The organism is Bradyrhizobium sp. USDA 4486, from assembly GCF_054057995.1.
This window is the reverse complement of the sequence record NZ_JBSRZV010000001.1, coordinates 1,752,089-1,808,108: the sequence shown is the minus strand read 5'-3', so window position 1 is coordinate 1,808,108 and position 56,020 is coordinate 1,752,089. Positions and strand designations below refer to the sequence as shown.

The following is a 56,020-nucleotide window of genomic DNA, read 5'->3' as shown; positions in this document are numbered from 1 at the left end:
ATCGCCATCAAATTCGAGAGCAGGATGACGGAGAGCAGCGTGTAGCCGAATTTGGAGCCACCGGCGAGGTCGGTTGCCCAATTGCCGGGGTCCATGTAGCCGACCGAGACAAGATAGCCGGGCCCGACGAAGGCGAGCAGCCGCCGCCACCACACCGCCGCGGCGGGGATGGCAACCGTGCCATTCACCTCGGCGAGGCTCTTGGTGGTAGGCGCATCGGCGCGCCAGCCGGCGGCGTCGGAGGTCAGGTCGGGCGATCGGGCATCCATGCGGTGAGAATACCGAAGTCGAAGCTTATTGCAACTCATTTGCAACTGCATCTAGCCCGATCGGTTCCCGTAGGCCGTTTGCGCCCGGGGCTTGTCGGGAAGCGGGTGGGTTTGGCTGGCCGCGAGGGCCGATACTGGCGCCAATCCGACTTTGCAGGAAATGAGCCATGTCGAATCCGCCCCGCCTCCCCAACACCTTCAACCGCCTTGCCTGGTCCAATCTTGCGGCGCAGTCGGCCGAGCAGATCGCGCTGGCGGCGGCCCCCATTGTCGCGGTGCTGACGCTGGGCGTCGCCGAAGGCCAGACCGGCCTGCTCCAAACCGCCCTCACCCTGCCCTTCGTCCTGTTCGCCATTCCCGCCGGCCTGCTCGCCGACCGCATCTCCCGCCGCTCGCTGATGGCGGCCGCCGAGGCCCTGCGGGCCGCCGCGCTCGCCGCGATCGTGCTGCTGCTCGCGCTCGGCGCGCTCAATCTGCCGCTGCTGGCACTGCTCGGCTTTGCCGCCGTGTGCGGCACCGTGGTCTACAGCGTGGCCGCGCCGGCCCTGGTGCCCTCGCTGGTGAGCGCGGACCTCTTGCCGGCGGCCAATGCCCGGATCGAGCTCGCGCGCACCATCGCCTTTGCCAGCGGGCCTGCACTCGGCGGCGCGCTGGTGGGCTGGTGGGGCGCGAGCCTGGCCTTCGGCTTTGCCGCGGCGCTGTCGGCGATCGCGGTCGTGCTGCTCTCCGGCATTTGCGAACCTTCGCGCGCGTCCGTCCCGCGGCGGCATCCGTTCCAGGACATCCGCGAAGGCGCAGCCTTCGTGTTTCACCATCCGCTGCTGCGGCCGGTGTTCATCACCCAGTTCATCTTCAACACCGGCTGGTTCCTCCAGATCGCCGTGTTCGTGCCTTATGCCGTACGCCATCTCGGCCTGACTGCCGCCGGCGTCGGCACCGTGCTGACGATGTACGGCGTCGGCATGGTGATCGGCGCGCTGTTTGCCACGCGCGTGATGCAGCGCATCGCGTTCGGCACGGTGGTCGGCCTCGGCCCGGTCACCGGCTTCGTCGCCGCCGTGGTGATGGCGCTGACGGTGCTCGTCCCCTCGCCCTGGCTTGCGGGTCTCAGCTTCTTCCTGCTCGGCGTCGGTCCGATCCTGTGGGTGATCTCGACCACGACCTTGCGCCAGTCGGTGACGCCGCCGCGCCTCTTGGGGCGCGTCTCCGCCATCAACATTATGAGCTATGGCGCCCGCCCGCTGGGCTCAGCGCTGGGCGCGATCGTCGGCGGCCTCTGGAGCGCGGAAGCGTGCCTCTACCTCGCGGCGGCTGTGTTCGGCGCGCAGGCGCTGGTGATCCTGCTGTCACCGGCGGTGGCACTCGACCGGCAGCCGGCGATGGTGGGGGACGAAGCAGCAGCGCGCTGCTAGCTACAAAGTTGAGACAGCGGGCCTAATTCGCCAGATAGCGCTCGTAGCTCCCGGTCACCGGCTCGCTCGCGTCGACTTCCGGATCGAGCGTGTAGAGATCCTGGGCGCGACCGATACCGCGTAGCGCATAGCGGCCAGTGGAGACGAGGTAGCGCCGGCCGGCGGCATCGAGGCCTTTGTAGAACTCTGCTGAAGCCAGCAGCTCGCGGTCGACCGAGCGGCTCATCGAGGCGATGCGGCTGACCTCGTTCACGGTCGGGCCGACCACGGTGAAGTCGAGCCGGTCCTCGCTGCCGATATTGCCGTAGAAGACCTCGCCGACATGCAGGCCGATATAGGCCGAGGTGGTGGGACGGCCGTCGGCGGTGCGACGCACGTTCAGCGCCGCGACGTTCTTGCGCAACAGATGCTCGGCGCGGAGCGCCGCGCGGCGGGCATCGGCCATGTCCTCGCCGGTGAACATCGCGAGCACGCCGTCCCCGATCAGCTTCAGGACGTCACCGCCGGCGTCGTGGATCGCGTCGATCACGGCCTGGGCGTAGTCGTTGAGGAACGGGATGATCTCGTCCGGTCCGATGCTCTCGCTGATCTGGGTCGAGCCGCGCAAATCCGAATACCACAGCACGGCGTTGATGCGCTCGGTCACGCCGCGCGAGATGCGCCCGCGCAGCACCTGCTCGGAGGCATCGCGGCCGAGATAGACCCGGCCGAGCGTGCGCACGATGTCGACCTGCTGCGCCGACTTGATCGCCAGCCCCAGCACCGGCACGAGATCGCGCATCGCGGCGAGCTCGGCATCGCGAAACCCTTCCTCGCGCCGCGTGGTCCAGCAGGAGTAGAGGCAATCCATCTGTCCGAGCGCGCCGGTCTCGCCGAAGCGGTGCACGAAGGCGAGATAGTGACGATGGCCGTTTTCGGCGAGCTCGCCGATCTGCGAAAAATCCAGCGAGGGCGCGTCGGCGAGATCGATCACCATCTCGTCTTCGCCATGCTCGAGCAAGTGATAGAACACCGAGCGACGCCAGTTCTTGGCCGCATCGCCCTCCGCCGTCGAGCCGTACTCGACGACGTCGCTCTCGTTGCTCGGCGTATCGCTCCAGCGGAAGGCACGGCCCTCATAGATCGGGTGCAGGGTGTCGATGACGACGAGCCCGCGCGAGAGTTCCAGCCCTTCGGCGCAGCAGCGCTCGCAGAAGCCACGCAGCAGGTCGGGTTCGGGAAGGCCGGTGAGCCCCTGGCCGGCCAGCCAGTTCATCAGCGCAAGACGGGAATTGAGTTGCATAGGCCATTATGGCGCGCATTCGTGACGAGCGAAAGGCGTTTGCTACGCGCAGGCCGTGCGCAAGGCTCCCGCCCTTCGCAGGTCGAATATGCCGCGGCTGCGGTTGACGGGTTCACGCTGCGAGCGGCAAATGCCTGCGATGATCAATTGGTCGGCCAAAATCGGAAGCATGCGCAGATGAGCCAGCGCCAGCTTCCGATCATCCTGGCGCTCGGCACCACGCAGACCCTGGCCTGGGCCTCCAGCTACTATCTGCCGGCGCTGCTTGCCGATCCCATGGCGCACGACCTCGGCGTCTCTTCCAACTGGGTCTTTGGCGCGTTCTCCGCCTCGCTCGTGATCTCGGCCATGCTCGGCCCGCGCATCGGGCGGCAGATCGATCTGGTCGGCGGACGACAGGTGCTGTCGGCCTCGAACCTGACCATCGCCGCCGGCCTCGTCCTGCTCGGCCTCTCGCAATCCGTCGCGGTGATGGCGTTTGCCTGGCTCGTGCTCGGCATCGGCATGGCGATGGGGCTTTACGATGCAGCCTTCGCTGCGCTGGGCCGCATCTACGGCACGGAGGCGCGCAGGCCCATCACCGGCATCACGCTGATGGCGGGCTTCGCCTCCACAGTCGGCTGGCCTCTCACCGCCTGGGGCCTCGCCCATATCGGCTGGCGCGAGACCTGCTTTGCCTGGGCCGCCGCCAACATCCTGATCGGCCTTCCCCTCAACTTTTTCGTGCTGCCGGCGATCAAGGGGGCGAGGCAGGCGGCCGCGACGGCGGAAAAGCCGCATGTGCCGCTGGACCGCACCATGATCCTGCTCGCCTTCGTCTTCGCCGCGGCCTGGACCGTCACCGGTGCGATGGCCGTGCATTTCCCGCGCATCGCAGAAGCAGCCGGCGCGACGCATGTCGAGGCGATCGCGGCCGGTGCGCTGATCGGCCCGGCCCAGGTGGCCGCGCGCGTCCTCGAAGCCGGCCTCCTCAGCCGCTTCCATCCGCTGTGGTCGACCCGGCTCGCCTGCCTCACCCATCCGATTGGAGCGGCTGTCGTGGCGATCTTCGGGGGTGCCGGCGCAAGCGCCTTTGCGCTGCTCCACGGCTCGGGCAACGGCATCCTGACGATCGCCCGCGGAACGCTGCCGCTGTCGATCTTCGGCCCCAAGGACTTCGGCTACCGCCTCGGCATCATCGGGGCCCCCGCAAGGATGGCGCAAGCGGCGGCGCCGCTGGCCTTCGGCCTGCTCATCGACGTCATGGGCGCCAAGGTGCTGATCGTCTCCTCCGCGCTCAGCCTCTCGGCGCTGGCGGCGCTGTTCCTGATCCGCGCCGGGCGGCGGCCGGATTGACCACGCCGCCGCTTTCGCGCACAAGCGGCCCATGACCGATGACAACAGCCCGCCCCGCACCTTCAAGGGTCTTTTGCGCTGGGCGACCACGCCGCCGCAGGCCTGGGGCGTCTATCTCCTCGCCCTCCTGCTGGTGTGGCTGCTGTCGTTCTATGCGGGCACGCTGAAGCCGAAGAAGACGCCGGAGACGAGCCCGCCGCCGGTCACGGCCCCACGCTAAAGCATATCGCGCCTCCGGCCGCCCGGACGTCCTCGACAAAGCTGCCGACTTCGTTCGTGAGCTGCTCGGCCTGTCGCGACAGGCCGTCTGCCGCGCTCAGCACCTCGCTTGCCGCAATGCCCGTTTCCGTGGCCGCCTTGCTCACGGGCGAACCAGACAGCATCGGCAACAGCGGAGATCGGCGTCCGGATCGCCCAAATTGCGCTCTGCATCGGCCTGCGCATGCCGGCACGACGAACGCTGCGTTGGAAGCGACATTTCAACCTTCGCACGTCGCGGAGCTGATCAATTCGTCTTCGCCTCGCTGGTCGCGATCCAGATGCCGGCGAACACGGCGATCAGCCCGACCAGAAGATTGGGCGTGATCGGCTCGCCGATCAGCAGCGCCGCCAGCAAGGTCGCGGCGATCGGATTGACCGTCATCGTATTGGCGACCCGGGTCGGCGTCGCCCGCGCCAGCGCCATGACCCAGAGGATGAAGGCGAGCGCGCCGCCGCCGGCGCCGAGATAGATGCCGGCGATCCACTGCCCCGTCGTGAAGTGATCGAGTGCGGCAAAGCTGCCCTTCGCCAGGCCCGCCAGCACCAGCACGAGGGCGCCCGAGCCCATGCCGACCGTGAGGAAGCCAAGCGCGCTGGAGCGTTGCATCAGCGGCCGTGACAGCACGTTGTAGAAGGCCATGCAGAACACCGCGCCGGTCATGATCAGCTCGCCCCGCCACGCGCCGGGCGGGCTCTGCGCCAGGCCCGCGGCCAGCGCCGCCGCGACCCCGAGCACGGCGATGGCAACGCCCGTGATCTTGCGCATTGTCAGCCTCTCCACGCCCAGGATCGCGCCGACCACCATGGTGTGGAGCGGAAGCGTCGCCAGCGCCAGGCTGGCGCGAGCCGCGGTCGTGTAGGACACTGCGATGTTGTAGAGGATGAAGAACAGGCCGAAGAAGCAGATGCCGAGCAGCGCCACGGAAGGCCAGTCGGCGCGCTGCGGCCAGCGCACGCCGAGCACGAGCGCACACGGCAGCAGGCAGAGAAAGCCGATGCCCCAGCGCAGGATCGCAAGCAGGATGGGATCGGCCCCGCCGACCAGATAGCGCGTGATCGCGGCCGCGGTGCCGCCGATGCTGCTCGATAGCAGCGCAATGGCAACCCCGAGCCACTCGCCCACGCTTCGTCTCCTGTTTCGGAGCCTCGAGGGCGGCTAGCACATCCCTGCTGCCACCATCATGGCAGCAGGAGCGTGACGCATCTCAGTCGTAAAATTCCGGCGCCATCTTCTGGCCATCACGCTGGGCCTTGTCGTGGTTGATCCAGAGCTGCGCCTTCTCCTTGTCGAGCGTGTCGGCGATCTTCTGCATCGAGGCCACGCTCATCTCCTTGCTGGCGTTCATGGTGGGGACGCGGCGGTTGTCCCAATTGTCCCTGAAATGGACGGCGTCGCCGGAGAGCACCACCGCGCCGGTCTTCGGCAGCTTCACCAGCAGCGACTGATGTCCCGGCGTATGACCGGGTGTCGAGAGGATGGTCACGCTGCCGTCCCCGAACACGTCCTTGTCGCCCGTCAGCAGCTCGACAGGATGCGACGGCTTGAACCGCGGTTCGTTGTTGGCGCCGGGCCAGTCATATTCGGCCTTCTGGACGTAGAGTATCGCCTGCGGGAACAGTTCGACATTGCCGACATGGTCGGGATGCGTGTGCGAGACCGCCATCGTCTTGATGTCGTCAGGCTTGACGCCGAGCTGGTCGAGCTGTGCGGCAAGCGTCTTCGGCCGCCGCCAGGTCACGGCCTTGGGATCGGCCGGCGCAAGGCCATTGGGCATGGCCGCGACGGAGTCCGCGATGCCGGTGTCCCACAGGAACCAGCCCTTGGCGTGCTTGATCAGATAGCAGCTGTCGGCGAAGTCCATGGTCTTGCCTTCGTTGAGACCGGGCGTCCAGCGCGAGATGTCGCCGGCGGTGCCCTCGCCGCAATTGAGGACGTAGAGCTTTTCGACGCCGGCCTGCGCGACAGCGGCCTGGCCCGACAAGGCGAGGGCGGCAACGGCGAGAGCAAATTTGAGCCTGGGCATCATCTTGGTCCCTCCTGGGGCAAGCGATTGGAGCGGCTGCGACCGAGGATCAACCCCGGCCGTGCCGCTGAATTCCGTTCGCTGGGATCACGTCAATGTGGGCAAGTCTCGACCTCGACCGTGACGTGGCTGAGCCTCTTGAGGCCGGCGAGGCGCTTCTTGTAGACGGCGGGCTGCTTCGGCTTGTCCGACACCAGCGAGACCAGCACGGCGCAATGACCCGGACCGATCTGCCAGAGATGCAGGTCGGTGACGCGATCCTCGCCGACCTCCATGCGCGCGCGGATCACCCGCTCCAGCTTCTCGTCGGCACGAACGTCGAGCAGCACCGCGCCGGATGACTTGATCAGACCGAACGCCCAGCTCGCGATCACGACGCTGCCGATCAGGCCGACGGCCGGGTCGGCCCAGACCCATCCCGAATACATCGCGACCGCGAGCGCGCCGATCGCCAGCACCGAGGTGGCGGCATCCGCCATGACGTGGACATAGGCGGCGCGGAGATTGTTGTCGTGATGATGGTGGCGATGGTGGCGATGGTCGTGGTCGTGATCGTCGTGATCATGATGCGCGTCGCCGTGCCCATGATCATGGCCGTGATGGTGATGATCGTGGCTGTCGCGCAAGAGCCACGCACTGACGAGATTGACGCAGAGACCGAGCGCGGCGACCGCGATCGCCTCGCCATAGACGATCGGCACTGGCGTGATCAGCCGCAGCACACTCTCATAGGCGATCTCGATGGCGATCAGGCCGAGGATGATCGCGCTGGAAAAGGCCGCGAGATCGCCGAACTTGCCGGTACCGAAGGTGAAATGCGCATTGCCGAGGTGCCGGCGCGCGAAACGGTAAGCGAAAGCGGCGATGCCCAGCGCGGCCGCATGCGTCCCCATGTGCCAGCCGTCGGCCAAAAGCGCCATCGAGCCGAACAGCGTGCCGGCGACGATCTCGCCGACCATCATGACCAGCGTGAGGACGACCACGAACCAGGTGCGCCGCTCGTTCTCGTCGTGCTTCTCGCCCAGGAAGGCGTGGTCATGCGTCCACTGTTCAATGGAGTGGGAATGCATCGAATTCTCCAGAAGATTCAGGTCTATTGGAGCGCACTATAGACCGGTGAAGCCCAATTTTCTAAGGCCCAATCGCCTCGCGCATTGACAGTTCCGATTAGTTTCGCTGTAATCGGCCCATGGGGATTTGAGCGATCTCCCCACGAGGCGACATGCCCAAGTATCGCGTCCCGTTCGTTCCTACGAGGACGCATCCACATGACCACTTTCACGACCATATCGTCCGACAAATTGGCGCGCCTGATCGGCACGGCCAATGCTCCTGTCCTGATCGACGTCCGCACGGAGGAGGATTTCGCCGCCGACCGGCGGCTGATCCCCGGCTCGATCAAGCTCAGCCACGAGACCGTCGCGGAATGGGGCGGCGAATTTGCCGGCCGCTCCGCCATCGTCTCCTGCCTGCGCGGCGCCAAGCTCGCGCAGGGCACGGCGGCCTGGCTCCGCCAGCTCGGCGTGCAAGCCGAGACGCTCGATGGCGGCTTCGAGGGCTGGAAGGCAGCCAAGCTGCCACTGCTCGACACGCGAAAACTGCCGCCGCGCGACGCCAAGGGACGCACCGTCTGGGTGACGCGGGCACGGCCGAAGGTGGACCGCATCGCCTGTCCCTGGCTGATCCGCCGCTTCGTCGATCCCAACGCGGTGTTCCTCTATGTGGCGCCGTCCGAGGTGGTCGCCGTCGGTGAGCACTTCAATGCCGCCCCGTTCGACATCGAGAACGTGTTCTGGAGCCACCGCGGCGAGCTCTGCACTTTCGACGTGATGATCGAGGAATTCGGCATTGCCACGCCGCCACTGCTCCGGCTCGCGACCTTGGTGCGCGGTGCCGACACCGCGCGGCCGGATCTGGCGCCGGAGGCCTCCGGCCTGCTCGCCGCCTCGCTCGGGCTGTCGCGGATGTATGACGACGATCTCGAGCAGCTCGAGGCAGGCATGACACTCTACGACGCCTTCTACCGCTGGTGCCGCGATGCCACGGCCGAGACCCACAACTGGCCGACCAACAAGGTGAAGGCGTGATGGACACCCGCGCCAATCAAACGGGAGCTGATGCCGGTCACGGCATCAGCTTCGGCGAGGCGTTCCGCGTCTGGCTCCACGTCGCATCCTTGAGCTTCGGCGGGCCCGCGGGCCAGATCGCGGTGATGCATCGAATCCTCGTCGAGGAGAAGAAGTGGATCTCTGAGGGGCGTTTCCTGCATGCGCTGAACTACTGCATGCTGCTGCCGGGGCCCGAGGCCCAGCAGCTCGCGACCTATGTCGGCTGGCTCTTGCATCGCACCGCCGGCGGGCTGATGGCGGGCGGACTGTTCATCCTGCCCGGCATCATCGCCATCATGGGCCTCAGCTACATCTACGCCGCTTACGGCAATGTCAGCTTCGTCGAGGCGTTGTTCTTCGGCCTGAAGGCCGCCGTGCTCGCCATCGTCGTCGAGGCCGTGGTACGCGTCGGCAAGCGCGCGCTGAAGAACCGCATCATGATCGCGCTGGCGGCCATCGCCTTCGTCGCGATCTTCTTCTTCGCGGTCCCCTTCCCGATCATCATCATCGCCGCGGGCCTGATCGGCTATGTCGGTGCACGAGCCGGCCGGCCGGAATTCGCCCCGGCCGCGCACGACCACGGCGGCAGCAGCGCCGCGATCGACAGTATGCTCGGCGAAGCCGTGCCCGAGCATGTGCGGCCCAACACCGGACGCGCGATCCGGACCGGCGCAATGTGGCTGGCGCTCTGGCTTGTGCCAGTGATCGCACTGCTCCTGGCGCTCGGCGAGGCCAACGTGTTCAGCCAGATCGCGCTGTTCTTTTCCAAGATGGCGCTGGTCACGTTCGGCGGCGCCTATGCGGTGCTGGCTTACGTCGCCCAGCAGGCGGTCGAGCATTATCACTGGCTGAAGCCGCATGAGATGCTCGATGGTCTCGGCATGGCCGAGACCACCCCGGGCCCGCTGATCATGGTGCTCCAGTTCGTCGGCTTCATGGCTGCCTATCGCGATCCGGCCGGGCTGTCGCCGATGCTTGCTGCGACCGTCGGCGGATTGCTCGCGACCTGGGTCACCTTCACGCCCTGCTTCCTCTGGATCTTCGTCGGCGCCCCCTATATCGAGCGCCTGCGCGGCAACACAGGTCTCGCCGGCGCGCTCAGCGCGATCACCGCCGCCGTCGTCGGCGTCATCCTCAATCTTTCGATCTGGTTCGCGCTGCACACGCTGTTCCGCGAGACCGTGCCGGTGCACGCCTTCCCGCTGGATTTCGACATGCCGGTGCTGCGAAGCGTCGACATTCCCGCACTCGTGCTGTCGATCGCGGCTGCGACCGCGATCTTCCGCTTCAAGCTCGGCATGCTCACGGTGCTGGCCGGCAGTTGCGCCGCAGGCGTGGCGCTGCGGTTGGCGGGGGTGATCTAGCGACGGTCTAGGTTCTGATGGAACAGCGCAGTTCCCGATCAAGCGTCCCGCCCTCGAAAGGGTGAGACGTTTGGAACGGCGCCTGTTCGCCCTGGTTAGCTCCCATTCATTGCCACGAGGACCTCTTTCCCCGGGATGAGAGCATGACTGACCTGTCCATCGATGCGCGGCTGCTTGCTCCTGACAATGATCGGCATGGCGCCAATCTCACGATCGTCGCCATCGCCGTGGCTGTCCTCATTGCCGGCGCGGCGGCCTTGTCTGGCACGATCTCCTGGCAGCAGGGATTGTTGTTTCTGCTCGGCGGTGCGCTCGGTCTGACGCTGTATCACGCGCTGTTCGGCTTCACCTCGGCCTGGCGCGTCTTCATCCTCTCGCGCAGAGGCGCGGGGCTCCGCGCGCAAATGGTCATGCTCGCGCTGGCGACAGCCCTGTTCTTCCCGGCGCTGGCGCAAGGCACGCTGTTCGGCAAGGCGGTGCATGGCGAGCTCGGCGCAGTCGGCATCGGCATGGTGATCGGGGCATTCCTGTTCGGGCTCGGAATGCAGCTCGGCGGCGGCTGCGCCTCCGGAACGCTGTACACCGCCGGTGGCGGCAATACCCGCATGCTGGTGACATTGGCGGCCTTCATCGCGGGATCGACGATCGGCGCGCTGCATCTGCCGTGGTGGAGCGCGCTGCCGAACATCGGGGCCGTGTCGTTGATCGAGCGGTTCGGATGGCTCCCGGCACTGCTGCTCTGCTGGGTCGTGATGGCCGCGATCTATCTGTTCACCATCAGGGCCGAACTCGCGTGGCATGGCCAGCTCGAGCCGGGCGGGCGGACCAGATTGCAAGGCGCGCGCCGCTTCATGCAGGGACCGTGGCCGCTGCTGTGGGGCGCGATCCTGCTCGCGATCGGCAATTTCGCAACGCTCTATCTTGCCGGGCGACCATGGGGCATCACCTCCGCTTTCGCGCTCTGGGGATCGAAGATCCTGATGGGCTTCGGCGTCGACGTCGCGTCGTGGCCCTATTGGCAGGGCGCCCGCGCCGCTTCGCTGCATCAAAGCATCTTCGCGGATATCACCTCGGTCATGGATTTCGGCATCATCCTGGGCGCGCTGCTGGCGGCGGGCCTTGCCGGCAAGTTCAGTCCGACGTGGCGCATCTCCGCCCGCTCCCTGCTCGCCGCCATGGTCGGCGGCCTGCTGCTCGGATACGGCGCGCGCCTCGCCTATGGCTGCAACATCGGCGCCTATTTCAGCGGGATCGCCTCCGGCAGCCTGCACGGCTGGTGCTGGCTGGTCGCGGCCTTCATCGGCAATATCCTGGGAACGCACCTCCGGCCGCTGTTCGGCCTGGCCGTCGAAAGGTAGGTAAGCCGCAGGGCCTCGGCCCCGGACACGGCTCCCATCCGTCGGGCAAAACAGTCGCGACGCATCCGTTCATGGCTTGTCAAGTCCGCCCCTCACAAATATTCTTCTTTACCGAAATTCTGATTTGCCGTACAAGCAAAACACCCTGGCCCGAGACAAGGGGCGGATCGCGATCGTCACGAACCGCGGGCTGGGCAGCGATGGACGCGACGGCGTCGGGCGCGAGCGGCATTGCAGGGCGGCTTTCGCTGTGAGCAATTGCCTTCGCGCGTACGACACGACGCTGGCAGCGTCTTCGTATGGCTTCGGGTGTGAGCACACGCCAGCTCCTGGAGTCTCAGCGAAGGCGTGCGCGGACGGAGAAGTCGTGTGGTCCTGACGCCCGGGGTCTGTGCGTCAAGTCCTGCGGTGATGTGGCGGTCCGACCGGACAGCGCGCGTCAGCCATCCGCAGGGCGACGGGGGCAATAGTGCATCGCTCCCCGAGGAGAGCACGAAGGACACCGTTAAAACCATTCGCGCAGGGAAGGCCGGGCGATCCGGCGAACCTGTGGTCCACCCCGTGTGCATTTTTCCGAGCGCACGGACTTGCGGGTGCCAGCTGGCGCCCGGCCTTCCCTGCGCCCTTGTCTTACGAGGGCGTTGCGAGAGGTAGAACTCGGGCGCTTTAAGCCGCGAGAACGCGAACGCTCGCCCGCTGTTTGAAACGTATAACGGAGCGGTGGCCAGTCTTGGCTCATTCTCCCTCGGTGTCATCGCCCGCGAAGGCGGGCGATCCAGTACTCCGCAGCGGACATTGTGCGAACCCACTGGTGCCTCGGCGGGGCAAGACACCTTCGTTGTCGCGCTACCGCATCATCATCCGCGCGATCGCCTCCCCGATCACCACCGTCGTGAAATGCGTGTTGGCGCGGCAGTCGGATGGCATGATCGAGGCGTCGGCGACGCGCAGGCCGCCGATCCCTTTCACGGTGCCATCGGGATTGACCACGCCGTCGCCGTCGTTGACGCCGCTCATGCGGCAGCTGCCGGCGGCATGCTGGATGTCGCCGGTCTCTCGCCGCAGCAACGCATCGAGCTCGCGATCCGGCAGGCTGGTGGCCTGCGGCAGCGTCAAATCGGTGTCGGCCAGCCTGATCCAGTCGGCGATGCCTGATAGCGCCGGCTGCGACGTGATCACGGCCAGCCGTTTCACCGCGTCCATCATCCGCAGCATGTCGCGGGGATCGGCGAGCATGTTCTCCTCGACGACGGGATCGATGGATGGGTCGGTTGAAGCTAGCTTCAGCGTTCCGCGCGAATAGGCGTTGAACAGCCCGGCGCCGATCGCCCCGGGCACGCCGATACCACGATGGTTGAAAGCGATCAGGATCATGTCGCGCTTGCCGCCGTCGGCGAGGCCCGATGAATAGGTCACGCAACAATTGGTGTGGCGAGTGTCCGGATCGGTCGGCCGCAGATTCTCGCGGAGCTGGATCGTGGCGCGAAACAGCGGATGGTCGAAAAAATGCCGGCCGACCGGCAGGTCGCGCTCGACCGCAATCCCCAGCGCCTTCAGCTCTTCGGCCGGCCCGATGCCGGAACGCAGCAGGATCGCCGGACTGTGGATCGCGCCGGCACACAGCACGATCTGACGCGCGCTGATCTCGTGGGTGCCCTGCCCCTCTCTATGAACGCGGATGCCGGTCGCCCTTCCGTCACTGATCAGCACGCGATCGACCAGCGCGTGGCCGCGGATCTCCAGATTGGCGCGGCCGCGCGCGGGCTCGAGATAACCCTCGTTGGTGGTGATGCGGCGGCTGTCGCGGCTGTTGATGGGGTAGCAGGCAACGCCCTCACCGTCGGGGCCATTGAGATCGGCGCACCAGGGATAGCCGCTCGCCAGCGCCGCATCGCGCAGGCCGCGATCGACGGGTCCCCATTGTTCGGGCGGCGCGCGATAGACCGGCAGCGGCCCGCCGCGGCCATGGCCTTCGGCGTCGCCGAATTCCAGATCGTCCTCGATCACCGAGAACAGCGGCATCACGTCCTTGGCCGACCAACCGGTGCAGCCATTGGCGGCCCATTCGTCGAAGGCATCGGCAACGCCGCGGATCGCGATCTGGCCATTCATCATCGAGGAGCCGCCGAGCCCCTTGCCGCGCCAGTAGAAGCGCGGCTCCTGCCCCGCCACGCGGCGCGTCAGGAGATCAGGCCACTGCCATTTCTCCTGGTACTCGCGCTTGTGGATGATCGGGATCGGGTTCGGCGTTCGCACCTCCCAGGGCGCCTCGTCGGCGCGCCAGTCGAGCCCCGCCTCTAACAGCAGGACGCGCCGTGCAGGGTCCTCGGACAGCCGGGCGGCCACAGCGGCGCCGGCGGAGCCGCCGCCGACAACAATGACATCGTACATTGCGTTACTTCTCGACATTCCCAAAGTCCGGCATGCCCAACGCTCACGCGTTGCAGCGCGTCCGGGACACGAGACCGCCCTACCCGATCACCCTGCCGAACTTGTTCGACTTCGGGAAGCCCTTCGGCGGCAGGCGGCCGGCATCGCCGCGATTGCCTTGCCACTCGGCAAGCTCCTTCATGCTCGCGGAGAATTCGCGACCCGCAGAGTCCTTCCAGGTCAGACCCGCCTTGGCGTCGAACACAGCAACATCGGAGAGACCGCCGTCCTTGTACTTCTGCAGCCGCGTGCCGCGGCCGCGGGCCATTTCGGACACCTGCTCGAGCGGGAAGATCAGCATCTTGCGATTTTCGCCGATGACCGCGACGGTGTCGCCGAGCACTTCGGCGATCGCGCGCGCCTCGTTCGGCATGTCGACGTTGAGGACCTGCTTGCCCTTCTTGGTGGTGCCGACGCAATCGTCCTCGTTGACGACGAAGCCCTGGCCCTCGTGGCTCGCGACCAGGAATTTGCGTCCGCCCTTGTGGACGAACAGCGCGACGGGTGCGGCCTCCTGCTCGAGGTCGATGAACAGGCGGATCGGCTCGCCGTGTCCGCGGCCGCCGGGCAGTTTCGCGACGTCGAGCGAGTAGAATTTGCCGTTGGTCGCGAACAGCAGCAGCTTCGACGTCGTTTCGGCGAAGAAGGCGAAACCGAGCTTGTCGTCCTGCTTGAAGGCGAGCCCCGAGAGATCCTCGACATGGCCCTTCATGGTGCGGATCCAGCCCTTCTCGGAGACGACGACCGTCACCGGTTCGCGCTCGACGAAGGCCTCCTCGATCGCGGCGAGATCGTGCTCGGGCGCATCGGCAAAGGTGGTGCGGCGCTTGCCGAGCGGCGTCTTCGGTCCGAACATGTCGCGGACCTTGCCGACCTGCTCGCCGACCTTCTTCCATTGCTCGGCTTCCGAGGCGAGCACCGCGTTGATGCCCTTGAGCTCGGCACGGAGGTTCTTGTCCTCGGTGCGGATTTCCATCTCCTCGAGCTTGCGCAGGGAGCGGAGCCGCATGTTGAGGATGGCTTCGGCCTGCACCTCGGTGAGCTTGAACGCCTTGATCAACGCCGGCTTCGGTTCATCCTCGGTGCGGATGATCTTGATCACCTTGTCGATGTTCAGATAGGCGATCAGGAAGCCGCCGAGGACCTCCAAGCGGTGCTCGATCTGCGCCTTGCGGTAGTTGCTGCGGCGGATCAGCACGTCGCGCAGATGGTCGAGCCATTCGCGCAAGCACTCCGCGAGCCCCACCACCTTCGGGATCTTGCCCTTGATCAGGACGTTCAGATTCAGCGGAATCTTGTTTTCGAGCTCGGTGAGCCGGAACAGCGATTCCATCATCAGCGCCGGGTCGACGTTCTTCGACTTCGGCTCGATCACGATGCGGACGTCTTCGGCCGACTCGTCCCTGATGTCGCCGACCAGCGGCAGCTTCTTCTGATCCAGCAGCTCGGCGACCTTCTCGATAAGCCGCGACTTCTGCACCAGGAACGGAATCTCGGTGACGACGACGACCCAGGTGCCGCGTGCGCCCTCTTCGTGCGACCACCTGGCGCGGACGCGGAACGAGCCGCGGCCGGTGGTGTAGGCCTCAGCAATGGCCTGCTTGGAATCGACGATGATGCCGCCGGTCGGAAAATCCGGGCCCTTGACCCACTTCAAGAGCGCCTTGGATTTGGCGTCGGGCTTCTCGATCAGATGCAACGCTGCGTCGCACAGCTCGGCGGCGTTGTGCGGCGGGATCGAGGTCGCCATGCCGACCGCGATTCCCTGCGCACCGTTGGCGAGCAGGTTCGGGAAGCCGCCGGGCAGCACCACCGGCTCTTTCGACTGGCCGTCGTAATTGGCGCGAAATTCAACCCCGTCCTCGTCGATGCCTTCGAGCAGCAGGCGCGCGACGTCGGTCATGCGCGCTTCGGTGTAGCGGTAGGCGGCGGGGTTATCGCCGTCGATATTGCCGAAATTGCCCTGGCCGTCGACCAGCGGATAGCGCGAGGAGAAATCCTGCGCGAGACGAACCATGGCGTCGTAGATCGCCTGGTCGCCATGCGGATGGAACGAGCCCATCACGTCGCCGACGATCTTTGCGGACTTCTTGAAGGCGGTGCCCGGGTCGAGGCGGAGCAGGCGCATGCCGTAGAGGATGCGCCGGTGCACCGGCTTCAGGCCGTCGCGCGCATCGGGCAGCGCACGGTGCATGATGGTGGAGAGCGCATAAGCGAGATAGCGCTCTTCGAGCGCCTCACGCAGCGGCACCTCGTGAATTTCGGCCGGTTCTTCCGGCGGAACGATTCGCTTTCCCATGCCGCCCGGTTAAACCGTGGAAGCGAATCGGGCAAGGATCGAATGGTTCCCTGTGGGCAGCCTATTGGCCTGCCCAGCCGGCCGTCACGGGCGGGGTCTTGGCCGGCGCCGGGGCTGGCATGTTGGTCAGGCAGCGGCGGGCCGCCTCGATCTCGGCCTCCGTGGCACCATGGGATCGCGCCCATGTCTCTGCGGCTGCAGCGGAATATTTGGCCACATAATACCGGACGAGAGTGCAGGAGGCGCGCCGAAACACACCCGGCTGCGGTTCGCCGGCCGTTGCGTCAGGCGCGAGCGCGACCAGCGCCGCGGACAAGGCAAATCCCCTGATCAACATTTGGGCTGTCCCCCGTTGTGGAACCCTGCGGGGCGAACTCGATTTAGTTCCCCGGGAACCGAAACTGGGCGGGCAAGCCAGGCGCGATCAACTCATGGCGCCGGAATTGCAGCTCTCGCCTGCTGCCGCATCAGCGCATTGATGAAGCCCGCGCGCGCGTCGGAATGGCCTTGGCCTCGCGGCTCAAGCACATGGCGCAGCAGGAACAGACCGGTGAGCCGGAAGCCATCCTGGAGATCCCGCTCGGTCAGCTCGCTCGCGGCTTCGCCGTGGCGCAGGAACGGCGGCAGGCGCAGCAGCCGGTCCCGCCACGGCTCGCCCGCGCCGCGCGACACCGCGCCGCCGGATTTGGGCGAAACGTAGATCAGGTCCGTCGTCTCGCCGGTCACCGCGCAATTCTCCAGCGCCAGCCCGAAGCCGAGCTCGGCGAGCATCGCCAGCTCGAAATGGATCAGATGCACGGCGGCGCTGCCGATATCGTCGAAATCGTCGAGCGAATGCTCCAGCAGCGCAAAGATGTCTTCATGCGGATCGCGCTCCGGCAGCAGCCGCGCGATCGAGGCGAGATGGGTGACGCCGTAGACCCCGTGGGACGACCCCAGCAGCGTCGCTGCACGCAGCTTCAGACCCTCGATCGCATAGGTCCCGAGATGCTCGTCGAGCCGCGCCCGCCACACCGCACTGACGCTGTTGCCCGGCTGGAGCAAAGGTCGCAGCCGCGAGCTGGCACCGCCGCGCACGAGCCCGAGATGGCGGCCATGCGCGCGGGTCAAGAGCTCGACGATGGCGCTGCTCTCGCCATGCCGCCGCACCCCCAGCACGATGCCTTCGTCGGTCCATTCCATGGAAGTGAGTCTACAGGATTCCGGTGCCTCTCGCACGCACTCGTGCCCCGGACCAAACGCGGCGCGCCAGCGATGCGTTGCCGAGCCGCGGCCCATCTCTCCGCGCGCTCCTGGGTCCCGGCTCTGCGGCGCAGTGCTGACGCGCTGCACCTTGTCCGGGACACGAGACCCTCACGCGTTGAACCAGCCCTGCGCGTCGCCGGTGAACGAGAAATACAGTCCGATCGCCGTCAGCGCGCAGGAGACGATCTCGATGGCGCTATCGAGTTCCAGGCCCTTTTCGCCGATGATCTGGCCGAGCGAGATCACCGAGAGAACGAGCGCTGCCGCCAGCACCCAGCGCGGCCAGTTCTTGCGCCAACGCGCCGCCAGCCAGACGAAATAGACCAGCAGCAGGATCATGCCGCCGGCGAGCAGGGTCGCCGTCATGATCATCTGCTCGGTCGTCTCGGCATTGGGCGTGCGGTCCTGCACCGCGACCGACAAGGCATCCAGCATCAGTGACGCATAGAGCAGCGCTTCGAAGCGCCGGACGTTACTGGGCACGCTCATCCGATACCGATCTTTTCTTGGTTATTCTTTGGGAAAGTCCAGGCCCATCTCGCGGTAGCGATCGGGATCGTCGCCCCAGTTCTCGCGCACCTTGACGAACAGGAACAGATGCACCGGCACATCCAGGATCTGCATCAGCTCTTTGCGCGAGTCGGCACCGATCGACTTGATGGTGGCGCCGCCCTTGCCGAGCACGATCTTCCGCTGGCTCTCGCGCTCGACGAAGATCGTCTGCTCGATGCGCACCGAATGATCCTTGCGCTCCTCCCACTTGTCGGTCTCGACCGTGGACTGGTAGGGCAATTCCTGGTGCAGCTTCTGATAGATCTTCTCGCGCGTGATTTCGGCCGCGAGCTGCCGCATCGGAGCGTCCGACATCTGGTCCTCGGGATAGAGGAACGGACCTGGCGGCACCATCTCGGCAAGCGTCGTGCGGATGTCGTCGACGCCGTCGCCCGAGATCGCCGCGATCATGAAGGTCTTGGCGAACGTCATCCGCTCGTTGGCGGCCTGCGCGAGTGCCAAAAGCTTCTCGCGCTGGACCAGGTCGACCTTGTTGATGACAAGGATCTTGTCGTGATTGACGCTTGCGGCCTTGGCAAGGATCGCCTCGGCCTCCTCGTCGATACCGGTCTTGGCATCCAACAGCACGCAGACGAGATCGGCATCATGCGCCCCGCTCCAGGCGGTCGACACCATGGCGCGGTCGAGCCGGCGCTTGGGCGAGAAGATGCCGGGTGTGTCGACGAGGATGATTTGCGCATTGTTCTCGATCACGATGCCGCGGATCAGCGCGCGCGTGGTCTGCACCTTGCGCGAGACGATCGTGACCTTGGCCCCGACCAGCGCATTGACCAGTGTGGACTTGCCGACATTGGGCGCGCCGATCAGCGCCACGAAGCCGCAGCGCGTCGCGGTCGGCATCTCGCCGCTTGTTTCAGCCGTCATTGCCGCCGCCAACGCCTTCGCGTTCGATCATGACCGACGCCGCGACCTTCTCCGCCGCGCGCTTGCTGCCACCGACGCCTTCGGCCGGCGCCAGTCCGGGCAGGTCCACCGCGACACGGAACTGCGGATCGTGATGCGGGCCGGTGCGCTCGACCTCGCGGTAAACAGGGGTCGGCAATCCCTTGCCCTGCGCCCATTCCTGCAGCACGGTCTTGGGATCGCGCAAGGGACGCCGCGGCTTGTGCATGCGCTCGGTCCAGTTGCGCTTGACGAACTCGGACGCCGCCGCATGGCCGCCGTCGAGGAAGATGGCACCGATCACGGCTTCGCAGATATCACCGAGGATGGATTTGCGCAGGCGGGCATCCGCGCTGGACCCGACTGACCCCAGCTTGATGTCGTCGAGCAGGCCGAGCGATTTTGCGACGTCGGCGCAGCTCTCTTTCCGCACCAGCTCGGCAAGCCTCTTGGACAGCTCGCCCTCGTCGGCGTTCGGGAAGGCGTGATAGAGCATGTCGGAGACGACGAGGCCGAGCACGTGGTCGCCGAGGAATTCCAGCCGCTGATAGCTGTCGCCGCGCTTGCGCCCCGACTTCAGCGCGGAGACATGCGTGATCGCCTGCATCAACAGGTTCGGGTCAGTGAAGGCGTGGCCGATGCGTGCCTCGAGCGCAGCGTTGGCATCCGCCGCCTTCGCCTTGGCCTTCTTGCTGCTCCGCGCCCGCTTCTTCTTGGCAGGCGTCTTCGTTGCAGCTTCGCTCTCGGGAGCGGCTTGCGCCTCGATCGATTGGGTCGCGATGTCCTTGGCTTCGTCTTTCATCGGACGATTTTGAAGAAGCGATTCCAGCGCACCGACCACGGCCAGCGCCAGAACATCCAGGCATGCTCGCCTTGGCCGATCGAGAAGAAGATCATCTGGGCCCGGCCGATCAGGTTCTCCTGTGGCACATAGCCCACCGCCGACTGGACGCGGCTGTCGGTCGAATTGTCGCGATTGTCGCCCATCATGAAGAAATGGCCGGGCGGCACGGTGTAGACACTGGTGCTGTCGTAGAAGCCGTTATCGACGCAATCGAGGGTCTCATAGGAGACGCCGTTCGGCAGCACCTCCTTCCAGCGCTTCACCCGCGCCGTCGTGACCCGCTCCGTGTCGGACGAGCTGCAAGGGTCTTCGCCGACGAAGTCGCTCAACCGCTCGCGCTGCACCGGGACGTCGTTGATGTAGAGCAGCCCGTCCTTCATCTGGATGCGGTCGCCGGGAAGGCCGATCACGCGCTTGATGTAGTCGGTGGAGTCTTCCCTCGGCAGGCGAAACACGACGACATCGCCGCGGTTCGGGTCCGCGCCCCAGATGCGCCCCGAGAACAGCGGCGGCGAGAACGGGATCGAGTAGTGGCTATAGCCGTAGGAATATTTCGAGACGAACAGATAATCGCCGACCAGCAGCGTCGCCTTCATCGAACCCGAGGGGATGTTGAAGGGCTGGAACAGAAAGGTGCGGATCACCAGCGCGATCAGGAGAGCGTGGATCACGACCCGGATCGTTTCGCCGACGCCGCTCTCAGTTTTCGTTCCCGAAGTCACGCTCATTGCTCTCTCAATTCCGGCCGGCGGTCACAGAGCGCCCTCCTCCCGCGAACAGCCCATCGCTCGCGGCCCAAGGAGATTGTCCTGATTCTGATAGTGAGGGCCAATTCCGGCGTAAAGCCGAATTCGCCCAGCCTGATTTGCGTCGCGACTTTTAGACGGTTGTCGGAGGCCACGCAATCAAGGATCGCATCAAAACTGCACAAGGTATTGATTTTGAATACGAATTATAAAATGGGCGCGAAACGGTCAGGGCTTGGCGAGCGGGACGGCCGAAATGACGACGAAGGCCTGGGCGAGCGGCCAGTCGTCGGTGATCGACAGGTCGATTCTTGGCTCGAATCCCACCGGCGTCAGGGCCTCGAGCCGGGCCAGGGCGCCGCCGGTCAGCTGCATGGTCGGCCGCCCGCCCGGCAGGTTGACCACGCCCATGTCGCGCCACCACACGCCGCGCCTGATGCCGGTGCCGAGCGCCTTGGAGCAGGCCTCTTTGGCGGCGAAGCGCTTGGCGTAGGTCGCCATCACCATCCTCTCGCTCTTGGCACGCCGCTCCGCCTTGGCCCGCTCGGCCGCCGTAAAGATGCGGTCGAGGAAGCGTTCGCCGTGGCGCTCGATCACTTTGGCCACGCGGGTGATGTCGATCAGGTCGGAGCCGATGCCGATAATCATGCCCGGCTCCGGCCGCGATCCATCGCCGCGCGCATGCTGCGCACCGTCTCGGCAAGGCCGACGAACAGCGCCTCGCCGATCATGTAGTAGCCGATATTGAGCTCCATGATCTCCGGCAGCTCGGCGATCTTCTCCGCCGTGGCATAGTCGAGGCCGTGGCCGGCGTGAACCTCGAGCCCGGCTTGTTTTGCGAGCTTCGCCCCCGCCACGATCCGCTGCCATTCGGCTTCCGCCTTGTCGGTGTGCCCGTCGACGACGGCGTCGCACCAGGCGCCGGTGTGGATCTCGATCACGGGCGCGCGTAGCCGCGCCGCCATCTCGATCTGCGCAGGGTCGGCGGCGATGAACAGCGAGACGCGGATGCCGGCATCGTTCAACCGCGCGATGTAGGGCGCGAGCGCATTGTGCTGGCCGACCACATCGAGCCCGCCTTCGGTCGTCACCTCCTGGCGGCGCTCGGGCACCAGGCACACCGCGTGCGGCTTGGTGGCCAGCGAGATGCGCATCATGTCGTCGGTCGCCGCCATCTCGAAATTCAGCGGCTTGGAGATCCCGGCCTTCAGCCGCGCCATGTCCTCATCGCGGATGTGCCGGCGGTCTTCGCGCAGATGGGCGGTGATGCCGTCGGCGCCGGCCTCGATCGCCAGCAGCGCGGCGCGCACCGGATCGGGATGGCGGCCGCCGCGCGCGTTACGCACGGTCGCGACATGGTCGATATTGACGCCGAGGCGGAGCGGAGAAGCGGGCATTTCAGGACTCACGAAATCAGAGGCAGACGTAGCAAGCAGCGTCTATCCATTAACACGTTCGACTTTGGCGACGACAGCCTTGGCACGCAGCTGGGCCAGGATCGCGCTCAGATGCTTGAGGTCGTAGACTTCGAGATCGATCGTCGTTTCCGTGAAATCGGGCGAGCGGCGCTGCATGCTGATATTGTCGATGTTGCCGTCGTGCTCGGCGATCACGGTCGCGATCTGCGCCAGCGCGCCGGGCTCGTTGACGTTCTCGACCTTGATGCGGGCCGGGAAGCGCTGCGGCGCGGTGTCCTCGATGTCCCAGCGGACGTCGAGCCAGCGCTCCGGCTCCTCCTCGAAATCCTTCAGGGCCGGCGCCTGGATCGGATAGATCGTGATGCCCTCGCCTGGCGTGACGATGCCGACGATACGGTCGCCCGGCACGGCGCCGCCGTTCGGCGCGAACTTCACCGGCAGGTCGGAATTGATGCCGCGGATCGGGATCGCGACGGCGCTGCGCGGCGACTCGGACGACCTGTCCTTGAGCTTGGCGGCAAGGCCCTTCTTGACGCCATAGCGTGCGACGCGCTCCTCCTTGTAGTCGGGATACATCGCGCGCGCGACGTTGGAGGCCTTGATCTCGCCGCGACCGACGGCCGCCATGACGTCCTCGATCGACGTGCGCGCCAGCCGCGGCAGCGCACCCTTGAGCTTGTCGTCGGCATATTCGATCTTGGCGCGCTCGAACAGGCGCTCGACGATGCGGCGGCCGAGACCGGCATATTGATCGCGCACGGCGGTGCGCGTCGCACGGCGGATCGCGGCGCGTGCCTTGCCGGTGACCGCGAGCGTCTCCCAGGCCGAGGGCGGTGCCGATTGCGCCTCCGAGGTCAGCACCTCGACCTCGTCGCCGTTCTGGAGCTCCGAGGACAGCGGCGCGAACTTGCCGTTGATCTTGCATCCCACAGCGCTGTTGCCGACGTCGGTATGCACCGCATAGGCGAAGTCGATCACGTTGGCATGGCGCGGCAGCGCGATCAGCTTGCCCTTGGGGGTGAAGCAGAACACCTGGTCGTGGAACAGTTCGAGCTTGGTGTGCTCGAGGAATTCTTCCGGATTGGCGCTCTCCGAGAGGATGCCGATGGTGTGGCGCAGCCAGGCGAACGCGTTGGACTCGCGCTTGAGGAATTCGGTCGGCGAGCCGACGCCCTCCTTGTAGAACACGTGCGCGGCGATGCCGCGCTCCGCGATCTGGTCCATCTCCTCGGTGCGGATCTGAAGCTCGACGCGCTGGTTGCCCGGCCCGATCACCGTGGTATGGATCGAGCGATAGTCGTTCTGCTTCGGCGTCGAGATGTAGTCCTTGAAGCGCCCCGGCACCACCGGCCAGGTGGTGTGGACGATGCCGAGCGCGCGATAGCAGGCCTCGATGTCGTTGACGACCAGTCGAAAGCCGAAGATGTCGGACAATTGCTCGAACCCGACCGACTTGCGCTCCATCTTGGTCCAGATCGAGAATGGCTTCTTGCGGCGGCCATAGACGCGCGCCCCCAAGCCGCGGTGGCGCAGATTGTTGGAGAGCTGGTCCTCGATTTCGCCGATCAGATTGCGGTTGCGCTCGGCGAGTGCGTCGAGCCGCTGCATCACCACCGAATAGGCCTCAGGATCGAGGGTGCGGAACGACAGGTCCTCCAGCTCCTCGCGCATCTCCTGCATGCCCATGCGCCCGGCGAGCGGCGCATAGATGTCGAGCGTCTCCTCGGCGATGCGACGGCGCGATTCCGTCGGAACGAAGTCCAGCGTGCGCATGTTATGCAGGCGGTCGGCGAGCTTCACCAGCAGGACGCGGACATCGTCGGCAATCGCCAGCAACAATTTGCGCAGGTTCTCGGCCTGCTTGGCTTCGCGCGATACCAGCTCCAGCCGCTTCAGCTTGGTGAGGCCCTCGACCAGCACGCCGATCTCGGGGCCGAAGATCTGGTCGATCTCGGCCCGCGTCGCCTCGGTGTCCTCGATGGTGTCGTGCAGCAGCGCGGCGACGATGGTGGCATCGTCGAGCTTGAGGTCGGTGAGGATCGCCGCCACTTCGAGCGGGTGCGAGAAGTATGGATCGCCCGAGGCGCGGGTCTGCGAGCCATGCGCCTTCATGGCGTAGACATAGGCGCGGTTCAGCAGGTCTTCGTTGGTGTTGGGGTTGTAGGACCTGACCCGCTCGACGAGGTCATATTGACGCATCATGCGCGCGCGGGGCTTGGCCGGACGGGCCACCGGCGCAGTCGGGGCCACGGCAACCGATTCGGTTGCGGCCAGCATCTGCGTTGGTCTGCGGCGCCGATACACCATGCCATCCTGCCTTCGAACGGACCACGAGAGAGCCCGTTGTATACATCTTAGCTCCGATCCCGCGCGGGTCCCGATCAATTCATCAATTCAGTGACAGGGCGCGGCGCGAACCGGCAACACTATGGTAACCACGAAAACGCCAACAAAAGCAAAGGCCCGAACAACGGTTCGGGCCTTTGATAAGATCACAAGAAGTCGATGACTGCGATGGGACGAGTTACTCGTCCTCCTCGGGCTGCTCCTCAGGCGGCGCGAGACCTTCGAGACCTTTCAGGAGCTCCTCTTCGGTCATGCGCTCGACGGCAACTTCGGTATCGTCCGCATCGACGCTGGCCCCAGCGGAACCGATCAAGGGCACGGTGTCCGGCTCGGGCTCGTCGACCTCGACGAACTTCTGGAGCGAATGCACCAGCTCCTCGCGGAGGTCCTCCGGCGAGATCGTCTGGTCAGCAATTTCGCGCAAAGACACAACAGGGTTCTTGTCGTTATCGCGGTCAACCGTTAGTTGTGAACCGGACGAAATCATGCGCGCACGGTGTGCGGCCAGCAGGACCAGGTCAAACCGGTTGTCGACCTTGTCGATACAATCTTCTACGGTGACGCGAGCCATGGACTGCCGCTCCGTTGTGGTTGGGACGAAATATGTGGATGATCGGGGCTAGTTATAGGGGCCGGGGCAATTTCGCAAGGCCAAATTGTGATTTGGCCTCGCCAAACGGCTCTGCTACCCCCACATTGGGGCTGGGTCGAGTGATTTTCCGGGCTGTCGGACGGGGCAGCGCCGGGTGTATGCATGACCGCCATAACTATACCTTGATTGCCCCGACTTCTCCGGATTTGCGGTTTCGACGGGCTTCGGCAGCACTGTAGAAGTGCGCGGCGTGCTGCCGCCGCGCCAACAATAAACGATCAATCACGAACACTACGCGAGCAACTGAATGTCACCTTCCCCTACCAACAAGATCGCGCTCTTCATCGATGGGGCCAATCTCTACGCCACGGCGAAAACCCTGGGCTTCGACATCGATTACAAGCGCCTGCTGAAGGAGTTTCAGAGCCGCGGGACCTTGCTGCGGGCGTTCTACTACACCGCGATCATCGAGGATCAGGAATACTCCTCGATCCGCCCGCTGATCGATTGGCTCGACTACAACGGCTACACGGTCGTGACCAAGGCGACCAAGGAATTCATCGACGCCTCGGGCCGCCGCAAGGTCAAGGGCAACATGGACATCGAGCTCGCGGTCGATGCCATGGAGCTCGCCGAGCACATCGACCAGATGGTGCTGTTCTCGGGTGACGGCGACTTCCGTTCCCTGGTCGAGGCCGTGCAGCGCCGCGGCGTGCGGGTCACCGTGGTCTCCACCATCGCCAGCCAGCCGCCGATGATCGCGGACGAGCTGCGCCGGCAGGCCGACGTCTTCACCGACCTCGTCGAGCTGCAGTCCAAGCTCGGCCGCGACCCGTCCGAACGCCCCGCCCCGCGTGACCGCGGCGAGCGTGGCGAGGGACGCCACCACGCCCCGCAATTCCTCCAGCGCGCAACCACGATGGCGCCGAGGGGCGATGACGACTTCGAGGAGTGAGGCGGCCCGGTCGAGCCGCCAGCCTCTCACCGTCGTCCCCGACCGTGATTGTCCGCTCTGTCCACGCCTGGTCGCCTTTCGCGAGGCCAACCGGGCGCGCGAGCCGTTATGGCACAATGCGCCGGTCGCCCCCTTCGGCGATATCACGGCACGCCTTCTGATCGTCGGGCTGGCGCCGGGGATGCAGGGCGCCAACCGCACCGGCCGTCCCTTCACCGGCGACTATGCCGGCGATCTGCTCTACGCCACGCTGCTCGAATACGGCTTTGCCAAGGGCAGCTATCAGGCCCGTCCCGACGACGGATTGAGGCTGGTCGATTGCCGGATCGCCAATGCCGTGCATTGTGTTCCGCCGCAGAACAAGCCGCTGCCGATCGAGATCAATACCTGCCGCCGGTTCCTCGTCGCCAACCTCGCGGCGATGCCGAAGCTGCGCGCGATTATCGCGCTCGGGCGCATTGCGCACGACAGCGTGCTCAAGCCGCTGAACCTGAAGGGCTCGCAAGCCCCCTTCGGCCATGGCGCCGTGCATCAGGCCGGTGCGCTCAGGCTCTACGACAGCTATCACTGCTCGCGCTACAACACCAACACCGGCGTGCTGACGCCTGACATGTTCCGGTCCGTGTTTGCGAAGGTGAAGGCGGATCTGGATTAGCTCTTCGCTGGATTGGCCTTCAGCCAATCCAGCACGTCCCCGGCATTCCGGTCGGGCGGAAACACCGGATAGAACACATGCGTGATGCGGGCATCGTCGATGATCAGCGCGAGGCGCTTGATCAGGGTCAGCCCTGCGACCTCCATGGTCGGCAGTTTCAAGGCACGTGTCAGCGCCAGCTTCTCGTCCGAGAGCACGGGAAAGGGCAGATGCAGCCGCGAGGCCATCTCGGTCTGGTATTCGTTGCTCTGGGTCGAGAGCCCGAACACGTGCGAGGCACCGGCCGCCTTCAGCTCGGCGAACAGATCGCGGAACGCGCAGGTCTGCGGCGTGCAGCCGCGCGCGCCCGGGATCATGTCCCAATCGTCGACCAGCGCGATCTTGCCGGGCTCGCCGGTGCGCGGATAGGCGAACACCACGGTGCGGCCGGAGAGCGCCGACAGCGTCACTGACGTATCGTCGGTTGCGAGCAGGCTGATCGCCGGCAGCGTCATGCCCTTCAGATGCGCGGCACCGCCGTCATCGGCCGGCGCAGGAATCTGGCTCCAATCGACCTCGAGCAGGTTCTTCTGAGACATCCCGTCCTCTCGCCGTCCTCTTGCCGCGATCCGTTTGCCGCTATCCCTTCGCCCGCATCAGGCGGCCCTTCTCGCGGCTCCAGTCGCGCTTCTTCTCGCTCTCGCGCTTGTCGTGCAGCTTCTTGCCCTTCGCAACAGCGAGCTGCAATTTGGCCCGTCCGCGTTCGTTGAAGTAAAGCTTGAGCGGGATCAGCGTCATGCCCTCGCGATCGACCGCGCCCATCAGCTTGTTGATCTGCCGCCGATGCAGCAGCAGCTTTCGCGGTCGCTTCGGCTCGTGGTTGAAGCGGTTGCCCTGGAGATATTCGGGAATGGTGGCGTTGATCAGCCAGATCTCGCCGTCCTTCGAATCCGCGTAGGACTCGGCGATCGTGCTCTTGCCGTTGCGGATCGACTTCACTTCGGTGCCGGTCAGCGCAATGCCCGCCTCGATCGTGTCCTCGATCGCATAGTTGAAGCGGGCCTTGCGATTTTCCGCCATGACCTTGATGGGACGTTCGTTCTTGTCGGCCATGCAAGTGAAACCTGAAGTCAAAACCTGATCGGGATGCGCAGCAAAGCTAACAGTTTGGGTGAAGCGCGCGCGTCACTTCTTGAGGAGATCGCGGATCTCGGTCAGCAGCACGACCTCGGCCGACGGCTTGGGCGGCTCAGCGGGCTTGGTCTCTTCCCTGCGCTTTAAGGTGTTCATGGCGCGGATCACCAGGAACAGCACGAAGGCGATGATGATGAAGTTGATCGTCAGTGTCAGGAAGCTGCCGTAAGCAAGCACTGCGCCTTGCTTTTTCGCATCCGCTAAGTTGGTGGCGGTGACCGACTTCGACAAGGGGACGAAGTAGTTCGAGAAGTCGAGGCCGCCGGTCGCCGCACCAATGATCGGCATGATGATGTCGCCGACCAGCGACGTGACGATGGCGCCGAAGGCCGCGCCGATGATGACGCCGACCGCAAGATCGACGACGTTACCCTTCATGGCGAATTCGCGGAACTCCTTGAGCATCTGCCTGCCCTTTTCGTCGACGCTCATGGACAGCTCCCCGATTTGTCAGCACATCAGTTGATCAGGCCGGCGTGCACCATGGCGCTGCGCACCGCGGCGCGGGTCGGTTCGGAAACCGGAACCATCGGCAGCCGTAGCGTCTCGTCGAACTTGCCGAGCAGCGACATCGCGTACTTGATCGGCGCCGGATTGCTCTCGATGAAGAGGTTGTTGTGCAGCGGCATCAGCTTGTCGTGGATCGCGAGCGCCGCCTTGGTGTCGCCCTTCTGCCAGGCGGTGTGGAACTCCGCGCACAGGCGCGGCGCGACGTTCGAGGTCACCGAGATACAGCCGTGGCCGCCATGGGCCATGTAGCCGAGGATGGTGGCATCCTCGCCGGAGAGCTGGTTGAAATCCTCGCCCATCGCCGCGCGCTGCTGCGACACGCGCACCATGCTGGCGGTGGCGTCCTTGACGCCGGCGATGTTCTTCAGCTCCCACAGCCGCTTCATGGTGTCGACCGACATGTCGATCACCGAGCGCGGCGGGATGTTGTAGATGATGATCGGGATCCCGATCGCGTCGTTGATCGCCTTGAAGTGCTGGTAGAGGCCTTCCTGGGTCGGCTTGTTGTAGTAGGGCGTGACGACCAGCACGGCATCCGCGCCCGCCTTCTCGGCGTGCTGGGAGAGCTCGATCGCCTCCTTGGTCGAGTTGGAGCCGGCGCCGGCAACGACGGGCACGCGGCCCTTGGCCTCAGCGATGCACCATTCGACCACCTTCTTGTGCTCGTCATGGCTCAGCGTCGGGCTCTCGCCGGTGGTGCCGACCGGGACGAGGCCATTGGTGCCCTCGGAGATCTGCCAGTTGACCAGGGAGCGGAACGCCGCCTCGTCCACCGAGCCGTTCTTGAAGGGCGTGACCAAGGCGGTGAACGACCCCCGGAATTTCGTCTTGGCTGCCATGGACTTCCTCCGTACGCGGCGATCTCTTGAGAGCGAGCCCCATACATATCGGGTCTATCCCGCCGGTAAAAGGGCCGCTGCCGCGGGACGCACCGTTTAGGCCGCGATTTTGCCGCGGTGCTGGTGCAAATCGGGCGGAGGTAAGCGGCTGTTGGTATTTTGTCCGCATATTCAATCAAATACAGCTAGATCTTGAGCCAACTGACTGATTCGGGGCGACGAAACGCCGTGATCTCCTTTCCGCGTGCCATGTGGCGATCCATTGGCCTGGTTCTGTGCCTGACCGCAGGGCTCTCGGTCGGCTGCGCTGCTCTCGCCAAGTCCAACGAGACGAGCGCGGAAGGTACCAAGGACAGCGCGAAACCGGCCGCCAAGGACACCGCCAAGAACACGCCGAAGGCACCTGCCAAGGGAACAGACAAGGGAACAGATAAAGGAACCGGCAAGGACAGTTCGAAGGACATTTCAAAGGACGCAGCCAAGGGCGCGAGCAAAGGTGCGGCGAACACCCCTGCCAAGGATGCGTCGAAGAAGCCGACCAAGGACGCAGGCAAGACCGTCAGCACGGGCCCCACGAAGGACAAGCCCAAGCCTGCCGCAGCGGCCCCCACGGCAAAATCAGCGCCGACCGCCGGCAGTTCATCTCCCAAGGCCGCATCCGCGCCGGCGGTTGACGGCCACGATCAGACCGAACGCCCCGGCGCCCGCCAAACCGATCGCCGCGCCCGTGCTGGCTCCGGCGACGCGCCAGCATGCCACGCCGCGCAAGCCGGTGACGCCGGCCGCGGTCGCTGCGACCTCCTCGACGTCGCAAGCCGACAAGGACACGCTGGAGACCGTTATCGAGCTCGTGCGCAAGCGCAAGGCGGGCGACGCCACCAACTACGCCGCCTCGATCTCCGATCCTGTCGCGCGAAAACTCGCCGAATGGGTCATCCTGCGCAGCGAGGACAATGGCGCGAGCGTTGAGCGCTACCGCGCCTTCCTCTCCGCCAATCCGAGCTGGCCGTCGCAGACCTTCCTGCGCCGCCGCCTCGAGGCCGCGATGTGGGACGACAGGCGCGACGATTCGGTGGCGTGGTCGTGGTTCGAGAACGAATCGCCGATCTCCGCCAAGGGCCGGTTCACGCTCGCCAAGGCGATGCTGGCGCGCGGCGACCGGGCCAATGCCGAGCGCCTGGTGCGCGAGGCCTGGCGCAGCGATCCGATGTCGGAGGAGACCGAGAACAACGCGCTTGACCAGTTCGGCGCGCTGCTGACGCCGGGCGACCAGAAGGCACGGATGGACACCCTGCTCTACGGCAGCGAGAACGAGGCCGCGATGCGCGCTGCCAAGCGCCTCGGCGCCGGTTATGTTGCGCTCGCCAAGGCCCGCATCGCCGCCGTCAAGAAAGCACCGAACGCGCGCGCGCTGCTCGACGCCGTGCCGCGCGAGCTGCACAACGATCCCGGCTTCATCTTCAGCAAGATCCAGCTCCTGCGCCGCGAGGAGAAGTTCACTGAGGCCGCCCAGCTGATGCTGTCGGCGCCGAAGGACCCGGGCCGGCTCTACAATCTCGACGAATGGTGGATCGAGCGGCGCCTGCTGGCGCGCAAGATGATCGACAACGAGGAATTCCGCAGCGCCTACCTGATTGCGCGCGACGCCGCCCTGCCCTCGCGCGACATCTACAAGACGGAGCAGGAATTCACCGCGGGCTGGATCGCGCTGCGCTTCCTCAACGATCCCACCACCGCCGCCCAGCATTTCGCCCGCATCGGCGTCGGTAGCGTCAACCCGACCACGCTGGCGCGCGCCGGCTATTGGCAGGGCCGCGCCGCGGAAGCCGCGGGCCGCCAGCAGGAGGCGCGCAACGCCTATGCCCGCGCGGCCGAGCAATCGACCAGCTATTACGGCCAGCTCGCGCGCGCCAAGCTCGGCCTGCCCCAGATCGAACTCAACAGCCAGCCGCGCGGCCGCGGCGCCGAGCGGCTGGAGATCGTGCGCGCCGCGCAGCTGCTCTACGAGCTCGACGAGCGTGAGCTCGCCGTGCCCCTGCTCGCCGACATGGGCGAGAACGGCGATCCCGAAGCACTCGCGGGCCTGGGCGAGCTCACCCAGCGCTACAACGACGCGCGCGGCATGCTGCTGCTCGGCAAGGCTGCGCTCAACCGCGGCCTGCCCTTCGATTTCTACGCCTATCCCGTCAACGGCATTCCGCATTTCACGCCGATCGGCCCCGAGGTCGAGCGCAGCATCGTCTACGCGATCGCGCGGCAGGAGAGCGCGTTCAATCCCTCGGTGGTTTCGCCGGCGCAGGCCTATGGGCTGATGCAGGTGACGCCGGACGCCGCGCGCTATGTCTGCAAGCGGCACGGCGCGACCTACGATCTGGCGCGGCTGAAGAACGATTCGGTCTACAACGCCACGCTCGGCTCGGCCGAGCTCGGTGGCCTGCTGGAGGATTATCGCGGCTCCTACATCATGACCTTTGCCGCCTACAATGCCGGCCGCGGCAGCGTGAAGAAATGGGTCGAGCGCTACGGCGATCCGCGCGATCCCAAGGTGGACGCGGTCGACTGGGTCGAGCTCATTCCATTCTCCGAGACGCGCAACTACGTGCAGCGGATCATGGAGAACCTTCAGGTCTACCGCGCCCGCTTCGGCGGCGGCACGCGGCTGCAGATCGAGGCCGATTTGCGCCGCGGCACCGGCAGCGTCGAATAGCCCGCTTCCCTCAAGAGGAAGCGCACCATCTCACTCACCAGTGATGGCACCGCAGTCCAGAACTGCAGGAGGTTCTGCGCTTCAAACCTTCTACGAGTGCCAAAGCAACAGGAGACCGGGGCTGGACCAGCGTCGAGAGCGCCTATTACTGCCGTGCTCTGGACCTGAAATGAGGACGGTTGCCGTTCGGAACGTCTGAGGCCGTCTCCGTTCGCGGGCCCCGAGAGCGCCATTACGACGATTTGCTTGCTCGACAAATGTTCCACGAGCAGCGCTCGCGCAGCATTTCCCAAAGAGAAAAGACCGCCACAAAAGAAAAGCCCCGGCGGTTTCCCGCCGGGGCTTCTGTCAGGTCGTTAGACCGAACTTACCAGTTGCGCTGAGCGCGGAGGAGCAGAACGAGCGTGTCCTGATCCTTCAGCTCGTACGTCGCGACCGGCTTGGCGGGAACCGCGACCAGAGCCGGCGGAGTGATGATGCCGGAATACTTCTGATCGAGATGGGTCCAGGACAGATCAGCCGAGAACGTCAGGTTCTTGACGGGGGTCCAGCGGGTGATGATACCCACCTGGCCGACAGCGAAGTCCGGGTTACAACCCGTGAGACCTGCTGCACCGCCGATCAGACCGCCACCGATACCGGCCGGACCGCAGATCGCACCCTTGGCGAGCGAACCGAACTGAGCCTGAGCGTAGGCACCGTAGATCGCGGTGTTCCAATACGGATCCCAGTTATGCGTGTAAGCGCCGCGGAAGCCCCAGGTCTTGACCGTCTCCTGCTGGGAGCCCGTGAGGAACACGGTGTCCGGAGCAGCAGCAAAGCCAAGACTGCCATAGGCAACATTGGATGTACCATACATCGCGAACGTGCTGCCCGCGAGGTTCTGGAAGTTGTAGCGCGTCGCACCATCGGTGTAGACGCCCGAAATGTTGATCACGTCACCCGCACCGGTCGGGATGTTCTTGATCGACAGAGCGAGCTGAACCGCCCAACCCCACTTGTCGTCGGGGTGACCGGTGGTCTCGGTCGCGCCGTAATAACCAACATGGTTGTCATGCGCAACCACCGACGCCTGGAAGAGGCCCCAGGCCTGGTCGACACGCACCATACCGATGAGGTCCGGAGAACGGGAACCGCCGACGCTGCCGGTGTTCGCGATCGACCCACTGAAGTAACCGTAGAACGAACCACCGGACAGGTTGAGGTTACCCGCCTGGGTGTACTGAGTCGGATCCTGTGCCGAGAAGGCGGCCGTCACGCCCTGACCGAAGTCAGCGGTGTAGGTGAACTGGTTGACACCGGTGACCGTGCCGGAACCGCCGACAAGACCGTCGAAGTTGTTGCCGGGATAGTTGGTCCAGGGCGCGTCGAACTGCGACACGGCCTTACCCATCGTGAAGCCGGCGAACTGGATGAAGGCATAGTACACGCCGAGCGAACCGCCCGAGGTGTTGCCGTCGGTGGAGTTCACCGCGCCGGAGCCCGAGCCATACAGCGTGGTAGCGCCGGTGAACGGGTTGGTGCCCGCGCCGAGGGTGCCCGAGTACTGCGTCGCACCCGAACCGCTGTTGGTGCCCACGTAGTTTCCGGTCGTCCAGGAGAACACGGCGTCGAAGAAGGTACGAACGACGCCGTACTCGGTTGCGGTGCGCGTGTCGATGTTCAGATCTTCACGAGCGCGCATCGTGTAGTAGTTCGTCAGACGGTTGCGGGCACCGTTGGCGCCCTGGCTCGAAACGTTGAACTGACCGCTGAAGTCCGAGTTGGTGTTCAGCGCGACTTCAGCGCGCAGATAACCACCCAGCTTGATGCAGGTGTCAGTGCCCGGGATGTAGTAGAATCCGGCACCGTACAGGGAGCAGATCTTCACGTATTCGACCGCTTTGGCCTTCACGGGGAGATCGGCTGCCTGCGCTCCGCCAACGGCGATCAGACCCGCCGCTGAGCCGAGCAAAAGGCTCTTAACCAACTTCATGTTAAACCTCCAAGTTGCTCTTCAGGGAAGGTCACTGACCGGACGGCCAATTCCCCAACCCCTCTAAATCACCGCTTTCGGCCCCTTCGCGCCTTCGGACACACCCGCATGAACGCGAGGGACTTAAGCGAATGACCTAAACGGGACGACTTCGGGATGCCCCCCTCCGTCGCTCGGTCACAATTACCGAACGTCCTTGCACACACAACAAGAGAACGCTCCGAAACGGGCCTATGGAGCGCGTTTCCGGAAGAGTGTTGCACAAATAACACGCAGATGTGATCGGAACGCCCTCGTAACCCATTGTTTACATTATAATTTTCGAGACGGTTCTTTTTGCCCTCAAAGTTCCGCACATGAGGCGGCCGAGGCGAGACCTCGCCCCGAAACCGCTTTGGGACACTCGAATCGTAGAATCGGAAGGAGACTCAAGGAGAAGGCGCGCCTCCGGTTCGCGAGCCTGTTGCTGTGCAGTCACGGCTAGGCCCGCCGCGCACGCTGCAAGCACTCTATATGAACAACCGGGATCATCAGGATCGAGACAAGTGGCCCGGCCTTCTCCCGCGCACGCCGCCACGCTGGATTTGTCAGGAAGTTCAGCCGCTTGTTCGAGAAAAGCCGGCTTTCGCGCGGGCAACAATCCATGCGGCGAAAGCCCGACGTCTCAGCTCTGCGTCCATTCTCGCGCAATCGCGCTCTCGCTCCGAAGATCACTGGGAATATTCGAACGAAAACACGCGCTTCGAAATTGACCAGCCCAAGCAATTAGATGCATAAGGCTCGCACCGGAGAGGTGGCCGAGTGGCTGAAGGCAACGCTTTGCTAAAGCGTCATACGGTCTCAAGCTGTATCGAGGGTTCGAATCCCTCCCTCTCCGCCACCCAGCGACTGTCCAGCCCGGCCCGGTTCTTTCAGCCGAAGGCGCTCGCGGCGCCGGCGCGCAAGCTCGGCGCAAGGATGCGGCTGAGCTCAGCCGATTCGCGCTCTCTTATATATGTGTGCGCGGCTAGATGCGGGATCGCCAGATCCGCCAATGAGAGGGCGAGATCAGCACCGCCTCGCCGGCCCAGATATTGAACCAGACACCGGCCCTGCGCCGGCAGGGAAAAGTGAGCGGCAAAATGCCGGTCTTGTGCGGCCGTCCGAGCACCAGATCGCAATCGTCGGGCGCGATCTGAATCGGCAGCCAGTGACCCGTTACGGAGTCATATTGGTCGGGGTTGCTCATGCCGCGCGGGATCCTAAGCGGCGGCACGATGCAGGGCTTGATTCAGCGCAACCAAATCGCCCCGTGGAACCACGGCGCCGGCTGCGATGCAGGGTTCAGTGAGCCGAAATCCACGCCCTCGCATCGCGCTGGGCGGCCGCGATCTCGGCATCCGACATCTGGCCGGCGACTTCCTGGCGCAGCGCCACGGCGTCTTTCCGGCCCTTCAGCGCGGCGAGATTGAACCATTTGTGCGCGGCGACGAGATCGACGAGGCCGGAGCGGCCGCTCGCCCAATAGATCCCGCGCTCGAACAGCACGTCCGACAGCGCGCTCGCATCGATCGGCGTCGCCGTATCGAGATCGAAAGTACCCTGAAACATAACGCATCCCCTTTTTTCTTATGCCGCCTCGTTCATCGAGCGCGGCTCCCGTCCAACTCTGATGTGCATGACCCTTCCGGAATCGTGCACTGTTCAACTCATCCCCGAGTCTTCTTGCCCAATGCCGTTTGCCGGCTTGTTGGAGGCGATGATGGCGGGCAAATTTGAATGGCAGTTTAAGTATTGCGATGAAGCAGACGTAAACGCGAGCGCCGGCCGGGTGCGCGCGGAATTCAAGAAGTTCCTGTTTTGCAGGCACTTCTGCGATTCGTCAGATTCGGTTTACCGTGGGATTTTGGGACATCGATAACCATCGCGCGCAGTGGCATGCGTGCTGCGGTTACAGTTTGTGGGGGCGGATCGCAGGAAAGAAGTAGCCGCCGCGTGCGGCGTCACCGGCGCCTGGGGTCCCGGCCGGCGTAACGACCGAGACGGGAGCATCGCGCTCGCTTTGCCCCGAGCCCATGCGAACACCGTCGCGCAAACGACAGTTCACCGCAGCCTCACCTGCCCCAAAGGCAGTGCAGCCAAGACAGCGCGGCGACGTCGCGATCAGATCAGCAATGTGGGGAAAGGGAATGCCGGCAATACCCCGGCCTCAAACAGAACGAGGGCGTCGGCGAACACGTCAGGACCAGATTTCACGTCGGCCCGAAGGGCGCTTGTGAAATTGCGGAGCCCCTTGGGGAGAACCGCACCGAACGAAGAAAACTCGTTTCTTCTACCGGATCGTCAAAGAGAACGATCCGACCGTTGACCTGATGTCTCGCCGACACCCTCTATCGTCGACCAGAACCTCTGGGAGGCACTGATGACGTGCCGGCTGCTTTAGGAGCCGGCAACTTCAGAAGCGAAGTTACTTCTTCTTCTTCGCGACCTTGCGGGTCTTCTTCGCAGTCTTCTTCACTGCGCTCTTCGCCTTCTTCGCCTTCTTCGCTTTCTTGGCCATGTTGCCCTCCGATGTGTGAGATGGCTTTAATCGCTGTGCGCATTCGGGGATCGAATGCACTCACCCCGAATACACCAACACGACGAAAAAAACATCTTCTGACTTAAGGAAGTGTTGACGGCGCAGTGCGCGTGCGCCAGCCGCGCCTGATTTGCGTGTCAGCAGAGACACGCCTGCGCGATCGCAAATGCTTCGTGCAGCATCGTCCTCGGCAAGCGCAGCGATTGCAAGAAAACCCTATGCAGCAAGTAATATTCTGCGCACGCACGTCACGCGCGATCGATGCGATGATGCGCGCTGCAACGCGCGCGATCGCGTCGCCGGGCAGAGTCGCGGACTCTGAGTCGCGAATTTTGGCAACGAAATTATTTTCATGCTTAACGGCGGAAGCGCTCGTCGGAGCGCGTGCAAGTCGCCGCTTTGCGCGAATCGCGCGGGTCGCGATTCGGTGGCGCTACGCGCCCTCGAGCGGGCGATAGACAGCCGTCGATGATGCGCGAGCATCGCGAGCCGAAGCAAGGTGACGAGCGCGTGTCCGTCACCTCGTTCGAACGCGCGAGGCTAGATGCCGAGCTTGGACTTGAGCAGCTCGTTGACGCTCTGCGGGTTGGCTTTGCCGCCGGACGCCTTCATCACCTGGCCGACGAACCAGCCGAGCGACTGCGGCTTGTCCTTGACCTGCGCCGCCTTGTCGGGATTGGCCGCGATGATGTCGTCGACAACCTTTTCGATCGCCGAAAGATCCGTCACCTGCTTCATGCCGCGGCTTTCGACCAGCGCGCGGGGATCGCCGCCCTCCTGCCAGACGATCTCGAACAGGTCCTTGGCGATCTTGCCCGAGATCGTGCCCTCGCCGATCAGGTCGACGATCGCGGCAAGCTGCTCGGCGTTCACGGGAGAGCCCGCAATATCCCGGCCTTCCTTGTTGAGACGGCCGAACAGCTCGTTGATCACCCAGTTCGCCGCCATCTTGCCATCGCGGGCGCGGTTGGCGAGCTTGTCGAGCACGCTCTCGTAGAACACCGCGCTCTCGCGCTCGGCGACCAGCACGCTCGCATCGTAAGCCGACAGGCCGAAATCAGCGATGAAGCGCGCCTTCTTCTGGTCCGGCAATTCGGGCAGCTTCGCCTTCAGCGCGTCGACGAACTCCTGGCCGAACTCCAGCGGCAGCAGGTCGGGATCGGGGAAGTAACGGTAGTCGTGGGCCTCTTCCTTGGACCGCAACGAGTGAGTTTCACCCTTGTTGGGGTCGAACCGACGCGTCTCCTGCTCGATCACACCGCCGTCCTCGATGATCTCGATCTGGCGCCGCGCCTCATACTCGATCGCCTGGCCAATGAAATTGATCGAGTTCAAGTTCTTGATCTCGCAGCGCGTGCCGAGCGGGCCGCCGGGCTTGCGCACGGAGACGTTGACGTCGGCGCGCAAGGATCCCTTCTCCATGTCACCGTCGCAGGTCCCGAGATAGCGCATGATCGAGCGCAACTTGGTCACATAGGCCTTGGCCTGCTCCGCATCGCGGATATCGGGCTTGGAGACGATCTCCATCAGCGCCACGCCACAGCGGTTGAAATCGATATAGGACAGCGACGGCGACTGGTCGTGCAGCATCTTGCCGGGGTCCTGCTCCAGATGCAGCCGCTCGATGCCAACGGTAGCGGTCCTGCCGCCCTCGAGCTCGACGATCACCTCGCCCTCGCCGACGATCGGCGACTTGTACTGGCTGATCTGGTATCCCTGCGGCAGGTCCGGATAGAAATAGTTTTTCCGGTCGAACACCGAACGCAGATTGATTTTTGCGTTGAGGCCGAGCCCGGTCCGGACAGCCTGCCTGACGCATTCCTCGTTGATCACAGGCAGCATGCCCGGCATCGCGGCGTCTACCAGCGACACGTGGCTGTTCGGCTCGCCGCCGAACGCCGTGGATGCGCCCGAGAACAGTTTGGCGTTCGAAGTCACCTGGGCATGGATCTCCATGCCGATGACCATCTCCCAATCGCCGGTGGCGCCTTTGAGAAGCTTGTGCGTGGCCGTGCTCATGTCTTGCTCCCGAGCAGCGTGGCAGCGATCCGCTCCCACTCCGCTTCCAATGAATCCTTCGCCGCGACTTGGCCTGCCTGGCGGTACCAGTAGCCGGCATTGCCGAGATCGCCTTCGACGCGGTGCAGATAAGCATGCACCCAGGCCGCCTCGCGGCTGCTCTCGTCCTGAACGATCCTGTGGGCCCGGTCCCAGTCGCCCCTGGCGGCCCACCAGAGACCTCTAAGCGGCGCGCTCAGCTCCGGCGCGGGCGCCGCGCCGTCGAGGCTCGCGATGAAGCCAGCGACATTCACCACCACCTCGCGGGCGTGAAGCGGCCGGCGGCCTGCTCGATCACCTCGCCGAGCGAGAACAGCGTTTCCTCATCGAACGGACGCCCAATCAGCTGCAGCCCGAGGGGCAGGCCCTGGCTATCCTTGCCGGCGGGCACGGCGATGCCGGGCAGGCCCGCCATGTTCACGGTCACCGTGAAGATGTCGTTGAGATACATCTCGACGGGGTCGGCGCCGCCCTTCTCGCCGATGCCGAAGGCGGCCGACGGCGTCGCCGGCGTGAGGATCGCGTCGACGCCCGCAGCGAAGCAATCCTCAAAGTCCTTCTTGATCAGCGTGCGCACCTTCTGGGCGCGCAAATAATAGGCGTCGTAATAGCCGGCCGAGAGCACATAGGTGCCGATCATGACGCGGCGGCGCACCTCCGCGCCAAAACCTTCGGCGCGGGTGTTCTCGTAGAGCTCGGTGATGTTCTTGGCCTGCTCGCGCAGCCCGTAGCGAACGCCATCATAACGCGCGAGGTTGGAGGACGCCTCCGCAGGGGCCACTATATAATAGGCCGGCAGCGCGTATTTGGTGTGCGGCAGCGATATCTCGACGAGCTCTGCACCCGCAGCTTTCAGCCAGGCCGCGCCCGCCTCCCAAAGCTTCTCGATCTCGGCCGGCATGCCGTCGAGACGATACTCCCTGGGGATGCCGATCTTCATGCCCTTCACGGATTTGCCGACCGCGGCCTCGTAGTCCGGCACTGGAATGTCGACCGAGGTCGTGTCCTTGGGATCGTGCCCCGCCATCGATCGCAGCAGCATCGCGGAATCGCGAACGCTGCGCGCGATCGGGCCTGCCTGGTCGAGCGAGGAGGCGAAGGCGACGATGCCCCAGCGCGAGCAGCGGCCATAGGTCGGCTTGATGCCGACGGTCGCGGTGAACGCCGCCGGCTGACGGATCGAGCCGCCGGTGTCGGTTGCGGTCGCACCCATGCACAGCAGCGCCGCCACGGCCGAGGCCGAGCCGCCGGACGAGCCGCCCGGCACCAGCGTCGTGTTGCTTCCCTCGCGCCGCCACGGATTGCCGACCGGTCCGAAGCACGAGGTCTCGTTCGCCGATCCCATCGCGAACTCGTCATTGTTGAGCTTGCCGAGCATCACCGCGCCGTCGCGCCAGAGCTGCGAGGTGACGGTGGACTCATAGGTCGGCACGAAATTGCCGAGGATCTTCGAGCACGCCGTGGTGCGCACGCCCTTGGTCGCGAACAGATCCTTGATACCGAGCGGAATACCCGCGAGCGGCCCGGCATCGCCCTTGGCGAGTTTTGCGTCCGCCTCGCGCGCCATGCTGCGCGCCTGGTCCGGCGTCTCCATCACGAAGGCATTGAGCACGCGTGCGGCTTCGATCGCGGAGAGGTGCGCGTCGGTCAGCTCGAGCGACGTGAAAGTCTTGTCGGCGAGACCCTTGCGGGCCTCGGCGAGCGTCAGCGATGTCAAATCGGTCATTTATTGATCGGGCTGCAGAAGAACGGAGACAGTGTCTTGTCGTTGGCCGGGTCGTCTTTTTTGGCGGCCGCATTCGCGGCGGCTTCGAGCTCGTCGAGCACGGCATTGACGGCGACATTGGGATCGGCAGCCTTGCCCTGCCGCTCCATCTTGTCGAGGTAGTTCATGTAGGCCTGATAGGCCTTCTCATCGTCGCAAAGCAGACACATCGGACTTCGTCCTGAGACTCTTTATTTGACGCGTTTTCTTCACGCGAACCGGGCTCCACTTCGCTCGAAAACGCTATGCTACTCGACGACCTTCGGCACAAGGAAGAAATGCCCGTCGGTCGCGGGCGCGTTGGCAACGATATCGTCGGCGATCTCGCCGTCATCGACCACGTCCTGCCGCTTCTTCATCTGCATCGGGGTCACCGAGGTCATCGGCTCCACGCCCTCGACATTGACCTCCGAGAGCTGCTCGACGAAGGCGAGCATGGCGTTGAGCTCGCCCTGAAGGTGCGGAACCTCGTCCTCGGAAACCGCAATGCGCGCCAGATGCGCGATGCGGCGGACGGTAGCGGCGTCGACGGACATTATATAAGGCCTCTCACGGCAAAACCTAAGTGCCGTATAGCAGAGGCCGCTTTTGCGCCGCAACCGGCCCCAGAGGCCTATCCAGCCAGCGCTTTCAACCGGGCCAGCGCCGATTTCGCCAGATCCCGGGTCAATTCGGCCGCAGGGGCCTCGCGGCCGAGGGCAATCGCCTGTCCCGCCCAGAGATTGGTGAAATCCACCCTGCCCTGCTTTTCGGCAGCCGCCTTCAGCGGCCCCAGCGCGGTCGCGGCATGAGGGAACGGCGGCGCATCCGGCGAGATCGGCCCGGCCTCACGCATCAGGCGATTCTGCACACCCCGCGCCGGCCGGCCGGTCATGACATTGGTGATGACGGTGGAATCGTCCCGCGCTTCAGCGAGCGCCTTGCGGCCTCCCGCACTGACCTTGGATTCCGGACAGCGCAGATAGGCGCTGCCGATCTGCACGCCGGAGGCGCCGAGCGCGAACGCCGCGGCAATGCCGCGCCCGTCGGCGATGCCGCCGCAGGCGATCACCGGCACCTTCACCGCATCGACGACCTGCGGCACCAGCGCAAACGTGCCGGGCTGCTCGGCGATCTTGTCGGTCAAGAACATGCCGCGGTGACCACCGGCCTCGGCGCCCTGCGCAATGATGGCATCGACGCCGCGCTGCTCGAGCCAGACCGCCTCCTTCACCGTGGTTGCGGATGAAATGACGATGCAGCCGGCCGCCTTGACGCGCTTGAGCAGTGCCGCCTCCGGCAGACCGAAGTGGAAGCTGACGACCTCCGGCCTCAGCTCCTCGACGACCTCGCAGAAGGCGGCGTCGAACGGCGCGCGGTTCGCGGCATTGATCGGCGCGGCCGGATCGAGGCCATGCTCGGTGTAATAGCCCGCAAGCCGCTGCTTCCAGCGCGCCTCGGCTTCAGTCGTGAGCTCGACCGGCGTGTGGCAGAAAAAGTTCATGTTCACCGGCGCCTTCACGCGCTGGCGGATCAGACCAACCTGCTCGCGCGCCTTCTCCGCCGAGATCATCGCGCAGGGCAGCGAGCCCAGCGCACCACCTTCTGCGGCGGCAATCACCAGCTCCGCATCCATCACGCCGGCCATCGGTGCCAGCACGATCGGGAATTCGGTCTTGAAGAGGTCGATCAGTCGACGGTCAGGCCACATGGTTGTTCTCTCTCGTTCTTTCTTACCCTCCCCTGGAGGGGGAGGGTCGATCGCGCGAAGCGCGAGCGGGGTGGGGTGACAGTCTCTCAACGGAGAATCTGCTCGTGTGGAGAGATCACCCCACCCCGCCACGCATTCCGCTTCGCTACATGCGTAGCGACCCTCCCCCTCCAGGGGAGGGTCAAAAGTCTACGCCGCTGTCACCGAATTTCTCCGCCCAGCGAGCAGCTGCTCTGCCTCCCCCACAATCCGCTCGACGATCTCGGCCGCGGGAGGAATATCATGGATCAGGCCCACCGCCTCGCCCGCAATGACGGCCGCGACATCGAAATTGCAGGCGGCCTTCGCCGCAGCATACTCGGCCGCGACCGCGGCGACATTCTGCATCAGCTCGACCTCGCGCCCGATCCAGCGCCTGGCATGATCGTTGACAAGACACCGTCCCGTGAACGGCGCCGGCCAGACATTGTTGCGGGAGAGATCGAAGATGATGCCGCGCACCGTCGAGCCACTATTCGCCGCGCAAATGCGCCGCTTGGCTTCCTCGGCGCCATCGGCCTCCCGGCTCGCATAGAAGCGTGTGCCGAGCAGCACGCCGCTTGCGCCAAGCATCGTCATCGCAGCGAGCCCGCGTCCGTCGGCGATGCCGCCTGCGGCGACAACAGGCACACGGCCCGCGGCGAGATCGACGATTGCCGGCACGAGATCAATGGTAGCGCGTGAGGCGCCGTGACCACCCGCCTCCGTCCCCTGCGCGATCAGGATGTCGGCGCCGGCATCGAGCGCCTGCCGCGCCATCGTCTCGTCCTGCACCTGGCAGATCAGGCGCGCGCCTGATGAGGTGATGCTGCGCGCGAACGGCGCGGGATCACCGAACGACAGCATGATCGCGGACGGCTTTGCGGCGAGCGCGATATCGAGAAGCTCCGGCCGTTTCGCGAGGCTCCAGGTGATGAAGCCGATGCCGAACGGTGCTGACAGATCGGCGAGCTTCGCCGTCTCCTGCTCCAGCCACGCCCGTTCGCCATAGCCACCGCCCAGAATGCCGAAGCCGCCGGCGCGGCTCACCGCCGTCACCAGACGGCTGCCGGCGACGATGTCCATCGGCGCCAGCAGGATGGGATGCCTGATCTCCAGCAGCGTGGTCAGCGAGGTCGTCATTGGCACGGCGCTTCCTCCGATCTGGACAGCAAGACTAGGGCCGACTAGCATTCTCGAAAAATGAATTGTTGCGAACGTAGCCATCTCGAAAGCGAAACGACGCCATGGAACTCAGCGACATCCAGACCTTCGCCGCGGTCGCCCGCGCCGGCGGCATCACCCGCGCCGCGGAAGAGCTGAACACCGTGCAGTCCAACGTCACCCAGCGCGTGAAGGCGCTCGAGGCGGAGATCGGCACGGCGCTGTTCGAGCGCCACAGCCGCGGCATGACGCTGACCGGCGCCGGCAAGCGCCTCCTGCCCTATGCGCAACGGATGGCGGCGCTGTCGCGCGAAGCGCTGCTCGCCGCGCGCGACGACGGCGAGCCGAAAGGACCGCTCGCGATCGGCTCGATGGAGACGACGGCAGCCGTGCGGCTGCCGCCGCTGCTGGCTGATTTCCACCGCCGTTTTCCCGCCGTACGTCTCTCCTTGCGCACCGCGACGACGGCCGACCTCGTCGCCGGCGTGCTCGAAGGTGCGCTCGACGGTGCGTTCGTCGCAGGTCCCATCGCCCATGCCGACCTCACCGCGGCCGGCGCGTTCCGCGAAGAGCTGGTGCTGGTCAGCGCGCGGCGCTGGACCTCGCTCGCCGAGCTGCGCGCCTGCACGCCGGAGTCGGGCCCCACCGCGCTGGTGTTCCGCACCGGCTGCACCTATCGCCAGCGGCTCGAACAGGTGTTCGTCGAGTTCGGTTGGCCGTCGGCCGCGCGCTTCGAGCTCGGCACGCTCGACGGCATGATCGGCTGCGTCGCCGCCGACATGGGCGTGACGCTGCTGCCGCGCGCGGTCGTCGAGCGCAGCGCAATGAACGGCAGCGTGTCGATTCACGCGCTCAGCGCCGCGCATGCGCGGGTCGAGACACTCTTCATCCAACGCCGCGCCGGACATCAATACAGCGCGCTTCAAGGTTTCATCGCCTGCCTGAAGACGGACGACGAAATCATCGCGGCATGATATGCGCTAAATCCATGCCGGCTCTTATCTTGCCCCTCGTCGATGCTGCGATCCACTGGCCCGAACGCGGCGCGCTGGTCGGCCTCGATCTGGGCACCAAAACCATCGGCGTTGCCGTGTCCGACCCGGACCGGCGGCTCGCGACCGGCGTCGAGACCGTTCAGCGCAAGCAGTTCAAGCAGGACGCTGCCCGGCTGCTCGCGATCGCCGCCGACCGAAAAGTGGTCGGCTTCGTGCTCGGCCTGCCCATCAACATGGACGGCAGCGAGGGCCCGCGCGCGCAATCGACCCGCGCCTTCGCCCGCAATCTTGCGAACCTGACCGCGCTCCCGATCGGCCTTTGGGACGAGCGGCTCTCGACCGCGGCCGTGGAGCGCGAGCTGATCGGCATGGATGTCAGCCGCGCCAAGCGCGCCGAGGTGATCGACGAGCACGCCGCGATCTTCATCCTGCAGGGCGCGCTCGACCGCCTTGCGAACTTGCGCGCTGGCTGATGCCATGGCGGTCGTGATCGCGGCGCTGCTGCCGGTGTTCATCCTCATCGTGCTCGGCATCGTGCTGAAACGCACGCTGATGCGGCTCGACACGCAATGGCACGGGCTGGAGCGGCTGACCTATTTCGTGCTGTTCCCGATGCTGCTGATCCAGACGCTGGTGAAGGCGGACCTGTCGAAAGTGCCGGTCGCCGGCGTCGGCGGCGCCCTCTTGCTGTCCGCGCTCTCGATGTCGCTGCTATGCCTGGCGCTCCGCCCGGCCCTGTCACGGCTCGACATCGATGGTCCCGCCTTCACCTCGATCTTCCAGGGCGCAACCCGCTGGCAGACCTATGTCGCGCTCTCGGTCTCCGCCAACATGTTCGGGGATGTCGGGCTGGCGTTGGCGTCCGTTGCCATGGTCGCGATCATTCCGCTGGTCAACGTGTTCAGCGTCGCCGTGCTCGCGCAATATGCCGCGCCGGAAAGGCGGTCCGCGCGCGCGATCGTCATGACGGTGATCCGCAATCCTCTGATCTGGGCCTGCGCCATCGGCCTCGTCATCAACGTCATCCATTTGCCGCTGCCGAAAATCTGGCACGAGGTGGCCGATGCACTCGGCCGCTCCTCGCTCGCGATCGGCCTGCTCGTCACTGGCGCGGGCCTCCAGCTCAAGGGCTTGCTCCGCCCGAGCATGGGCGCGACCATCGGCGTCGCATTCAAGCTGGTGCTGATGCCCGTGCTCGCGCTGGTGCTCGCCGCCTGGTTCGGGCTGACAGGCAACAGCCTCGCCATCGTCGCGATCTGCGCGGCGGTGCCGACCTCGCCCAGCGCCTATGTGCTGGCCCGCCAGATGGGCGGCGACGCACCGCTGCTGGCCCAGATCATCACCCTGCAAACGATTTTGGCAGCGATCACGATGCCGGTCACGATCGCGCTGGTGGCCTAGCTCCCGAGCCACATGGTCAGCACCACCGCGGTCAGATTGTTCAGCGCGTGCAGGATGGTCGTGAGCCAGAGCGAGTTGGCGCGGTGGCGCATGTATCCGAACCACAGGCCGATGGTGAACACTTCGGCAAGGAAGTAGAAGTCGTACTGCAGATGAACGATCGTCCACACCAGCGACGACAGGATGATCGCGCCCGGCACGCGCAGGAAGCTCGCCGACCAGCCGCGGAACAGAAAGCCGCGTGCCAGAAACTCTTCCGACATCGGCGCTGCCACGCTGAAGGCGACCAGCAGCATGAGTGCCGCGCCCTTGTCTCGGCCGGATTTCAACAGATCGGTCATGAAGCCCGGCGTCGCCTCGCGGCCGAGCGATCGCGACACGACCTCCCAGGCCAGCACGATCAGGACGAGACCGACCGCGCCGAATAGGAGCTGCTTCCAGGACGGCCAATGGAGCGCGAGGTAATCGGTGAACGACGCCTTCTTGATGCGGATGGCAAGCCACACCGTCGCCAGCGTCGCCGGCAGCCCCATGATCACCGAGAGCGCCAGCGCCTGGGGCTCGTGACCGATCGACTGGAGCGAGGCGAGATCCATCGGCAGGCCGCGCAGCGCCACCAGCAGGACGACCGCACCGATCTGCCCGACGAACATCGCGACGAAGATGAAGAGGCCCCACAGCGCCGTGCCCCAGAACCTCCAGACGCGCGGCGGCGCGGGCGTCTCGATCAGCGGCGGATGGTCGGGATTGAGGGAGTCCATCAGGAGGCTTTCGTTGGGTTCACACCGTCATTCCGGGGCGATGCGAAGCATCGAGCCCGGAAGTTCAAGATTCCGGTTTCGCCCTTCGGGCGCCCCTGAATGACGGAATCAATAATCACGGCAGCGCCCGCTCCAGCAGGGCGCGTATATCGCCGCTGTCCAGCTCCACCGCGCCATACATGCTGGCGTGATTGGCAGGGAGACGCGTGGCGGCGAACAGTTCGGCGTGGCGCGGCAAAACGCCGTTGAGCGCGGCGGCTCCGGCGAGCAGCGCAAGCTTCTCGACCGCGAGCCTCGCGACGCGCTCGCCGTCGGCCCGGCGGAATGTCTGGACGATGAACGCGGCCGCCTCGCCTGCGCCGGGCAGCCCCTTCGTCTCGGCCGCCAGCGATTGCAGCACCGCCATCGCCGCCTCCGGCTCGCGCGAGAGCGCGCGGAGCACGTCGAGGCACATCACGTTGCCCGAGCCCTCCCAGATCGCATTGACCGGCGATTCCCGATAGTGCCGCGCCAAGATGCCGTCCTCGACATAACCGTTGCCGCCGAGGCATTCCATCGCCTCGTAGAGGAACGCGGGCGCGCTCTTGCACGTCCAGTATTTGATCGCGGGCGTCAGCAGCCGCATGTAAGCGGCCTCAGCCGCATCATGCGGCGTGCGGTCGAAGGCGCGGCAGAGCCGCATCACCAGCGCCGTGCTCGCCTCGACATGCAACGCCATGTCCGAGAGCACGGCCTGCATCAGCGGCTGGTCGGCCAGAAGCTTCTGGAACACGCTGCGGTGACGGGCGTGATGCAGCGCATGCGCGAGCCCCGAGCGCATCAGGCCGACGGACGCGATTGCGCAATCCTGTCGCGTCAGCTGGACCATCTGAATGATGGTGCGGATGCCCTTGCCCTCCTCGCCGACCCGTTCGGCATAGGCGCCGACGAACTCGACCTCCGACGATGCGTTGGAGCGATTGCCGAGCTTGTCCTTCAGCCGCTGGAACTGGATCGCATTGACCGATCCATCCGGCGCGAAGCGCGGCATGAAGAAACAGGTCAGTCCGCTATCCGCCTGCGCCAGCACCAGGAACGCATCGCACATCGGCGCCGACATGAACCATTTATGGCCGGTGATGCGATAGGCCTCGCCGTCACGCACCGCGCGCGTCATGTTGGCGCGCACGTCGGTGCCGCCCTGCTTCTCGGTCATGCCCATGCCGATCGTCATGCCGCGCTTCTCCGACCATGGCGCGAAGCTCGGATCGTAGCTCTTCGTCGACAGCACCGGCATCACGCGGGCGAGCAGTTCCGGCTGCATCGCCAGCGCGCCCACCGAGGCGCGCGTCATCGTGATCGGGCAGAGATGGCCGGTCTCGACCTGAGCGGCCATGTAGAATTTTGCCGCGCGGATGACCTCGGCGGCATCGCCCGCCGGCCTGCCGTCCGCCGTCCAGGTCGAATTGTGCACGCCGGCATGCGCACTGTGCGCCATCAGCTCGTGATAGGCGGGATGAAACTCGACCTGGTCGCGGCGATTGCCCTTGGCATCGAAGGTGCGCAGCTTCGGCGGGTTCTCGTTCGCCACGCGCCCGCGATCGGCCATTGCCGCCGAGCCCCAATGCTTGCCGAACTCGGACAGCTGCCGTTCCGCCACAGCGCCGCCATTGGCCTTCACCGCCTCCACCAGCGGCCGGTCAACGGCGAACAGATCAACGTCCTCGAACGGCGGCGACTGGTTGAAGACCTCGTGGGTCGCGAAGCTGGGCTGGGTCATCGCGTTTCCGATCAAATCTGTCCCGTCACGGGTGATGCCATCTCTCCCCTTGGGAGAGGTAACCCGACTCGCGGCTGCATCTGCTTCAATGAAACTCTACCTTGTTCGCGGCTGGATCGGAAAATCATAGGCCGCCCCGCCCGCCTCCGGCAGGGAAAAATGCCACCACTCCTTCGAATAGTTCACAAAGCCTTGCCTCGCCATCGCAGCCACCAGCCGCTTGCGCCAGGCGCGCTGCTCGGCCGTGATCGACGGTGCCGCGGTATGGCCTTTCGTGTCGGTGCAGTCATAGCCGGTGCCCATGTCGACGCTGCCTTCCGGCAGCCGCGCCGCGACCGGCGCCGTGCAATCGGCATAGGTCCTCGACGGATCGATTTTTGCGGAATTGTCGGCCTTGAGATCGACCAAAGTGAGGTCGAGCGCGGCGCCCGTCGAGTGCTGCGAGCGGCTCGCGATGTAGCCGAGCCGGAACAGCTCAGTCTTCGGGATCTTCGGATTGTAGCGCCGCTCGGCGGCGGTCTCGTTGCCGTTCTGCGACCACTTCACCATGTCGCGCGAGGCCCGCGCCGGCCGGTAACAGTCGAACATCTTCAGCGACAGGTTTTGCGCCGCCAGCTCTGCTTGAACCGCCTTCAGCCGCAGTCCGACCTCGCGCTTCACTACGCATTCGCCGGCGCCATAGCCGGCGAGCGGACGGCCGACGAAATTGTTGGACGTGGCGTAGCGGATGTCCTGGATGATGCTGGGATCGATATCACGCAGATAGACGAAGCCGCCGGGGAGCGATTGGGCGTGGGCGGATGAGATTGAGGTAATCGCGAGAAATGAAATCAAAAACGTTCTGATCAAGCGCATTCGCTCTCCCCTGTCATTCCGGGGCGGCTCGAAGAGCCGAACCCGGAATCTCGAGATTCCGGGTCTGGCGCTCGCGCGCCATCCCGGAATGACTGCGGCGGCGACAGATCAGGGGATAACTCCCCGCCCCGGCATTGGCCCTTGCTCCCCTCGCCATCCGCGCCTATAGCTCTCGCTTTAATGACATCGAAATCGACCTTCGTCCTCGGCCACCGGCATTTGCTGGGCATCGAGGGCCTTTCCGCGGCCGATATCACCGGCCTCCTCGACCTGTCCGAAGAATATGTCGAGCTCAACCGCCAGGTTGACAAGAAGCGCACCGTCCTGCGGGGACGGACGCAGGTGAACCTCTTCTTCGAGGCCTCCACCCGGACCCAGTCCTCGTTCGAGCTCGCGGGCAAGCGGCTCGGCGCCGACGTCATGAACATGTCGGTGTCCTCCTCGTCCATCAAGAAAGGCGAGACGCTGGTCGACACCGCGATGACGCTGAACGCCATGCACCCGGACATCCTGGTGGTGCGCCATCACGCCTCCGGCGCAGTGGAACTCTTGGCGCGCAAGGTCGACGGTTCCGTGATTAATGCCGGCGACGGCGCACATGAACATCCCACCCAGGCGCTGCTCGACGCGCTCACCATCCGCCGCAACAAGGGCCGGATCGAGGGGCTCGTCATCGCCATCTGCGGCGACGTGCTGCATTCGCGCGTCGCTCGCTCCAACATCATCCTGCTCAACGCCATGGGCGCCCGCGTCCGCGTCGTCGGTCCCTCGACGCTGTTGCCGCCCGGCATCGAGCGGATGGGCGTCGAGGTCGCGCGCGACATGCGCGAGGGTCTCAACGGCGCCGACATCGTCATGATGCTGCGGCTGCAGCGCGAGCGCATGAACGGCTCCTTCGTGCCGTCATCGTCGGAATATTTCCACTATTTCGGGCTCGACCAGAAGAAGCTCGCCTACGCCAAGCCGGACGCACTCGTGATGCATCCAGGCCCCATGAACCGCGGCGTGGAGATCGACACCGCGGTTGCCGACGGCGCGCAATCCCTGATCCGCGAACAGGTCGAGATGGGCGTCGCCGTGCGCATGGCGGTGCTGGAAGCGCTCGCCCGCAACCTGCCGAACGCGTGATGCCGATGCTGACTGATCGCCGCCCCGTCCTGCTCGCCAACGCCCGCGTCGTCGATCCCTCCAGGGATTTCGACGGCCTCGGCGACGTCCTGATTGCCGACGGCATCATCCGCGAGACCCGCCGCGGCATCGGCGCGGCCGGCGTCCCCGAGGGTACCGACATCGTCAACTGCTCCGGCAAGATCGTCGCACCGGGCCTGATCGACATGCGCGCCTTCGTCGGCGAGCCCGGCTTCAGCCATCGCGAGACCTTTGCCTCGGCGAGCCAGGCGGCGGCGACCGGCGGCATCACCACCATCATCTGCCAGCCGGATACCTCGCCGGTGATCGACAATTCGGCGACTGTCGACTTCGTGATGCGCCGCGCCCGCGACACCGCGATCGTCAACATCCAGCCGATGGCGGCGCTGACCAAGGGCATGCGCGGCGAGGAGATGACCGAGTTCGGCCTGCTCAAGGCCGCCGGCGCGGTCGCGTTCAGCGACGGCGACAGGAGCGTGACCAATTCGCAGGTGATGCGCCGCGCGCTGACCTACGCCCGCGATTTCGACGCGCTGATCGTGCACCACACCGAAGACCCCGACCTCGTCGGCGAAGGCGTCATGAACGAAGGCGAGTTCGCCTCGCGGCTCGGCCTGATGGGCATCCCGAAGGCCGCCGAAGCGGTGATGCTGGAGCGCGACATGCGTCTCGTCGCGCTCACCGGCGGCCGCTACCACGCGGCCTCGCTGACCTGCATCGACTCGCTCGAGATCCTGAAGCGTGCCCGCGACGCCGGGCTCGCCGTCAGCGCCTCGGTGTCGATCAACCATCTCGCGCTGAACGAGAACGACATCGGCCCCTACCGATCCTTCCTGAAACTGTCGCCGCCGCTGCGCACCGAGGACGACCGCCGCGCGCTGGTGGAGGCGATGGCCTCCGGCCTCGTCGACGTCATCATGTCCGATCACAATCCGCAGGACGTCGAGGTCAAGCGCCTGCCGTTCGCGGAAGCCGCTCCTGGCGCCGTGGGCCTGGAGACCATGCTGCCGGCGGGCTTGCGGCTGGTCCACAATGGCGAGATGGAACTGGCGACGCTGATCCGGGCGATGTCAACCAGGCCGGCGGAGTTGCTCGGCCTGCCAGGCGGAACCCTGCGCACCGGCGCTCCAGCCGACGTCATCGTGATCGATCCTGATACGCCCTGGATCGTCGACCCCGCCGATCTCAAATCGCCCTGCAAGAACACCCCGTTCGACGAGGCCCGCTTTACAGGCCGCGTGGTGCGCACCATTGTCAGCGGACGGACGGTGTACGAGCATGTCTGACGTGCGTAGCGGCGGCCAGGGACCTTGCAACGATGGGGCTTGAAGCATTTCTGCCGGTGGCCTTCGTCATCGGGTACCTCCTCGGCTCGATTCCGTTCGGGCTGATCCTGACCAGGCTCGCCGGCACGCAGGATATCCGCTCGATCGGCTCCGGCAGCATCGGCGCAACCAACGTGCTGCGCACCGGACGCAAGAGCCTTGCCGCGGGCACCCTGCTGTTCGATGCGCTCAAGGGCACCGTGGCGGTCGTGATCGCCGGCCACATCGCGGGGCCGAATGCCGCGATGGTGGCGGGGCTCGGCGCCTTCCTCGGCCATCTCTTCCCGGTCTGGCTCAAGTTCAGGGGCGGCAAGGGTGTCGCCGTCTACATCGGCATCCTGCTCGGCCTGTTCTGGCCGGCCGCACTGGTGTTCTGTCTGCTCTGGCTGGCGACCGCCTTCACCACCCGCTACTCCTCGCTCTCGGCCCTGGTGGCATCCTTCATCACGCCGATGTTCCTGTGGTGGTTCGGCCATCTCGCGCTCGCCTCGCTGTTTGCCGTGCTCACGCTGCTCTTGTTCTACGCGCATCGCGAGAACATCAAGCGATTGCAAGCGGGCAAGGAAAGCCGGATCGGGCAGAAGGCCTAGTAGAGCGTTTTCGAGGGAAGTGGATACCGGTTCGCGTCAAGAAAACGCTTCAAGCAAAATCTAAGGCCGGAAAAAGTACGGATACCGCCGCACCCCCTCCGCATTATATGCCAAATCCTGTTCGCAACTCCGAAGCTGCTCGCGGCCGGAGTGGCGAACGAGTTCCATGCCTGTCATCCTGACGGAGAAGATGGCGTTAGGCGGTTGCTCAGAATGAGCGAGAAGATTGTCGGCACGCATGACGGCGGCGGTTTGCAAGGTGCTTCCAGCACCGCGGCAAGCCGGCTGCTCTCGATGACGAGTATCTGGTCCGAGGCGCCCTTGCCGCCTCCTAAGCCTGTTCCTCCACCACCGGCGCCTGCTCCCGCGAAAGCCGTCGCTCCCGTCGAGGTCATGACCGCGACCGCACCCGTCGTGCGCGATCAGGTCCGCTCCAAACAATGGCCGCCGCGAAAACTCTCGTTGGCGCTCCAGGGCGGCGGCACCTTTGCGGCGTTCACCTGGGGCGTGCTGGAGCGGCTGCTGGAAGAGCCATCCATCGAGATCGATACCATCAGCGGCGCCAGTGCCGGCGCCATCAATGCGCTGCTCCTCGCCTGCGGCCTTGCGGAAGGCGGACGCGAAGCGGCCCGCGCGCGGCTGAACCGATTCTGGGTCCGCCTGATGCACGAGGCCTCGTTCCGCTCGCTGATGCTGCTCGGCGGCTTCTCGCCGGCCGGCAGCTCGGTCGCGTTCGGCCCGACGCTGCGCTCCGGACAGTTCGACCCGTTCGACCTCGATCCGCTGCGGCAGGCGCTGTCCCGCGACATCAATTTCGACGTCTTGCGCGATGCGACCTGCCCAAAGCTGCTGATCGCGGCGACGCGCATCCGCGACGGCCAGCAGCAGGTCTTCCGCAACGAGGCAATCACCGCCGATGTCGCGCTCGCCTCGACCTGTCCGCCCCTGGTTCACTGCGCCGTCGAGATCGACGGCGAGGCCTATTGGGACGGCGGTTTTGGTGGCAATCCGCCGCTGGTGCGGCTGGTGCAGGAATCGGCGACGTCCGATCTGCTGTTGGTCCAGGTCACGCCGGCGCGCGACAGCTACGTGCCGATCACGCTCGCCGCGATCGACCGCCGGCTCGACCAGATCGCGGCCAACGCCGCGCTCAATGCCGAGATCGCCGCGATCGCATGGGCGCAGTCGCACGCAGCACCTGCGCTGCGGCTCTCCCGGATCGCGGCCGAGGATTCCGTTGACGGCCTTGCGCAGCGCTCGTCCACCGATCTCGGCCGCGGCTTCATCCGCACGCTGCACCGGAGCGGCCGCGAAGCCGCCGAGCGCTGGCTCGGACAGGACGCGACAGCCGAAGCTCAACGCGCCGTTTCCGTCGCAGAACCTGCGCTAGCCTGATTTCGCCAGCGCGTTCTCCAGGAACCAGGCCGCGGCCAGCGCGCCCGGATCGTTGCCGAAGCGCGCGATCACCTGCACGCCGATCGGCAGGCCACCCACCTTCAGCACCGGCACGTTGACGCAAGGATTGCCCATCAGCGTCCACAGCCGGTTGTAGCGGGGATCGCCCGTGGTCGCGAGCTCCTTGGCCGGCGGCGTGCCCGGCGCCGAATAGGTCAGCAGCACGTCGACGCCCTCGAACAATTCGCCGAGCTCGCGGCGGCCACGGCGGCTGATCCGCCGCGCTTCGTCGTAGTCCTTCGGCGTCAACCCGACCGACGCATCGAGGCTGGCGCGCAGCATCGGCGCGATCTCGTCGTGACGCTCGGAATATTCCCACGCCAGCGCGCGATGCGCCTCGAACTCCTGGATCACGGGGTGGATGCGCCAGGCCTCCTGCATCGCTTCCGGCAGATCGATGCTCTGCACGCTGGCGCCGGCACTCTCGACCGCCTTGATCGCGGCTTGCAGGCCCTCCTCGGCGGCCGGCTCGACGGCGCCCGCGAACTCCTGCCTGACCACGCCGATACGCGGCGACTTCGCCGGTACGATGCCGGAGAACTCGCTGCGGCCCGTCATGGCATGCAGTCCGCGCGCAAGGTCCTCCGCGCGCGCACCGAACAGGCCGACCGTGTCCAGCGCCCACGAATAGCATTTCACGCCGACTGTCGGCAGCATCCGGAACGACGGTTTGATCGCAGCCGTGCCGCAATAGGCGGCGGGCCGGATCACTGAGCCGCCGGTCTGGGTGCCCAGCGCCAGCGGAATCATGCCGGCGCCGACGGCAGCCGCCGAGCCGGAGGACGAGCCGCCCGGCGAATGGCCGAGGTTATGCGGATTGAGCGTCGGCGTCGGATCGCGCGAGGCAAACGCGGTCGTCGTGGTCTTGCCGATGATGGTGGCGCCCGCCCGCTTCAGCATCATCACGACAGGCGCATCGCTGCGCGGCTGCCAGCCGCGATAGATCTCCGAGCCCATCTCGGTCGGGAAATTCGCGGTATCGATGATGTCCTTGATCCCGACCGCGATGCCACGCAGCGGGCCGGAGGCTTGCGCCTTTGCCGCCTTGTCGTAGCGGACGAAGGCGCGGACGTCCTTCTCCTTGCTCTCGATCGCCGCGAGCGACTGGGCGATGGCGGCATCCGGCGAAAGCTCGCCCGCTTCGATGCGGCGCTGGAGGTCGGCGAGTGAGATCATGGCAGAATCCTTCTTATTGGGATCGCTTTTAGCATCGGGGCGAGGTCGCGCAAGCAAACGTCGCTGTTGCGCAACGCCCTCAGGTTGTTCCATGCTGCTGCCACAAGGAGCCGCCGCCGTGGACGCCATCAATCCGAGCGTGGAGCTGACTGAAGCCGAGCGGATCGACCGCCTGCGGCTGATCCGCTCCGACAACGTCGGGCCGCGCACCTTCCGTTCGCTGGTCGATCATTTCGGCAGCGCCCGCGCCGCACTGGAGCGCCTGCCGGATCTGGCGCGTCGCGGCGGCGCACAGCGGTCCGGGCGCATTTGCAGCGCCGACGAGGCGAAGGCCGAGCTCGCCGCGAGCCGCAAATTCGGCGTCGCCTGGCTCGCGCCCGGCGAGGACGGTTATCCGGCGCGGCTGGCGATGATTGACGATGCCCCGCCATTGCTCGCCGTGCGCGGCGATAACGCATCTTTGATGCGTCCGATGATCGCCATTGTCGGCTCGCGCAATTCTTCAGGTGCAGGTCTGAAATTCGCCGGCCAGCTTGCGCGCGAGCTTGGTGAAGCCGGCTTCATCATCATCTCAGGGCTGGCGCGCGGCGTCGACCAGGCCGCGCATCGCGCGAGCGTGGAGAGCGGCACGATCGCCGTGCTCGCCGGCGGCCATGACCGCATCTATCCGCCCGAGCATGGCGACCTGCTGACCGCGGTCCTCGATCACGCGGGCGCGGCGATCTCGGAGATGCCGCTCGGCCACGAGCCGCGCGCCCGCGACTTTCCCCGCCGTAACCGGCTGATCTCCGGCGCCGCGCTTGGCGTCGTCGTGGTGGAAGCCGCGCACCGCTCGGGCTCTCTGATCACCGCGCGCATGGCCGCCGAACAGGGCCGCGAAGTGTTCGCCGTCCCCGGCTCGCCGCTCGATCCACGCGCCGCCGGCACCAACGATTTGATCAAGCAGGGTGCAACGCTCGTCACCGAAGCTGCCGACATCATCAACGCGGTTCAGCCGATCATGGAGCGGCCGCTGATGAGTCCTGCGAGCGAGCCCGACAGCGAGCCGTTCGAGAGCGATCCGCAAGGCCGCGACCGCGACCAGATCACCGCCCTGCTCGGCCCAGCGCCGATCTCGATCGACGATCTCGTCCGGATGTCCGGCGCCTCGCCCGCGATCGTGCGCACCGTGCTGCTGGAGCTCGAGCTCGCCGGCCGCCTCGAGCGCCACGGGGGTGGTCTGGTTTCGCTTCTTTAGCCGCCGCCGTTGCGCCGATCGAACTGCGTCCGTGCGGCTTCGATCTGCGGCAGGTGCTCCATCGCCCAGTCGCCGAGCGCCTTCACCGGCCGCGACAGGCCGCGACCGAGATCGGTGAGCTCGTAGTCCACCCGCGGCGGAATGGTCGGGAAGATCGTGCGTGTGACGAGGCCGTCGCGCTCCAGGCCCCGCAGCGTCAGGGTCAGCATCCGCTGCGAGATGCCGTTGATCATGCGCTTGAGCTCATTGAAGCGTTTTGGCCCGTCGCCGAGCATCATGATGACGAACACGCTCCATTTGTCGCCGACTCGGGACAGCACGGAGGCGACCCCGCGGCAGTCCGCATGGTCCGGATCCGGCCGCTTTGAGGTGGGCAAATCGAGGTGTGTCGGTTTCAATAATGTGTCCATGGCTCAAAAAAGTGCGTTCTTGCGGGGATTTTGGCAGTCACTCATGTAGT

Annotated in this window: 52 protein-coding genes, 1 tRNA gene and 1 pseudogene (1 of these 54 only partly in view); 18 read left to right on the top strand and 36 right to left on the bottom strand. The window is 65.5% G+C overall.

Annotated features, from left to right (window positions below; translation table 11 throughout):
* Positions 1-269, bottom strand: partial view of an Nramp family divalent metal transporter gene (locus ACVWY3_RS08875; protein WP_456838111.1) — the 5' portion only. The gene continues 1,084 nt to the left of window position 1, outside the view; 269 of the gene's 1,353 nt are visible here — the first part of the coding sequence; it begins with the start codon at positions 267-269; its stop codon lies off the left edge, out of view.
* A 167-nt stretch (positions 270-436) separates the two neighbouring features.
* Here ACVWY3_RS08875 and ACVWY3_RS08870 point away from each other — a divergent pair, with 167 nt between their 5' ends.
* Positions 437-1,681 (top strand): MFS transporter, encoded by a 1,245-nt coding sequence (locus ACVWY3_RS08870; protein ID WP_456838110.1) that lies wholly within the window; start codon positions 437-439, stop codon positions 1,679-1,681.
* Positions 1,682-1,703: 22 nt separating this feature from the next.
* Here the strand turns inward: ACVWY3_RS08870 and ACVWY3_RS08865 are convergent, their stop codons facing one another.
* The gene (locus ACVWY3_RS08865) at positions 1,704-2,963 is read right to left on the bottom strand and encodes an adenylate/guanylate cyclase domain-containing protein (RefSeq protein ID WP_456838109.1); all 1,260 of its coding nucleotides are present in this window, start codon (positions 2,961-2,963) and stop codon (positions 1,704-1,706) included.
* Positions 2,964-3,140: 177 nt separating this feature from the next.
* On the opposite strand from ACVWY3_RS08865, the gene ACVWY3_RS08860 reads away from it, so the two are divergent.
* Positions 3,141-4,298: an MFS transporter gene (locus ACVWY3_RS08860; protein ID WP_456838108.1), complete on the top strand. Its 1,158-nt coding sequence runs from the start codon at positions 3,141-3,143 to the stop codon at positions 4,296-4,298.
* Positions 4,299-4,329: 31 nt separating this feature from the next.
* A complete protein-coding gene (locus tag ACVWY3_RS08855; protein ID WP_456838107.1) occupies positions 4,330-4,518 on the top strand; it encodes a hypothetical protein in 189 nt (62 codons plus the stop codon).
* 285 nt (positions 4,519-4,803) lie between these two features.
* On the opposite strand, the gene ACVWY3_RS08850 is transcribed toward ACVWY3_RS08855, so the two are convergent.
* From ACVWY3_RS08850 to dmeF, 3 genes are all read right to left on the bottom strand, one after another.
* Positions 4,804-5,682, bottom strand: coding sequence for a DMT family transporter (locus ACVWY3_RS08850; protein ID WP_456838106.1), 879 nt, complete (start codon positions 5,680-5,682; stop codon positions 4,804-4,806).
* An 82-nt stretch (positions 5,683-5,764) separates the two neighbouring features.
* Positions 5,765-6,586, bottom strand: a complete 822-nt coding sequence (locus tag ACVWY3_RS08845) for an N-acyl homoserine lactonase family protein (RefSeq protein ID WP_456838105.1) — start codon at positions 6,584-6,586, stop codon at positions 5,765-5,767.
* Between the two features lie 89 nt (positions 6,587-6,675).
* The gene (gene dmeF / locus ACVWY3_RS08840; protein ID WP_456838104.1) at positions 6,676-7,653 is read right to left on the bottom strand and encodes a CDF family Co(II)/Ni(II) efflux transporter DmeF; all 978 of its coding nucleotides are present in this window, start codon (positions 7,651-7,653) and stop codon (positions 6,676-6,678) included.
* Positions 7,654-7,851: 198 nt separating this feature from the next.
* Between dmeF and ACVWY3_RS08835 the strand changes: the two genes are divergently transcribed.
* From ACVWY3_RS08835 to ACVWY3_RS08825, 3 genes are all read left to right on the top strand, one after another.
* Positions 7,852-8,670: a chromate resistance protein ChrB domain-containing protein gene (locus ACVWY3_RS08835; protein ID WP_456838103.1), complete on the top strand. Its 819-nt coding sequence runs from the start codon at positions 7,852-7,854 to the stop codon at positions 8,668-8,670.
* On the top strand, positions 8,670-10,055 hold the full coding sequence (gene chrA / locus ACVWY3_RS08830) for a chromate efflux transporter (RefSeq protein ID WP_456838102.1): 1,386 nt from the start codon (positions 8,670-8,672) through the stop codon (positions 10,053-10,055). The genes ACVWY3_RS08835 and chrA overlap by 1 nt, the downstream gene beginning before the upstream one ends.
* 143 nt (positions 10,056-10,198) lie before the next feature.
* Positions 10,199-11,413 carry a YeeE/YedE family protein gene (locus ACVWY3_RS08825; protein ID WP_456838101.1) on the top strand — a complete coding sequence of 405 codons (1,215 nt, stop codon included), beginning with the start codon at positions 10,199-10,201 and terminating at the stop codon, positions 11,411-11,413.
* An 846-nt stretch (positions 11,414-12,259) separates the two neighbouring features.
* Here ACVWY3_RS08825 and ACVWY3_RS08820 read toward each other — a convergent pair.
* The 12 genes from ACVWY3_RS08820 to rpoZ all read right to left on the bottom strand — a co-directional run bounded on the left by ACVWY3_RS08820 (position 12,260) and on the right by rpoZ (position 24,767).
* Complete coding sequence (locus tag ACVWY3_RS08820) at positions 12,260-13,804, bottom strand: GMC family oxidoreductase (RefSeq protein WP_456838100.1); 1,545 nt, start codon at positions 13,802-13,804, stop codon at positions 12,260-12,262.
* Between the two features lie 79 nt (positions 13,805-13,883).
* Complete coding sequence (parC, locus tag ACVWY3_RS08815) at positions 13,884-16,142, bottom strand: DNA topoisomerase IV subunit A (RefSeq protein ID WP_456838099.1); 2,259 nt, start codon at positions 16,140-16,142, stop codon at positions 13,884-13,886.
* Positions 16,143-16,203: 61 nt separating this feature from the next.
* A complete protein-coding gene (locus ACVWY3_RS08810) occupies positions 16,204-16,479 on the bottom strand; it encodes a hypothetical protein (protein WP_456838098.1) in 276 nt (91 codons plus the stop codon).
* 92 nt (positions 16,480-16,571) lie between these two features.
* A complete protein-coding gene (gene recO, locus ACVWY3_RS08805; RefSeq protein ID WP_456838097.1) occupies positions 16,572-17,324 on the bottom strand; it encodes a DNA repair protein RecO in 753 nt (250 codons plus the stop codon).
* Positions 17,325-17,495: 171 nt separating this feature from the next.
* Positions 17,496-17,876 (bottom strand): hypothetical protein, encoded by a 381-nt coding sequence (locus ACVWY3_RS08800; RefSeq protein ID WP_456838096.1) that lies wholly within the window; start codon positions 17,874-17,876, stop codon positions 17,496-17,498.
* Between the two features lie 21 nt (positions 17,877-17,897).
* Positions 17,898-18,824: a GTPase Era gene (gene era / locus ACVWY3_RS08795; protein WP_456838095.1), complete on the bottom strand. Its 927-nt coding sequence runs from the start codon at positions 18,822-18,824 to the stop codon at positions 17,898-17,900.
* On the bottom strand, positions 18,814-19,644 hold the full coding sequence (rnc, locus tag ACVWY3_RS08790; RefSeq protein WP_456838094.1) for a ribonuclease III: 831 nt from the start codon (positions 19,642-19,644) through the stop codon (positions 18,814-18,816). Before rnc ends, era begins: the two co-directional genes overlap by 11 nt.
* Positions 19,641-20,414, bottom strand: a complete 774-nt coding sequence (gene lepB, locus ACVWY3_RS08785) for a signal peptidase I (RefSeq protein WP_027559600.1) — start codon at positions 20,412-20,414, stop codon at positions 19,641-19,643. The genes rnc and lepB overlap by 4 nt, the downstream gene beginning before the upstream one ends.
* 246 nt (positions 20,415-20,660) lie before the next feature.
* Entirely contained in the window at positions 20,661-21,080 is a 420-nt protein-coding gene (gene acpS, locus ACVWY3_RS08780; RefSeq protein ID WP_456838093.1) for a holo-ACP synthase, read from the bottom strand.
* Positions 21,077-21,829: a pyridoxine 5'-phosphate synthase gene (locus ACVWY3_RS08775; RefSeq protein WP_456838092.1), complete on the bottom strand. Its 753-nt coding sequence runs from the start codon at positions 21,827-21,829 to the stop codon at positions 21,077-21,079. The genes acpS and ACVWY3_RS08775 overlap by 4 nt, the downstream gene beginning before the upstream one ends.
* 42 nt (positions 21,830-21,871) lie before the next feature.
* The gene (locus ACVWY3_RS08770; RefSeq protein WP_456838091.1) at positions 21,872-24,157 is read right to left on the bottom strand and encodes a RelA/SpoT family protein; all 2,286 of its coding nucleotides are present in this window, start codon (positions 24,155-24,157) and stop codon (positions 21,872-21,874) included.
* A gap of 217 nt (positions 24,158-24,374) precedes the next feature.
* Positions 24,375-24,767 (bottom strand): DNA-directed RNA polymerase subunit omega, encoded by a 393-nt coding sequence (rpoZ, locus tag ACVWY3_RS08765; protein WP_027522935.1) that lies wholly within the window; start codon positions 24,765-24,767, stop codon positions 24,375-24,377.
* Positions 24,768-25,095: 328 nt separating this feature from the next.
* Between rpoZ and ACVWY3_RS08760 the strand changes: the two genes are divergently transcribed.
* On the top strand, positions 25,096-25,743 hold the full coding sequence (locus ACVWY3_RS08760) for a LabA-like NYN domain-containing protein (RefSeq protein ID WP_018644573.1): 648 nt from the start codon (positions 25,096-25,098) through the stop codon (positions 25,741-25,743).
* A complete protein-coding gene (locus ACVWY3_RS08755; protein WP_456838090.1) occupies positions 25,724-26,398 on the top strand; it encodes a uracil-DNA glycosylase in 675 nt (224 codons plus the stop codon). Before ACVWY3_RS08760 ends, ACVWY3_RS08755 begins: the two co-directional genes overlap by 20 nt.
* Here the strand turns inward: ACVWY3_RS08755 and ACVWY3_RS08750 are convergent.
* From ACVWY3_RS08750 to dapA, 4 genes are all read right to left on the bottom strand, one after another.
* Positions 26,395-26,976 (bottom strand): peroxiredoxin, encoded by a 582-nt coding sequence (locus ACVWY3_RS08750; protein ID WP_456838089.1) that lies wholly within the window; start codon positions 26,974-26,976, stop codon positions 26,395-26,397. The genes ACVWY3_RS08755 and ACVWY3_RS08750 overlap by 4 nt on opposite strands.
* A 40-nt stretch (positions 26,977-27,016) precedes the next feature.
* A complete protein-coding gene (gene smpB, locus ACVWY3_RS08745; RefSeq protein WP_456838088.1) occupies positions 27,017-27,490 on the bottom strand; it encodes an SsrA-binding protein SmpB in 474 nt (157 codons plus the stop codon).
* A 72-nt stretch (positions 27,491-27,562) separates the two neighbouring features.
* Positions 27,563-27,976 (bottom strand): large conductance mechanosensitive channel protein MscL, encoded by a 414-nt coding sequence (gene mscL / locus ACVWY3_RS08740; RefSeq protein WP_456843320.1) that lies wholly within the window; start codon positions 27,974-27,976, stop codon positions 27,563-27,565.
* Positions 27,977-28,029: 53 nt separating this feature from the next.
* Positions 28,030-28,920, bottom strand: a complete 891-nt coding sequence (dapA, locus tag ACVWY3_RS08735) for a 4-hydroxy-tetrahydrodipicolinate synthase (protein WP_456838087.1) — start codon at positions 28,918-28,920, stop codon at positions 28,030-28,032.
* A gap of 228 nt (positions 28,921-29,148) precedes the next feature.
* Between dapA and ACVWY3_RS08730 the strand changes: the two are divergent.
* Positions 29,149-31,627: pseudogene (locus ACVWY3_RS08730) on the top strand (transglycosylase SLT domain-containing protein).
* A 367-nt stretch (positions 31,628-31,994) separates the two neighbouring features.
* Here ACVWY3_RS08730 and ACVWY3_RS08725 read toward each other — a convergent pair.
* On the bottom strand, positions 31,995-33,602 hold the full coding sequence (locus ACVWY3_RS08725; protein WP_456838086.1) for a porin: 1,608 nt from the start codon (positions 33,600-33,602) through the stop codon (positions 31,995-31,997).
* Positions 33,603-34,389: 787 nt separating this feature from the next.
* Here ACVWY3_RS08725 and ACVWY3_RS08720 point away from each other — a divergent pair.
* Positions 34,390-34,482, top strand: a tRNA-Ser gene (locus ACVWY3_RS08720).
* Between the two features lie 126 nt (positions 34,483-34,608).
* Here the strand turns inward: ACVWY3_RS08720 and ACVWY3_RS08715 are convergent.
* The 9 genes from ACVWY3_RS08715 to ACVWY3_RS08675 form a co-directional block, all read right to left on the bottom strand.
* Positions 34,609-34,830 (bottom strand): hypothetical protein, encoded by a 222-nt coding sequence (locus ACVWY3_RS08715; RefSeq protein ID WP_456838085.1) that lies wholly within the window; start codon positions 34,828-34,830, stop codon positions 34,609-34,611.
* 95 nt (positions 34,831-34,925) lie between these two features.
* The gene (locus tag ACVWY3_RS08710; RefSeq protein WP_456838084.1) at positions 34,926-35,192 is read right to left on the bottom strand and encodes a hypothetical protein; all 267 of its coding nucleotides are present in this window, start codon (positions 35,190-35,192) and stop codon (positions 34,926-34,928) included.
* A gap of 1,510 nt (positions 35,193-36,702) precedes the next feature.
* Positions 36,703-38,181, bottom strand: coding sequence for an Asp-tRNA(Asn)/Glu-tRNA(Gln) amidotransferase subunit GatB (gene gatB, locus ACVWY3_RS08705; RefSeq protein WP_456838083.1), 1,479 nt, complete (start codon positions 38,179-38,181; stop codon positions 36,703-36,705).
* On the bottom strand, positions 38,178-38,480 hold the full coding sequence (locus ACVWY3_RS08700; protein WP_456838082.1) for a hypothetical protein: 303 nt from the start codon (positions 38,478-38,480) through the stop codon (positions 38,178-38,180). Before ACVWY3_RS08700 ends, gatB begins: the two co-directional genes overlap by 4 nt.
* On the bottom strand, positions 38,471-39,946 hold the full coding sequence (gene gatA / locus ACVWY3_RS08695) for an Asp-tRNA(Asn)/Glu-tRNA(Gln) amidotransferase subunit GatA (protein WP_456838081.1): 1,476 nt from the start codon (positions 39,944-39,946) through the stop codon (positions 38,471-38,473). Before gatA ends, ACVWY3_RS08700 begins: the two co-directional genes overlap by 10 nt.
* A complete protein-coding gene (locus ACVWY3_RS08690; protein ID WP_008548392.1) occupies positions 39,943-40,155 on the bottom strand; it encodes a hypothetical protein in 213 nt (70 codons plus the stop codon). Before ACVWY3_RS08690 ends, gatA begins: the two co-directional genes overlap by 4 nt.
* A 78-nt stretch (positions 40,156-40,233) precedes the next feature.
* Positions 40,234-40,521, bottom strand: a complete 288-nt coding sequence (gatC, locus tag ACVWY3_RS08685) for an Asp-tRNA(Asn)/Glu-tRNA(Gln) amidotransferase subunit GatC (protein WP_456838080.1) — start codon at positions 40,519-40,521, stop codon at positions 40,234-40,236.
* Positions 40,522-40,598: 77 nt separating this feature from the next.
* The gene (locus ACVWY3_RS08680; RefSeq protein WP_456838079.1) at positions 40,599-41,675 is read right to left on the bottom strand and encodes an NAD(P)H-dependent flavin oxidoreductase; all 1,077 of its coding nucleotides are present in this window, start codon (positions 41,673-41,675) and stop codon (positions 40,599-40,601) included.
* A 189-nt stretch (positions 41,676-41,864) separates the two neighbouring features.
* A complete protein-coding gene (locus ACVWY3_RS08675; RefSeq protein WP_456838078.1) occupies positions 41,865-42,887 on the bottom strand; it encodes an NAD(P)H-dependent flavin oxidoreductase in 1,023 nt (340 codons plus the stop codon).
* A gap of 53 nt (positions 42,888-42,940) precedes the next feature.
* Between ACVWY3_RS08675 and ACVWY3_RS08670 the strand changes: the two genes are divergently transcribed.
* From ACVWY3_RS08670 to ACVWY3_RS08660, 3 genes are read left to right on the top strand one after another with little or no spacing between them, the layout of a single operon-like run.
* The gene (locus tag ACVWY3_RS08670; protein WP_456838077.1) at positions 42,941-43,831 is read left to right on the top strand and encodes a LysR substrate-binding domain-containing protein; all 891 of its coding nucleotides are present in this window, start codon (positions 42,941-42,943) and stop codon (positions 43,829-43,831) included.
* 14 nt (positions 43,832-43,845) lie between these two features.
* A complete protein-coding gene (gene ruvX, locus ACVWY3_RS08665; protein WP_456838076.1) occupies positions 43,846-44,325 on the top strand; it encodes a Holliday junction resolvase RuvX in 480 nt (159 codons plus the stop codon).
* A gap of 4 nt (positions 44,326-44,329) precedes the next feature.
* Positions 44,330-45,253 (top strand): AEC family transporter, encoded by a 924-nt coding sequence (locus tag ACVWY3_RS08660; RefSeq protein WP_456838075.1) that lies wholly within the window; start codon positions 44,330-44,332, stop codon positions 45,251-45,253.
* Here the strand turns inward: ACVWY3_RS08660 and ACVWY3_RS08655 are convergent.
* The 3 genes from ACVWY3_RS08655 to ACVWY3_RS08645 form a co-directional block, all read right to left on the bottom strand.
* Positions 45,250-46,014, bottom strand: a complete 765-nt coding sequence (locus ACVWY3_RS08655) for a CPBP family intramembrane glutamic endopeptidase (protein WP_456838074.1) — start codon at positions 46,012-46,014, stop codon at positions 45,250-45,252. The two genes, ACVWY3_RS08660 and ACVWY3_RS08655, sit on opposite strands and share 4 nt — an antisense overlap.
* 115 nt (positions 46,015-46,129) lie before the next feature.
* Positions 46,130-47,773, bottom strand: coding sequence for an isovaleryl-CoA dehydrogenase (locus ACVWY3_RS08650; RefSeq protein WP_456838073.1), 1,644 nt, complete (start codon positions 47,771-47,773; stop codon positions 46,130-46,132).
* Positions 47,774-47,869: 96 nt separating this feature from the next.
* Entirely contained in the window at positions 47,870-48,628 is a 759-nt protein-coding gene (locus ACVWY3_RS08645; RefSeq protein ID WP_456838072.1) for a M15 family metallopeptidase, read from the bottom strand.
* 180 nt (positions 48,629-48,808) lie between these two features.
* Here ACVWY3_RS08645 and ACVWY3_RS08640 point away from each other — a divergent pair, with 180 nt between their 5' ends.
* The 4 genes from ACVWY3_RS08640 (at position 48,809) to ACVWY3_RS08625 (ending at position 53,087) form a co-directional block, all read left to right on the top strand.
* Positions 48,809-49,756 (top strand): aspartate carbamoyltransferase catalytic subunit, encoded by a 948-nt coding sequence (locus ACVWY3_RS08640; protein WP_027559629.1) that lies wholly within the window; start codon positions 48,809-48,811, stop codon positions 49,754-49,756.
* A 5-nt stretch (positions 49,757-49,761) separates the two neighbouring features.
* Positions 49,762-51,063, top strand: coding sequence for a dihydroorotase (locus ACVWY3_RS08635; protein WP_456838071.1), 1,302 nt, complete (start codon positions 49,762-49,764; stop codon positions 51,061-51,063).
* Positions 51,064-51,095: 32 nt separating this feature from the next.
* Positions 51,096-51,692 (top strand): glycerol-3-phosphate 1-O-acyltransferase PlsY, encoded by a 597-nt coding sequence (gene plsY, locus ACVWY3_RS08630; protein WP_456838070.1) that lies wholly within the window; start codon positions 51,096-51,098, stop codon positions 51,690-51,692.
* A 213-nt stretch (positions 51,693-51,905) separates the two neighbouring features.
* Positions 51,906-53,087 (top strand): patatin-like phospholipase family protein, encoded by a 1,182-nt coding sequence (locus ACVWY3_RS08625; RefSeq protein WP_456838069.1) that lies wholly within the window; start codon positions 51,906-51,908, stop codon positions 53,085-53,087.
* Here the strand turns inward: ACVWY3_RS08625 and ACVWY3_RS08620 are convergent.
* Positions 53,079-54,323 (bottom strand): amidase, encoded by a 1,245-nt coding sequence (locus ACVWY3_RS08620; RefSeq protein ID WP_456838068.1) that lies wholly within the window; start codon positions 54,321-54,323, stop codon positions 53,079-53,081. The genes ACVWY3_RS08625 and ACVWY3_RS08620 overlap by 9 nt on opposite strands.
* Positions 54,324-54,414: 91 nt before the next feature.
* Here ACVWY3_RS08620 and dprA point away from each other — a divergent pair, with 91 nt between their 5' ends.
* Positions 54,415-55,560 (top strand): DNA-processing protein DprA, encoded by a 1,146-nt coding sequence (gene dprA, locus ACVWY3_RS08615; protein WP_456838067.1) that lies wholly within the window; start codon positions 54,415-54,417, stop codon positions 55,558-55,560.
* Here the strand turns inward: dprA and ACVWY3_RS08610 are convergent.
* On the bottom strand, positions 55,557-55,970 hold the full coding sequence (locus tag ACVWY3_RS08610) for a winged helix-turn-helix transcriptional regulator (RefSeq protein WP_456838066.1): 414 nt from the start codon (positions 55,968-55,970) through the stop codon (positions 55,557-55,559). The two genes, dprA and ACVWY3_RS08610, sit on opposite strands and share 4 nt — an antisense overlap.
* Positions 55,971-56,020 lie beyond the last annotated feature (50 nt).

Coding starts and splice junctions, on each gene's coding strand:
- parC (WP_456838099.1), bottom strand. CDS start 16,142: ATGGGAAAGCGAATCGTTCCGCCGGAAGAACCGGCCGAAATTCACGAG.
- ACVWY3_RS08620 (WP_456838068.1), bottom strand. CDS start 54,323: ATGATCTCACTCGCCGACCTCCAGCGCCGCATCGAAGCGGGCGAGCTT.
- ACVWY3_RS08825 (WP_456838101.1), top strand. CDS start 10,199: ATGACTGACCTGTCCATCGATGCGCGGCTGCTTGCTCCTGACAATGAT.
- acpS (WP_456838093.1), bottom strand. CDS start 21,080: ATGATTATCGGCATCGGCTCCGACCTGATCGACATCACCCGCGTGGCC.
- ACVWY3_RS08650 (WP_456838073.1), bottom strand. CDS start 47,773: ATGACCCAGCCCAGCTTCGCGACCCACGAGGTCTTCAACCAGTCGCCG.
- ACVWY3_RS08835 (WP_456838103.1), top strand. CDS start 7,852: ATGACCACTTTCACGACCATATCGTCCGACAAATTGGCGCGCCTGATC.
- ACVWY3_RS08635 (WP_456838071.1), top strand. CDS start 49,762: ATGCTGACTGATCGCCGCCCCGTCCTGCTCGCCAACGCCCGCGTCGTC.
- ACVWY3_RS08775 (WP_456838092.1), bottom strand. CDS start 21,829: ATGCCCGCTTCTCCGCTCCGCCTCGGCGTCAATATCGACCATGTCGCG.
- ACVWY3_RS08760 (WP_018644573.1), top strand. CDS start 25,096: ATGTCACCTTCCCCTACCAACAAGATCGCGCTCTTCATCGATGGGGCC.
- ACVWY3_RS08750 (WP_456838089.1), bottom strand. CDS start 26,976: ATGTCTCAGAAGAACCTGCTCGAGGTCGATTGGAGCCAGATTCCTGCG.
- ACVWY3_RS08670 (WP_456838077.1), top strand. CDS start 42,941: ATGGAACTCAGCGACATCCAGACCTTCGCCGCGGTCGCCCGCGCCGGC.
- gatA (WP_456838081.1), bottom strand. CDS start 39,946: ATGACCGATTTGACATCGCTGACGCTCGCCGAGGCCCGCAAGGGTCTC.
- ACVWY3_RS08680 (WP_456838079.1), bottom strand. CDS start 41,675: ATGTGGCCTGACCGTCGACTGATCGACCTCTTCAAGACCGAATTCCCG.
- ACVWY3_RS08710 (WP_456838084.1), bottom strand. CDS start 35,192: ATGTTTCAGGGTACTTTCGATCTCGATACGGCGACGCCGATCGATGCG.
- chrA (WP_456838102.1), top strand. CDS start 8,670: ATGGACACCCGCGCCAATCAAACGGGAGCTGATGCCGGTCACGGCATC.
- ACVWY3_RS08725 (WP_456838086.1), bottom strand. CDS start 33,602: ATGAAGTTGGTTAAGAGCCTTTTGCTCGGCTCAGCGGCGGGTCTGATC.
- ACVWY3_RS08715 (WP_456838085.1), bottom strand. CDS start 34,830: ATGAGCAACCCCGACCAATATGACTCCGTAACGGGTCACTGGCTGCCG.
- ACVWY3_RS08860 (WP_456838108.1), top strand. CDS start 3,141: ATGAGCCAGCGCCAGCTTCCGATCATCCTGGCGCTCGGCACCACGCAG.
- gatB (WP_456838083.1), bottom strand. CDS start 38,181: ATGAGCACGGCCACGCACAAGCTTCTCAAAGGCGCCACCGGCGATTGG.
- recO (WP_456838097.1), bottom strand. CDS start 17,324: ATGGAATGGACCGACGAAGGCATCGTGCTGGGGGTGCGGCGGCATGGC.
- ACVWY3_RS08675 (WP_456838078.1), bottom strand. CDS start 42,887: ATGCTAGTCGGCCCTAGTCTTGCTGTCCAGATCGGAGGAAGCGCCGTG.
- ACVWY3_RS08645 (WP_456838072.1), bottom strand. CDS start 48,628: ATGCGCTTGATCAGAACGTTTTTGATTTCATTTCTCGCGATTACCTCA.
- era (WP_456838095.1), bottom strand. CDS start 18,824: ATGACGGCTGAAACAAGCGGCGAGATGCCGACCGCGACGCGCTGCGGC.
- rnc (WP_456838094.1), bottom strand. CDS start 19,644: ATGAAAGACGAAGCCAAGGACATCGCGACCCAATCGATCGAGGCGCAA.
- ACVWY3_RS08855 (WP_456838107.1), top strand. CDS start 4,330: ATGACCGATGACAACAGCCCGCCCCGCACCTTCAAGGGTCTTTTGCGC.
- gatC (WP_456838080.1), bottom strand. CDS start 40,521: ATGTCCGTCGACGCCGCTACCGTCCGCCGCATCGCGCATCTGGCGCGC.
- lepB (WP_027559600.1), bottom strand. CDS start 20,414: ATGAGCGTGACTTCGGGAACGAAAACTGAGAGCGGCGTCGGCGAAACG.
- ACVWY3_RS08870 (WP_456838110.1), top strand. CDS start 437: ATGTCGAATCCGCCCCGCCTCCCCAACACCTTCAACCGCCTTGCCTGG.
- ACVWY3_RS08640 (WP_027559629.1), top strand. CDS start 48,809: ATGACATCGAAATCGACCTTCGTCCTCGGCCACCGGCATTTGCTGGGC.
- ACVWY3_RS08820 (WP_456838100.1), bottom strand. CDS start 13,804: ATGTACGATGTCATTGTTGTCGGCGGCGGCTCCGCCGGCGCCGCTGTG.
- ACVWY3_RS08690 (WP_008548392.1), bottom strand. CDS start 40,155: ATGTGTCTGCTTTGCGACGATGAGAAGGCCTATCAGGCCTACATGAAC.
- smpB (WP_456838088.1), bottom strand. CDS start 27,490: ATGGCCGACAAGAACGAACGTCCCATCAAGGTCATGGCGGAAAATCGC.
- ACVWY3_RS08810 (WP_456838098.1), bottom strand. CDS start 16,479: ATGTTGATCAGGGGATTTGCCTTGTCCGCGGCGCTGGTCGCGCTCGCG.
- dmeF (WP_456838104.1), bottom strand. CDS start 7,653: ATGCATTCCCACTCCATTGAACAGTGGACGCATGACCACGCCTTCCTG.
- dprA (WP_456838067.1), top strand. CDS start 54,415: ATGCTGCTGCCACAAGGAGCCGCCGCCGTGGACGCCATCAATCCGAGC.
- ACVWY3_RS08845 (WP_456838105.1), bottom strand. CDS start 6,586: ATGATGCCCAGGCTCAAATTTGCTCTCGCCGTTGCCGCCCTCGCCTTG.
- dapA (WP_456838087.1), bottom strand. CDS start 28,920: ATGGCAGCCAAGACGAAATTCCGGGGGTCGTTCACCGCCTTGGTCACG.
- ACVWY3_RS08800 (WP_456838096.1), bottom strand. CDS start 17,876: ATGAGCGTGCCCAGTAACGTCCGGCGCTTCGAAGCGCTGCTCTATGCG.
- ACVWY3_RS08755 (WP_456838090.1), top strand. CDS start 25,724: ATGACGACTTCGAGGAGTGAGGCGGCCCGGTCGAGCCGCCAGCCTCTC.
- mscL (WP_456843320.1), bottom strand. CDS start 27,976: ATGCTCAAGGAGTTCCGCGAATTCGCCATGAAGGGTAACGTCGTCGAT.
- ACVWY3_RS08610 (WP_456838066.1), bottom strand. CDS start 55,970: ATGGACACATTATTGAAACCGACACACCTCGATTTGCCCACCTCAAAG.
- ACVWY3_RS08655 (WP_456838074.1), bottom strand. CDS start 46,014: ATGGACTCCCTCAATCCCGACCATCCGCCGCTGATCGAGACGCCCGCG.
- ACVWY3_RS08865 (WP_456838109.1), bottom strand. CDS start 2,963: ATGCAACTCAATTCCCGTCTTGCGCTGATGAACTGGCTGGCCGGCCAG.
- ACVWY3_RS08770 (WP_456838091.1), bottom strand. CDS start 24,157: ATGGTGTATCGGCGCCGCAGACCAACGCAGATGCTGGCCGCAACCGAA.
- ACVWY3_RS08625 (WP_456838069.1), top strand. CDS start 51,906: ATGAGCGAGAAGATTGTCGGCACGCATGACGGCGGCGGTTTGCAAGGT.
- ACVWY3_RS08660 (WP_456838075.1), top strand. CDS start 44,330: ATGGCGGTCGTGATCGCGGCGCTGCTGCCGGTGTTCATCCTCATCGTG.
- ruvX (WP_456838076.1), top strand. CDS start 43,846: ATGCCGGCTCTTATCTTGCCCCTCGTCGATGCTGCGATCCACTGGCCC.
- plsY (WP_456838070.1), top strand. CDS start 51,096: ATGGGGCTTGAAGCATTTCTGCCGGTGGCCTTCGTCATCGGGTACCTC.
- rpoZ (WP_027522935.1), bottom strand. CDS start 24,767: ATGGCTCGCGTCACCGTAGAAGATTGTATCGACAAGGTCGACAACCGG.